This is a genomic window from Streptomyces omiyaensis (assembly GCF_014650895.1).
Lineage (GTDB): Bacteria > Actinomycetota > Actinomycetes > Streptomycetales > Streptomycetaceae > Streptomyces > Streptomyces omiyaensis.
Genome location: NZ_BMVV01000001.1, coordinates 1 through 55,120, shown reverse-complemented (window position 1 = coordinate 55,120; position 55,120 = coordinate 1). Strand labels below are relative to the sequence as shown.

The window sequence follows — 55,120 nt, the reverse complement described above, 5'->3', positions numbered from 1 at the left end:
AACGAGGACAGCGCCCTGGCGGCCGCCGCCGAGCACGGCATCGAGGTCGTCGCCGGGCCCGAGCTCCTCACCGGCTCCACCCGCCTGAAGGCCGGCACGGCCCAGAAGCTCGTCCTCAACATGATCTCGACGATCACCATGATCCGGCTGGGGAAGACCTACGGGAACCTCATGGTCGACGTCCGCGCCTCGAACGAGAAGCTCCGGGCCCGCTCGCGCCGCATCGTCGCGCTCGCGACCGGCGCCCCCGACGAGCAGATCGAGGCCGCCCTCACCGCCGCCGGCGGGGAGGTGAAGAACGCCATCCTGATCATCCTCGCCGGCGTCGACGGCCCCACCGCCGCACAGCGGCTGAAGGACTCCCGCGGCCACCTGCGCGCGGCGCTGCACCCGACCCCCTGAGCCGGTCCGCTCCTCCCCCTCCCCCGTACCGAAGGCACCACCGCACCATGAGCACAGACGACAAGAACCGCGCCATCGCCGCCGCGATCCTGCCCCTCGTCGGCGGCGCCGGGAACATCACCTCCGTGGCCCACTGCATGACCCGCCTCCGGCTGGGTCTGCGCGACCGGTCGCTCGTCCGGGACGAGGCCCTCAAGGCCCTGCCGTCCGTGATGGGCGTGGTGGAGGACGACACGTACCAGATCGTCCTGGGCCCCGGGACGGTCGCCCGCGTGACCCCCGAGTTCGAGGCCCTGGTGGCCGAGGCCCCGAAGCCGGCCGCCTCCGCGGACGAGCTGGCGGCCCAGGGCGCCGCCCTCAAGGAGGCCCGGAAGGCGAAGAACGCGACCCCCTTCAAGCTCTTCCTCCGGAAGATCGCGAACATCTTCGTCCCGCTGATCCCCGCCCTCATCGGCTGCGGCATCATCGCCGGACTCAACGGCCTGCTGGTCAACCTCGGCTGGCTGCCCGGCGTCACCCCGGCGCTCGCCGCCATCGCGAGCGGCTTCATGGCCCTCATCGCGGTCTTCGTCGGCTACAACACGGCGAAGGAGTTCGGCGGCACGCCGATCCTCGGCGGCGCGGTCGCCGCCATCATCGTCTACGCGGGCGTGGCGAAGATCGAGGTCTTCGGCCAGGCCCTCTCGCCCGGCCAGGGCGGCGTGCTCGGCGCGCTCGGCGCGGCCGTCCTCGCGGTGTACGTGGAGAAGTGGTGCCGCCGCTGGGTGCCGGAGTCCCTGGACGTCCTGGTCACCCCGACGCTCACGGTGCTCGTCTCCGGCCTGGTCACGGTCTTCGGCCTGATGTTCGTCGCGGGCGAGGTCTCGCAGGCCATCGGCGACTTCGCCAACTGGCTCCTGGAGAACGCGGGCGCGGGCGCCGGCCTCCTGCTCGGCGGCCTCTTCCTCCCGCTGGTGATGCTCGGCCTCCACCAGGCCCTCATCCCGATCCACACCACCCTGATCGAGCAGCAGGGCTACACCGTCCTCCTCCCGATCCTGGCGATGGCGGGCGCGGGCCAGGTCGGCGCGGCCATGGCGGTCTACCTGAAGCTGCCGCGCAACAGCTCCATCCGCCGCACCATCAAGTCCGCCCTCCCGGCCGGCTTCCTCGGCGTCGGCGAGCCGCTGATCTACGGCGTCTCGCTGCCGCTGGGCCGCCCCTTCGTCACCGCCTGCGTCGGCGGCGCGGCCGGAGGCGCCTTCGTCGGCCTCTTCAGCATGCTGGGCGACAAGGTCGGCTCCACCGCCATCGGCCCGTCCGGCTGGGCGCTCTTCCCGCTCCTCGACGGCAACAAGGGCCTGGGCGCGACGATCGCGATCTACGCGGGCGGTCTGCTCGTCGGCTACCTCGTCGGCTTCGTCGCCACCTACTTCTGGGGCTTCAGCCGCGAGCTGATCGAGGAGTTCGACGTGGACACGGACGCCGGGGCCGGGACGGCGCCGGTGGCGGCCGGGAACACCCCGCCGCCCGCCGTGGGCACCCCCGAGCCGGAGCCCGCGAAGGTCTGAACCCCCGGGAGGCGCCGTACGCCTCCGGAAACACGGGCCCCGTCCCCGCGCAGGTGTCGCGGGGGCGGGGCCCCGGTGTCAGTTGAGCCAGCCCTTCTCGTGGGCGAGGAGGGCCGCCTCCACCCGGTTCGCCGCGCCGAGGCGGCGCATGAGCGCGGCCAGGTGCTTGCGGTAGGTGCGCACGGACATGCCCAGCTGGCGGGCGGCCGTCTCGTCCTTGTCGGCCTCCCTGAGCATCGCGAGGATCTCCCGCTCGACGTCCGACGGCAGGTCGACCTCCTCGCTCGGGAGCTCGTCCGCCGCCTCCCACATCCGCTCGAAGAGCGTGACCAGCGTCGCCACCAGCCCCGGCTCGCGGACCAGGAGGGCGCCCCGCGCGGTGTGCGCCGGATCGATGGGGGTGAGCGCCGCCGACCGGTCGACGATGATCACCCGCTCGATCGGCTGGTGCGAGACCCGCACCTCGGCGCCGTGCGAGACCAGCTCCCGCATGTACGTGAGGGTGGGCTCGTCCTGGAGGATCGCCGCGCCCATGATGGTGCGCAGCCGGACCCCGCGGCGCAGCAGCCGCATGTTGATCGGGTGCGAGACCGCGATGGACTCCTCCGCGAGGACCCCGGTGGGTTCGGTGGTCAGGTCCTCGGTGCGGGCGAAGAAGGTCAGCTCGTCGATGGCCTCCCGGACCGCGTCGATGCCGTGCAGCTGGGCGATCATCTGGCCCTCGCCGGCGTGGTCGTCGTGCGGCGGGGGGACGGCCGTCCAGCACTCCATGAAGAGCGACTCGATGACCGAGCGGCCGGTGGCCTCGGACTCCAGCTCCTCGCGCAGGGTCCGCAGCCGGCTCTCCACGAGGGCGTCGACCGCGCGGGCCGGCGGGATGGCCCGGATCACGCCATGGGCGCCTCCCGTGGCGAGTCCCAGGACGAGCAGCCGCTCCAGGACCTCCCGGCCGGATTCCGCCCCCTCGGAGGTCTCGGGTCTCCCCCCGTCCGCCGCGCCGGCCTCCCGTCTTCCCGGGGCCGCCGAGGCCGAGCCGCGGCGCAGGAGAGCGCGGTACGCCTCCTCCTCTTCCTCGGTCACTCCCAGAAACGAGAGCAAGTTGCCCACGTATCCCCCCCTTTGACGAACGGTCACAGCTGCCCCGCTGGAATCTTCAGCCGCCCGGACGGGAGTGTCAATGGAGAAATGCCCGATAATCGTCGGATTTGAACCGTGCACTTGTGCCACGTGCGTGCAGCATGAGGAACACCGGCGTGCAGCAAGCTGCGCGCGATCGACCTCCGAAAGTCCTTCCCGAGACGGCAAAGTCTTCCTCACAAGCGAAAGCGCGGAGAGCGCGGAAGCGAAGCAGAGGCACTCAGGGCAGAGCCCCCGCCAGGACCGAGGAGACCACCGTGAACAGCACCGCGAAGCGCAGCACGAAGTCGTCCCGCCGCACTGTCCGCACCTCCTTCGTGGCGCTGCTGACCGCCGGGCTGCTGACCGCCGGCGCGCAGGGCGCGGCCTTCGCCGCGGACGAGCCGGCGGCGCGGACCGGCACCGCGGCCGCCGCTCCGGCCGGCACCCCGGAGGGCTTCCCCTTCGACGGCATCGGCGGCGACGTCCGCGAGCTGATCGGCCGGATCGGCGACCTGCTGCCGGACGTGCTGCCGCTGCCGAAGAACAACAACGACTGGAAGTAGCCCACGGCCCACCGGCCCGGACCGCACGGTTCACGCCGGAACGGACCGCCGGCCCGGACCCCGGGGTTCACGCCGGAACGGACCGCCGGCCGCCCGCCCCGCCCGGCGCACCGCACCGCCGCCCGTCCACCCGCCCGCCCGCCCGCCGGACACCGACCGAGGAGACCCGACGCCATGACCGAATACTCCGTACTCCTCCCCTGTGTGCCCCGCCGCCTGGAGCAGGCCCTCCCCTTCGCCGGACTGGTCCGGTGGACCGGAGCCGCCCGGCTCTGGCAGGGACAGGCGATGGTGATGGAGCCGCACCAGACCTTCACGGGGATGGCCGGGGCCGGATTCCGGGTCCCGACCGGCTTCGGGGTCACGCTGATGCCGCTGCGCCACCCGTACGAGGCGGCGCTCCAGGCCCGGTCGGTGGCCCTGGCCACCGGGGAACCGGTGATCGCGGGCTTCGGCCCCGGCTCGCCGGCCTTCCAGGCCAACATCCTGGGCGCCCCCTACGCCAAGCCCCTCCAGGTGGCGCGGGAGTACGTGACGGCGGTGCGGGGCCTGCTCGACGGCGAGACCGTCGAGGCCGCGGGCCCGCACTACACCTTCCGGGGGCAGCTCGCGCCCGCCGCGGCGCCCCGGGTCGACGTGGGTCTCGGGGTGCTGCGGCCGGGCATGGCGCGGCTCGCCGGCGAGGTCGCGGACGTCGTGATCACCTGGCTGACCCCGCCCGCGTACCTGCGTGACGTGATCCTGCCGGCGGTCGAGGAGGGGGCCGCCCGTGCGGGCCGGACCTCGCTGCCCCGGGTGGTCGCGATGGTGCCGACCGGGCTGGAGCCGGAGGGGCGCGAGGGCGCCTCCCCCGAGCGGCTGGCCGTGGCCGGCAACGCCGCCCACATGCAGGCCCCGCACTACCTGGACATGCTCGGCCGGGCGGGTGTGGACGTGAGCTCCGGACGCCTGGACGACGTGGCGCGCGGTGTCGTGGAGACCGGCGCGTTCGTCGGCGGCGACCTCGCTCAGGTCGTGAAGGGCCTGCGGGCCTACGAGGAGGCGGGGGTCGACGAGGTCGTCCTCAACACCACCGCCGTGCACAAGCTCTTCGGCTCCCGCGAGTCGCTCTCCGACCTCTCCGCGATCCTCCAGGCCGTCACCGCCCCCTGACCCCCGGCCCCGCCCGCAGCGCCCCGCCCCTGCGCCCCGCCCCGCCCGGCACCGCCCTCTCCCCGGGAAGCTCCGCCCCTTCCCGAACGGCCCCGCCCCTCCTCGAACAGCTCCGCCCTCCCCTCTCCTCCCGAACCACTGCCTCCCGGCGCCCAGCGGCAGACGGGACACGGACCGACGAAGGACTCTCTGGCATGGACACGACAGAATTCTCGGACGCGGACACGGCCCGCCGCCTGCTGAAGCGGCACCTGATCTCCTGGGCCACCGGCACGCCGGTCGACCCGCCGTCACCGGCGCCCGCCACCGGCACCCGCACGCTCGTCCTCGCCGACGCCGCCCACCTCCCCGCCGCCACCGCGGCCGGACTCGCCGGCCCCGGCACCCTGGTCCTCGTCCCCGGCTTCCCCGGCGAGGTCCCGGACGGCACCGCCGCCTACGACGGCAGCCTCACCGAGCCCGGCGGCGAGTTCTCCAACGGCCAGGACTTCTTCCTCCAGACCCACTCCTACGCCGCCAGCCCCTTCATGACGGTCTTCGGCCCCACCGTGGTCCGGGTCTTCGACGAGGACGACCACGCGGCCTTCCTCGCCGACGCCGACCGCGCCCTCTCCGACGGCGCCTTCCCCGAGTTCCTCGTCACCTCCTCCGTCCTGCTCGCCGACCCCGACGCCCTCGGCGGCGGCCAGGACCCCGCCGACGGCCCCGCCCTGCGGCTCTACGCCGACCCGGGCGGCCGGGTCTCCCTCTCCCCCACGGGAGCGGTGCTCGGCACCGTCGACGACACCCTCGACACCCTCACCGCACGCCACGCGGAGCTCACCCACGGCGCCGCCGGCACCGGCCGGGTGCTGCCGCCCCCCGCCCTCGCACGGATCCGCGCCGACCGCCCCCACCTGCCCCGCTACCTCGCCGCCGTCACCGCCCTGCGCAGCCTCATGGTCCGCGGCGTCACCGGCCTGAGCGTCTCCGGCTTCGGCTCCCGGCTCACCCCCGGGCTCGCCGCGACCGGCGCCGCCGCCGACCTCGCCGACCCCGGCCTGCCGATCGTGCTGCACCGGGAGACCGGGGCGGACGGGGAGGAGGCGTACGTCGTCGCCGGCAGCCGCCTCTTCGCCCTCGACGTCCGCGCCGCACGGGCCCTGGAGTGCCTCCTCGCCACCGGCGGCCGCGTGGACGGCCTCGTCCCCGCCGAGGACGTCGACCGGACCGCCGAGCTCCTCGCCCGGCACGCGATCGACCTCCCCCTGTCCCTGCCCGTCCCGGCGGCCGCGTGATGACCACGGCCACCGCACCCGCCCCCGCCGCCGACGCCTCCGAGGCCGCCACCCTCGCCGCCCGCCGCATCGCCGGACTCGGCGCCCGGGTCCGCCCCTGCGGCCTCTACGACGCCCTCGGCGCCCCGCTCTACCAGGACCTCGCCACCTACGACGACCCCGAGACCCGGGCCCTGCTCTCCGGTGTCCGCACCGCGCCCGGCCCGGTCCTCGACCTGGCCGCGGGAGCCGGCCGCTTCACCCTCCCGCTGCTCGCCGGCGGACGCGAGGTCACCGCCCTCGACCTCTCCGCCGACATGCTGGACCTGCTCCGCTCCGAGCTCGCCAAGGCACCCGCCTCGATGCGCTCCCGCTGCACCGTCGTCCAGGGCGACATGTCCGCCTTCGCGCTCGGCCGCCGCTTCCCGCACATCCTGCTCGGCACCACCTCGCTCTCCCTGCTCGACGCCGCCGGGCGGGCCGGCCTCTACCGCTGCGTCCTCGACCACCTCGCGGACGGCGGCCGGTTCCGGCTCACCGCCCTGGAGCGCGGCGACGACGACGGCCCCGACGAGACGGCCGTCCGCGTCACCGGCGCCGGCGGCACCGTCTACGAGCTGTACGAGCACTGGCCGGCCGGCGCCGACGGCCGCTCCGTCACCCTGCTGCCCGCCGACCCGCCCGCCGACGACAGCCCCGTCACCGTCTGCACCGACCGGGTGGGCGTGATCGGCCCGGACGTCCTGGAGGCCGAACTCGCCGCCGCCGGACTCACCGTCCTGACCCGCGAGCTCCTCACCCCGCCCGGCGAGCGTCACCGCGTGACGCTCCTGACCACGGAAGCCACCCGATGACCGCGCTCTGGCCCTACCTCATCCCGCCCTCCAGCCACGGCGACGACCGGCTCTGCGCCGTCCGCGCCGAAGGCCACCGCGTCACCTTCGCGGACGGCAGCACCGTCCTGGACGCCGACAGCGGCCTGTGGAACGCCAACCTCGGCTACGGCAACGAGCGCGTCGCCGAGGCCATCGCCGAAGCCGCCCGGAACGCCTCCTACCTCGGCTCCTTCCGCTTCGAGAACGTCTACGCCCGCCGCGCCGCCGAGGACCTCGTCCGCGTCTGCGGCCCCGACCACTACGGCCGGGTCCTCTTCTCCACCGGCGGAGGCGTCGCCAACGACGCCGTCATGAAGCTCGCCCGGCTCTACCACGCCCTCCGGGGCAACCCCGGACGCAACCTGGTCGTCGCCCTCCGCGGCAGCTTCCACGGCCTCACCTTCGGCGGCTTCGCCCTCACCGGCGAGGACCTCGGCCAGCGGGTGTACGGCGTCGACCAGCGGCTCATCCGCCACGTCGGCCCCAACGACACCGCCGAACTGGAACGGCTCATGGCCGCCCTCGGCCGGCAGGTCGCCGCCGTGGTCGTGGAACCCGTCGTCGGCACCGGCACCGTCCCCCTCGACGAGGAGTACGTCGCCGCCCTCGGCCGGCTCCGCGACGAGCACGGCTTCCTCCTGGTCGCCGACGAGGTCGCCACCGGCTTCGGCCGCACCGGAAGCTACTTCGCCTCCGAGAGCTGGCCCGGCCGCCCCGACGTCCTCGTCACCTCCAAGGGCCTCACCAACGGCGCCTGCCCCGCCTCCGCCCTCGTCCTCGCCCACCGCGTGACCCGGGCCCTCGAAGAGCACGACACCACCTTCGCCCACGCCGAGACCCAGGGCGCCACCGCCCTCGCCTGCGCCGCCATCAGCGCCACCATCGCCGAGATGGAACGGCTCGACGCCGTCGCCGCCGGCCGGAACGTCGCCGCCTGGCTCCAGCAGGGCCTCACCGACCTCATCGACCGCCACCCGCTCGCCACGGGCGCCACCGGCACCGGCTGCTTCCGCACCCTGCGCCTCGCCCACCCCGACGGCACCGCCCTCACCGGCGCCGACGTCGCCGAGCTCGTCACCCGGATCCGCGAGGCGGGCGCCATCGTCCACCCCGGCCCCTCCGGCATCCAGCTCGTCCCCGCCCTCACCTACGCACGCGACGAGGTCGCCGAGCTCATGACCTGCGTCGAAGCCGGACTCGACAGCCTGCTGCCGGCCGCCGCGAGCGCCGCACCGAGGAGCTGACCCGCCATGGCCCCCGCCCCCGTCCTCGACTCCTACGACCAGCTCCCCGGACTCCTGCGCGAGCTGCGCCCCACCGGAGCGACCCTCCTCGCCGACCCCGCGGTGGACGGTCTGCCCGTCACCCGCGAGGTCCTCGAAGGGATCGCCCGCGCCGGGATCGCGCCCACCCGGGCGATCACCCCGGCCGACGGCGGCCTCCCCGCCGTCGAGGCGCTCGCCGCCCGGCTCACCCCCGGCGAACTGATCATCGGCGTCGGCGGGGGCAGCACCCTCGACCTGGCGAAACTCGCCGCCGCGGTCCACCGCCGGCCCGACCTCCTGCCCTACCTCACCGCCGGACAGCGCAGCGGCCTGATCGCCCTGCCGCACGGCTGGGGGGACCACGCCCACGTGCTCGCCGTCCCGACCACCCTCGGCACCGGCACCGAGGCCGGCCCCGTCGCCTGCTTCCCGTACGGCGGCGGCAAGCGCCTCGTGATGGGCGAGTGCCTCCGGCCCCGCGCGATCCTCAGGACCGCCGAGGCCACCGAGACCCTGCCCGGCCCGCTCCTCATGGACGGCGCCCTCGAAGCCCTCTTCCGGGCCGTCATGCCCTACAGCAGCGACACCCTCGACCTGCCCGAACAGGACGCCGCCGTCGAGGAGCTGGCCGCCGGACTGCTCGCCGCCGGCGACGAACTCGCCCGGCACGTCACCATCGGCCTGCCCGCCCCCGCGAGCGCCCGGCTCCGGGTCGCCGCGCTCAGCGCCGAGAGCCAGCTCGGCCACATCAACACCGGCCGCAGCCCGTACGCCGTCAAGACCTGGGCCGTCGCCAACGAGCTCTCCACCGCCCTCGGCCTCGCCAAGATGCGGGCCATCGCCGCCGTCTGGCCGGTCGTCTGGCGGCGGGCCCTCGACGGGGACCTCCGCTTCGGCAGCGCCGCCCGCATCCACCGCCTGTGGACACGGCTCGGCCGGCAGTCCCCCTGGCTCGGCACCGACCCCGCGGACGGCCTGCACCGGCTGATGCACCGCTGGCAGGTCGACCGCACCGTCCGCCTCGCACCGGCCCTGCGGCGCGGGATCGCCCTCCGCAGCGTCCGGGCCTGGGGCGCCGGACTCCCCACCCTCACCGGGTTGAGCGCCGACGACGTCGCCGCGCTCCTCGCCGAGGCCACCGTGCCGGCCACCGGGCCGGCCCCCATCGAGCCGCACCCCCGCGCGGACGGCTCCCCCGCACTCCTCCCGGCAGGCCTCAGCGCCTGACCCGGAGGTGAAACGGCACCACCCCGAGCATCCGCTCGCGCACCACCCCGACGCACCACCCACACAAGGAGACGGACATGAACGACAAGCAGATCACCCTCGACACCGCCGCCGCCGAGCTCGTCGAGCTGGAGATGCAGGAGCTCGAGGCCATGCACGCCCCGGGCTGGGCCACCAACGTCGGCGTCTCCGTCGGCATCTCGATCGTCTCCGTCGCCTGGAGCCTCACCTGACCGAGCCGGCCGCCGGCCGCCCGCACCACCCCCACCCGCAGCAGAACACACCCCAGGAGCAACAGAGATGAACGAGAACCAGGACATCACCGCGGCCGCCGCGCCCGAGCTCGTCGAGCTGGAGATGCAGGAGCTGGAGGCCCTGGAGGCCCCGGGCTGGGGCACCTGGAGCGTCGCCTTCTCGACCGGCGTCTCCGTGGGCGTCTCCATCACCCTCACCTGAGCCACCCCGCCCCGCCGACCCGAACCCCCTCAGGAGGAACCGAGATGAACGAGAACCAGGACATCACCGCGGCCGCCGCGCCCGAGCTCGTCGAGCTGGAGATGCAGGAGCTGGAGGCCCTGGAGGCCCCGGGCTGGGGAACCATCAGCGTCGCCTTCTCGACCGGTGTCTCCGTGGGCGTCTCCATCGCCCTCACCTGAGCCGCACCCGCACCACCCCGCACCACCGCACGACCCACCGCACCACCCACCGAAGAACCACCTCACCCAAGGAGAAGACATGAGCGACAAGCAGATCACCCTCGACGCCGCCGCCCCCGAGCTCGTCGAGCTGGAGATGCAGGAGCTGGAGACCCTGGAGTCCCCCGGCTTCTGGACCGGTGTCTCCATCGGCGTCGGCATCTCCGCCTCGGTCGCCACCTCCATCACCCTCACCTGAGCGTCGAGGACCGAGCACGACACCGGTGCAGCACTGACGCGGTGGGAGACGGCGTGACCGACTCCCCGCCGCACCTCGGAACCCCTCTCGGGTGACGACCGAGGATCTGCGGTGGTCCGGCCGGCCCCCGGTCCGGCCGGACCACCGCAAGGGTGTCGCACGCTCCGCCCCCCGCCCGCCGCCGCCCCGACAAGGAAACTCCCGTGAGCGCTGTCACGAGTCCCCCCGCCCCCACTCTCCCGGCACACGCGAAGCGTCCTCGCCTCGCCCCGAGCGCCGAGGTCCACTCGCCCGCCGACGGACAGGGCGAATGGGTCCTCCAGCACGGCGCCCGCTACGTCCGCATCACCCCTCACATCGCCCAGCTCGTCCAGGAGTTCGACGGCGAGCGGGACCACGAGGCCCTCGCGGACCGCCTCGGCGGCGTCTGGAGCGCCGAGAGCGTCCACAGCGCCGTCACCCGCCTCGACACCCTGCGCCTCCTCGACGACGGCGAGACGCCCGCCCCGCCCGTCGCCCCCCGCTTCCAGATCGTCCCCCCGATGACCCTCCAGCTCACGCTGTTGCGCCCGGGGAAGACCATGCAGGCCATGCGGCCGCTCTTCGCCCGCCTCTTCTCGCGCGGCGCGATGACCGTCGCCGCCCTCGGCGTCCTGCTCGGCATGGGCGCGATGGCCGCCCAGGCGGACGCCGTCCTCGCCACCCTGAACAGCCCGCTCTCCGCCGGCAGCTTCACCGGCGTCCTGATCGCCCTGCTGATCGGCGTCTCGATCCACGAACTCGGCCACGCGGCGGTCCTCATCCGCTACGGCGGACGCCCGTCCCGGATCGGCGTCATGCTCTTCTACCTGATGCCGGCGTTCTTCTGCGACGTCTCCGACGCCTGGCGGCTCCCGGACCGCAGGCAGCGCGTCCACACCGCGCTCGCCGGCCCCGCCGTCCAGACCTCGCTCGCCGCCGCCTCCGCCTTCGTCGCCTGGCCGCTGGCCGACGGCACCGCCAAGACCTGCCTGCTCTTCTTCGCCGTCTCCAGCTACGCCACCGCCCTGCTCAACCTGACGCCCTTCATCAAGCTCGACGGCTACATCGCCCTGATGAGCCACGTGGACGTCCCCTTCCTCCGCGACCGCTCGATGACCGACGCCCGCCGCTGGCTCGCCCGGACCCTCTTCGGCGGCACGTACGAGCGGGAACTGCCCACCCGGTGGACGATCGCCTACGGCCTCGCCTGCCTCGCCTTCCCGCTGTACTTCCTCACCACCGCGCTCCAGACCTGGCTCGGCACCCTCCAGCGCGTCGGCTGGGTCGGCCTCCTCTTCGCCGCCACCGGCCTCTCCTACGCCCTGTGGATCCTGGTCCGCGGCGCCCTGCGGCTCTCCGGCGAGGTCAAGGAGGCCGGCGTCCGCCGCGGCCGCGTCCTCGCCGTCTGCGGCCTGCTCGCCGCGGCCGCCGGCGGCGCGCTGTTCCTCCCGGTCCAGCAGACCGTCGCCGCCGCCTACGTCACCGACGCCTCCGGCACCACCCGCCTGGTCCTCCCCGAGGGCGACGCGGCGGAGCTCGTACGCGCCGGACAGCCCGTGACGCTCAAGACCAACGGACTGGTGCTCAACGACACCGTCGGCACCGCCCGGATCGGGTCGGCGCCCCCCTCCGCGACGCAGGTCCCGGTCTCCGCCTACTTCCCGGTGGACCTCGGCGGCGCCGTGGGCATGGACTCGACGGCCTTCCCCCTGGACCTCGCCCGCACGCCGGCGCCGGCCTCCGGAACGGCCGAGGTGGAGGTGGGCCGGGTGCCGCTGTGGACCTCGCTCCACCGCACCTACGTCCTGCCCTTCCTCCCCTTCTGATCCCCCTGGAGACACCGTGCTCGACACCCGGTTCATCAACTTCTGCCGCGCGGACACGCTCTTCTACGACGCGCCCGCCACCGAGTCCGCCGGCCAGGACTTCCGCGAGGGCCGCCCGCTCCCCGAGGGGTGGACCGCCACCCGCGGACAGGAATGGACGGTCTGCGTCCCACCGGACTCCCGGATACCCGACCAGGGCTGGAAGATCCACGTCGCGGCCTCCCCCGGCAACGCCGCCGAACTCCTCGACGCGGTCGTCCCCTACTGCGTCGAGCACGGGCTGATGTTCAAGTACATCTCCGACCCGGAGACCCTCGGCCGCCGCGGCAGCAAGTACGGCGACCGCAGCGCCAGCGGCAAGTTCATCACCCTCTACCCGGCCGACGAGGCCGAGCTGGAGACGGCCCTGGACGAACTGGAGGAGCTGGTCGGCGGCACCCCCGCCCCCTCCATCCTCAGCGACCTGCGCTGGCGCGAGGGGCCCCTCCACGTCCGGTACGGCGGCTTCGTCCTCAAGACCACCCGCCTCAAGGACGGCACCCTCACCCCCGCCGTCACCACCCCGGACGGGGAACTCGTCCCCGACGAGCGGCGCCCCGGCTTCCACCCGCCGTCCTGGGTCGAGATCCCTCCCTTCCTCCAGGCGGCGCTCGCCGAGCGGCGCGCCCGCACCCTCGCCGACTTCCCCTTCCGCGTCTACAAGGCCCTCCACTTCTCCAACGGGGGCGGCGTCTACCGGGCGGTCGACAAGCGCGACGGCGCCGAGGTCCTCCTCAAGGAGGCCCGCCCGCTCGCCGGCCTCGACGCGGCCGGCGACGACGCCGTCACCCGCCTCGAACGCGAGCACTGGGCGCTCTCCCGCCTCGAAGGCCTCGCCTCCGTCCCCGCCCTCCGCGACGTCCGCCGCGGAAACGAACACCACTTCCTCGCCCGCGACTACGTGGAGGGCACCCCGCTCACCGAGCTGGTCCGCGCCCGCCACCCCTACGGCTCCACCGACAACTCCGCCCGGGCCCGCGCCGAGTACACCTCCTGGGCGCTGCACATCCTCGACCAGGTCGCCGCCGGCATCGACGCCATGCACGAGCGGGGCGTCGTCTTCGGCGACCTGCACCCCGGCAACATCCTCGTCGGCGAGGACGACACCGTCGCCTTCATCGACCTGGAGACCGCCACCCCCACCGAGGAGGAGCGCCCGCAGGCCATGGGCTCCCTCGGCTTCCGCGCCCCCGACCACCTGCGGGGCAAGGCCGTCGACCTCTTCGCCCTCGACGTGCTGCGGCTGACCCTCTTCGTGCCGATGCCGCACGTCGTGCCGTGGGGCACCGAGAAGATCCGCACCCTCCTCGACGCCGCCGTCCGCGACTTCCCGCTCCCCGCCTCCTTCGTGGAGGGGATCGAGCGCGGCCTCGGCGACGACGTCCTCGGCGCCCGCACCGACTACGGCGTGACCTGGCCGGCCGGCGCCCGCGACACCGTCCTCACCTCGGCGATCGCCGCGTCCATCCTCGGCTCGGCCACCCCCGGCCGCGACGACCGGCTCTACCCCGGCGACGTCATGCAGTTCGTCCTCGCCGACGGCGGCGTCACCTTCGCCTACGGGGCGGCCGGCGTGCTGTGGGCGCTCCACCGGGCCGGCGCCGAGGTGCCCCCCGCACACGTCGACTGGCTGCTGCGGAAGGCCGGGACGGCGACCGGCGAGGGCCCCGGGCTCTTCACCGGCCTCTCCGGCATCGCGTACACCCTGGGCGAGCTCGGTCACCCCGACACCGCGGACACGGTGCTCGACCGCGCCTTCGCCCTCGCCCAGGCCGACCCCAACGTCGGCTCGACCGTGGCGAACGGCCTCTCCGGCCTCGGCCTCGCCGCCCTGCACCGGGCGGGCGCCGACGGAGCCGACCGGTACGTCCGGCAGGCGGCGGCGCTCGCCGACCGACTCCCCGACACCCCGGCCCCGAACCGCGTCGGACTCCTCAACGGCCGCTGCGGCCACGCCCTGTTCCTGATCAGGCTGTACGAGGCGACCGGTGAGGCCCGCCTCCTGGACCGGGCGGTGGAGGAGCTCCGGGGCGACCTGGACCTCCTGGAGGACCCGCGCTTCGACGAGCGCTTCCTCACCTCCGGGCTCGACGGATCGGCCGGCATCGCGATCGCGCTGCGCGCCGCCCTGCCCCACCTGCCGGGCGACGAGCGGCTGTCCGCCGCCGCGGACCGGCTGCTCGCGGTGCGCCGCGGCGGCTTCTCCACCCCGTGCGGGCTGCTGCACGGCCGGGCCGGCGAGATCCTGGCGCTCGGCGAGGGCACCCGCCCCAGCGAGCGGCACGTCCTCGACGCCCACCTCGACGCGCTCGGCTGGGAGGCCATCGCCTCGGAGCCCGGCCGGGTCGACTTCCTCGGCCAGTACGGCTACCGGCTCTCCACCGACCTCGGCACGGGCTCGGCCGGCGTCCTGCTCGCCCTGACCGCCCTGCGCGACGGCCGCCCGGCCCTGCCGTTCCTCTCCCCGTCGGTCCTCCCGGCGCCGCTCGCCGGGTCGGTGGCGTGATGATCGACCTCCCGGCCACCCTGGCCCCCGCCACCGGCGTCGCCCTGCGCTACGCCGTCACCCCGCCCCACGCGGGCGACCCGCTGTGGAGCAGCGCGGTGGAACTCCCGCCGGTCGGCGCCGGGTTCGTCCGCGACGGGGCCGAGGTGCCGCTGTCGGCGCGCTTCGCCGGCGCCAGCGGCCCGTCCCGCTCGGACGCGCTGCTGCGCGGGGCCGGCGAGGCCGTGGAGCGCCGGGCCCTGCACCCCTCGGCCGCGCTCCCGGCCCGCCGCGGCACCGCCGCCGGGCTGGACGCGCTCACCCTGGACGCGTACCACCCGGGCCACGCCCTGGCCCACCCGGACGCGGCGACGGCCGTCCTGGACTGGCACGAGGCCCGCACCCCGGACACGGACGTCCCCGTCCTCGTCCCGGCCGACCTGGTCAACTGGCCGGCCCGGAACGACGACCTCTTCGACCCGAGCCCCTCCGGGGCGGCGGCCGGCGCCGGCCACGAGGCCGCCCTCGGCGCGGCCCTGGTCGAGGTGGCCGAGCGGGACGCCCTCACGGTCGCCTGGGGCCGGCAGCTGCGGCTGCCGACCTACACCCCGGCCCCGGAGGACACCGCGCTGCGGGCCGTCTGGGAGCGCGCCGAGGCGGAGGGGCTGCGGCCCGTCCTCGCCCGGATCCCGGTCGCCGCGACCGGCCTGTGGTGCATGACGGCCCTGCTGGTCGAAACGGACGCGCCCGGGGACGCCGTGCCGCTGGCCACCGTCGGCATGAAGGCGTCGACCCGCCCGTCCGAGGCCGCCGTCAAGGCCTTCCAGGAGGCCCGGCAGGTGCGGGCCGCGCTCCGCGCGCTGCGCGCGCAGGGCGAGACCGGGCCGCACGGACCGCTCCTCGTCACCGAGCACGACCGGCTCCGCCACATGCTGACCCGGCCCGCGTACGACTCGGTGCGCGCCTGGGCGGACGGCTTCCGGGAGCCCGTGCCGCTGCCCGGACCGTCGGCGGCCCCGCCGCTGCCGGTGCGGGAGTTGACGGAGTCCATGAACGCCGACGGCGCGGCCCTGCTCGCCGTCGACCTGACGCCCAGGCTCCCGGCCGCCGTCGCCGCCATGGGCTGGAAAGTCGTGAAGGTCCTGGCCCCCGGGTACCAGAATCTCCGCATGGACGAGACGCACCGGTGGAGCTGGCACCTCCCCCGGCTGGCCTCGGCGCCGGAACGCACCGGCTGCCCGGCCCGGCTGGACGACCCCCGTGACGCCGCCCCGCACCCCCTGCCCTGACCGCCCCGGACCGCCCGCCCCCTCCGTAGATCCGAAGGAAGACTGAGATGCTGGAACTGGAAGAACTCGTACGCGACTTCGGGAGTCACCGCGCCGTCGACCGGGTGTCCTTCCGGGTCTCGGAGGGCCGGATGACCGGCTTCGTCGGCGGGAACGGGGCGGGCAAGACCACCACCATGCGCATGATCATGGGGGTGCTCGCCTCGAACGGCGGCACCGTCCGCTGGCAGGGCTCCCCGGCCACCGCCGAGGACCGCCGCGACTTCGGCTACATGCCGGAGGAGCGCGGCCTGTACCCGAAGCAGACCGTCCACAGCCAGCTGGTCTACCTGGCCCGGCTGCGCGGCCAGGGCACCGCCGAGGCCCGCCGCGAGACCCTGGAGCTCCTGGAGCGCCTCGGCCTCGCCGAGAAGGCCCAGGCCCGCCTGGAGTCGCTCTCGCTCGGCAACCAGCAGCGGGTGCAGATCGCCGCGGCGCTGCTCGGCAGCCCGCGCCTGCTCGTCCTGGACGAGCCCTTCTCCGGGCTCGACCCGCACGCCGTCGACACCATGGCGGAGCTGCTGCGGGAGTACGCGGCGGCCGGCGTCCCGGTCCTCTTCTCCTCGCACCAGCTCGACCTGGTGGAGCGGCTCTGCGACGACCTGGTGGTCATGGCGAAGGGCCGGGTCGTCGGCAAGGGCACCGCCGACGAACTCCGCCACCGCGAGCGCCCCCGCTACCTGCTGGTCACCGGCGCCCCCGCCGGCTGGACCCGCGGCCTGGCCGGCGTGACCGACGTCGAGGAGCTGTCCGACGGCGCCCGGGTCGAGCTCGCCGCCGACGCCGACCCCGGCCGCCTCCTCACCGAGGCCCTCGCCCGGGGCCCCGTGCACGCCTTCACCCCCCTCGTCCCCAGCATCGCCGACATCTACCGGGAGATGACCGCCGCATGAGCACCGTGACCCAGTCCCCCGCACCGCGGACCGAGCCGGCGGCCGCCCCCGTAAGCCCCGGGCCCGCCCCCCGGCCCGGGGCGCCCGCGAAGTCCGGGACCCGGACGGCCCCCTGGCGGATCGTCACCGCCCGCGAGATCCAGGTGAAGCTGACCAACCGCGGCTTCCTGCTCTCCACCCTCGTCACGCTCGCCCTGATCGTCGGCGCCATCGGCCTCCAGCTCTACCTGGCCGACTCGATGGGGAAGATCACCGTCGCGGTGGCCGAGCGGCCGGCCGGCGAGCTGGCCGGCCGGGGCGAGGCGCTCGCCGTCGGCTCCGGCCAGGACGTGAAGATCACCGTCCGCCAGGAGGCGTCCGCCGAGCGGGTCCGGGCGGCCGTCCGGGCCGGCGAGGCCGAGGCCGGCCTGGTCCGGGAGGACGGCCGCTGGGTCCTCCTCGGCGACACCGGGCAGAACGACATCGCCGCCACCTGGATCGGCGCGGCCGTCCAGCAGGCCGCCCTCGCCGAGAACGCGGCGGCCGCCGGCACCAGCCTGGAGGAGCTGGGCGAGAACACCGGCCTGGAGCGGGTCCTGCTCTCCCCGGACAAGACGCCCGAGGGCCCGGTCCGGATGACGACGTACTTCTTCGGCTTCCTCTTCTACCTGGCGGCCGTGCTGCTCGGCGCCGCCCTCGCCACCAGCGTCGTCGAGGAGAAGCAGAACCGGATCGTCGAGCTGATCGCCAGCTCCGTGCCGATCCGCTCGCTGCTCATCGGCAAGATCGTCGGCTCGACGGTCCTCGCGCTCGCCCAGATGACCCTCTTCAGCCTGGTCGGCGTCGCGGGCCTGCTCTTCACCGGCGAGCAGGAGCTGCTGGCCGACATCGGCTCCGGCCTCGGCTGGTTCCTCGTCTTCTACGTCGTCGGGATCGCGGTCCTGGCCTGCCTGTTCGCCGCGGCCGGCGCGCTCGCCACCCGTACCGAGGACATCCAGTCCACGACGACCCCGGTCAACGCGATCACCGCGCTCGTCTTCATCGTCGGCGTCACCGTCTCCGGCGGCACCCGGGAGATCCTCTCCTTCGTCCCGCTGACCTCGACCGTCACCATGCCGGCCCGGGTCCTCGCGGGCGAGGCCGCCTGGTGGGAGCCGGTCGTGGCGCTCGGCCTCTCCCTCGCGGCGGCCGCGGTCATCGTCACGGCGAGCGCGCGGGTCTACCGCCGGGCGCTCCTCCAGACCGACCGGAAGCTCTCCTTCGGCCAGGCGCTGAAGCTCACGGACTGACGCCTCCCGGCCGGTCCCCCGATACCGGCTCCGGCCGCCCCCACGGCGGCCGGAGCCTTCCACCCCCCTCACGGAAAACGAAGGAAAGGAACCCCATGTCCTCCTCCACCGCCACCTCCAGCCGCACCCTCCTGGCCGCCCTGCTCGCCGTCCTCGCCGTCGCCGAGGTCGTCCTCGTGACCGGCGACGCCTCCGACGGCGTCCGCTACGGCGGCGGCGCGGTCCTCGCGGTGGCCATCCTGGCCGTCGTGTACCGCCTCTCCAAGGGTTCGTCCGACCGCTGACGCACCCCCCGCGCCCCCGGACCGGCCGTCCCCTTCGCGGCCGGTCCGGGGCACCCCCGTACCGGAGTTCCGCATGTACCAGTTACCGCAGGTGGCCCTCGTGGGCCCGGCCGGAGCGCCGCCCGCGCTCGCGGCGATCCGCTTCATCGCCCTCCTCCCGGCCGGCTGGGAGGCCGTCCTCACCGGCTGCGACGACGTCGCGGCCCGGCTGCGCCTCTCGGCGCCCGCCGCCACGGCGCCGGCCGAGGCGACGGCCGCCCTCGCCGACCTCCTCGCCGATCCGGCCCTGGAGGGCTGGCGGCTGACGACGCCGTGCCCGCCCGCGGCCCCCTGACCGCACGTCCCTCCCCGCCCCGGCCGCACCCGGGCGGCCCGACGACACCGACCCGGCCGGCCCGACCCACCCGGCCGGCCCGCAGCCGGACCGCACCGGCCGACAAGCCCCCCACCCCCGACATCCGTCACCACCCACCCCTCCTGCCCCTCCTGCCCCTTCCCCCCTCCCCCGCCCCGCCCGGCACCTCCACGACGGCCCCCACCGCCCCGACCGTGCCTAGACTCCGCAACCATGAACACCAAGCACCACGACGGCAAGGGCGACCACGACATCGCCGCGATCGCCGCCGACCTCGCCCCCACCGGCGTCCTGCGGGCCTCCATCAACCTCGGCAACCCGGTGCTCGCCCAGGGCACGCCGGAGGAGCCCGCCGGCATCACCGTCGACCTGGCCCGCGAGATCGCCCGCCGCCTCGGCCTCTCCCTGGAGACGCTCTGCTTCGACGCGGCCCGCAAGTCCTTCGAGGCGATGGCCGAGGGCCACGCCGACCTCTGCTTCCTCGCCGTCGACCCGGCCCGTGAGAAGGAAGTCGCCTTCACCGCCCCGTACGTCGTCATCGAGGGCGTGTACGCGGTCCCCCGCGACTCGTCGCTCGTCACCGTCGAGGACGTGGACGCCCCCGGCGTCCGCATCGGCGTCAAGCAGGGCTCGGCGTACGACCTCCACCTCACCCGCACCCTCGCCCACGCCACCGTCGTCCGCGGTGCCGAAGGCGTCGACACCTTCCGCACCCTGGACCTCGAAGCCGGCGCGGGCATCCGCCAGCCCATGGCCGCCTACGTCGCCGCACACCCCGAAGTCCGCCTGATCGACGGCCGCTTCATGGAGATCCGCCAGGCCGTCGGCACCACGCGGAGCAGGGCGCCGGAGACCGTCGCCTACCTCGGCTCCCTCATCGAGGAGCTGAAGCGCAACGGCTTCGTCACCGACGCCCTGCGCCACTCCCACCAGGACCCGGCCCTGGTGGCGCCGTGACGCGACGGCACACTTCCCGTCGACTTCCCCCCTCCGTGACCCCGGGAGGTAACGCGCACCGGGTGGGAAACGGGGACGGAGTCCCTCCGTCCACGGCACTCTTCGGCCACCCGCCCCCCCCAGGTCCTCCACACCGTGACCCGGGCCACAGACGGGCACCGCCTCTTCGTCTTGAATCCCCCGGACGTACATCTCGGATTCCCTGGGGGAGGGACCTCATGCTTCGCACCCGTCCGCGGCGCACTTCGCTGATCGCGCTGCTCACCGTCGCCACGCTCGCCGCCACCACTGCCTCGGTCCACGCCGACACGCCCCGCCCCGTCGACAAGGACCTCTACACCATCAAGCCGGACGAGAAGGGGCTGTTCCCCCTCTACCCTGGTCCGGAGCCGGGACAGGTCCAGGCTCTCAACTGGGACGGCTCACTGACCGGTTGGGGACCGGGCAACTTCGAGTCCCGTCACTGGGAGGACAACGACTACACGGAAGTCCTGTTCACGGGCTGCACCTACACCGGCGCAACGGTGACCTCGCTCATGCTGAAGCTGTGGCAGGAAGTCCCCTATTCCTTCGACAAGGACCTGGGCGTCAACACCCTCACCGGGTGCTTCAGAGGCCCTGGCTACACGTCCCAGGGGGTGTGGAACGTACACGTCGACGGCGGTACGAAGCGCTACTTCACGATCCCCGCGCTGAACGGATCCGTGTACACCAAGGCCACGGTCTCGGTGAGCAGGATCCACGTCGACACCACCGCCGCCGACTGACGGATCCTTCCGACCACGACCCGGCCGGGAGGTGCCGTCCCGCCTCCCGGCGCCTCCCCGAGATCGGCGCCCTTGAGAACTCGAGCCATCCTCCGCACCTCCGCCGCCCTGTGGACCGCACCGGTCTGGGTGGGCATCGTCGTCTTCTACTTCTTCCACGCCCTCCACCTGACCCGGCCCTACGCCGAGCTCGTCGACGGTCCCCTCTGGGCACCCCAGCAGGTGCACGTCGCCCTGCTGTACTTCTACGCCTTCTCGTACGCCATCGCCTGCGGTCTCGCGGCCTGGGACGGCGGGCGGCTCAAGCGGGACCGGGTGTGGGAGCTCGCTCCGGGGCGTTCCCGCTACCGCGTGGCCGCCGTCGCGCTGGCTCCCTCGGTCGCCGCCGGATGGCTGATCCTCCTCCTGCCGGTCGCCATGCGACTGGTCGAGACACGGCTGGTCCCGACCCCGGCGTCCCTGCTGCCGCTCGCCATGGGCATGGGCATCGTCTGCGCGTACGCCGTCGTGGGCTGCGCCCTCGGGCACATCGCCCCGCCCCTGATCGCCGCACCGCTCTCCGCCGTCGCCGTCTTCTACGCCGTCGCCAAGACCGGTGCGTACAGCGATCCGGTCTGGCCCCGGCACGTGTCCGGACAGCTCGACACCAGTGCCGCTTTCGGCGAGCAGTTCTCCGCCTCCGCCGTCCTCGTCCCGTTCCTGTTCGCCGCGGCGCCGGCCCTGGCCGTCGCGGCGTGGTGGGCCGGGGACGGCCGCCGCCCGTGGCGCACGGCAGCCCCTCCGGCGGCCCTCGCGGTCATGGCCCTGTGCGTGCGCATCGCGTCGGACTGGCCCGTCGCGGGGGCTCCGGTCACCGCCGGACACGCCCCGGCCCGCTGCACGGGATCGGCTCCCCGGGTCTGCATGGCCAAGACCGGAGGCGCGGTCGAGGACCTCGACACCGTGGGACGCGAGATCGCCACCTCGCTCCGGCGGCTCGAGGCGGCCGGGGTCGACGTCACCGTACCCACCACGGTCACCGACAGCCTGCTGTACGAGCGCGAGCTCACCCGGCCCCCGTCGACGGGGGCGACCTGGTGGCTGCCGCTGACGGCCGAGGCCGACCGGCCGGACGGCGACCTGGCCGGCATCCGTCACGCCGTCCTCCTCCACTCCGTCTCCTTCCCCTGCGCCTTCCCCACGGCTCTCGTCCCCGGCGCCTCCGCCGACTGGATCGTCAATCACGACGCGGCCGTGCTGTGGGCCGCGTACGAAGTGGGGGCCCAGAAGCCGTACCTCGCGTGGCGCACCGCCGAGTACGGCCAGTTGGCGAACGGCGGCGAGGTACTGGCGAAGGTGCGGGAGCGCGCCGCGAAGGGCCGCGCGCTGCCCACCGCCGGTCAGCGCACCGCCTGGTTCGAACAGGAGCAGGCGAAGGCCTGCCGCCTCGTGCCGGAACCCCCGGCAGGCCGCTCGTGATCTGGTGGTTCAAAGGGCGGCGCGTGACGGCCGTCGTCCTGCCCGGGCTCATGGCGTTCGCCCTGCTCACCGCGGTCGCCCACGACCAGTCCGTCGCCCTGCCCGGCCTGCTCGGGCCGGGCACCAGCCTGCTCTTCCTGATGAACGTCGTGCCTCTGGTCATCACCGGCACGCTCACCCACAGCCTCGCCCAGCGCCTCCCCGAGGCCGAGGACATGGGGGCGAGGTCCGTCCACCGGTACGACACGGTCCTCGTCCTCCTCACGGTCGCGGCGAGCACGGCGACCGCCTGGTCCGTCGGTCACCTCTCGCACTCCGCGGCTGCGACCGAAGCCGGACGCAACACCCTCTTCCTCGTGGGGCTCGCGCTGCTGGGCGGCGCCGTCCGCCCTCAGCTCGCGACGGTCGCCCCGGTCACCTGGGTCTTCGTCACCGCGTTCGCCGGCTATCGCGACTTCCGTCGGCCGTGGCCGTGGGCCGTCACCCTCCACCCCGCCGGGTACCCGCCGACGTTCCTCCTCTGTCTCGCGGTCCTCGCCGGTGGTCTGGCCGCGCTGACCCGCACTCGCCGTCCCCTGTGAAAGGCCCTCCGTGTCCCTCGTCCTCGAAGCAGTCTCCTTTGCGTACGGACGCCGAACCCGCCGCGTCCTCTCCGGGCTCGACTACGCCGTGCCTCCGGGGCTGACGATCCTGCTCGGTCCGAACGGGGCGGGGAAGACGACCCTGCTGAAGCTCGCCGCCGGGGTGAACCGGCCCCTGACCGGCACGGTGCGCCTGGACCGGGTGTCCTCCCTGTCGAAGGAGTACCGGAGGAAGGTCGCCTGGATGCCCCAGTCCATCACCGCCATGACCGGCCTCACGGCCCGCGAGCAGGTCGCCTACACCGGCTGGCTGAAGGGGATGAGCCGCGGCGAGGCGTGGGACGCGGCCGCGACGGCCCTGGAACGAGTGCAGATGGGAGAACACTCCGGGGTGAGGACCAAGCGGCTCTCCGGCGGTCAGCTCCGTCGGGTCGGTGTCGCCTCCGCCCTCGTCCACGGCGCCCGCGTGCTCCTCCTCGACGAGCCCACGGCCGGTATGGACCCCACCCAGCGGCGCGTCTTCCGCGACCTGGTCCTCCGGCTCGCCACCGACGACGTCAGGGTCCTGCTGTCCACCCACGACGTCGCCGACCTCGCCGAGGAGGCCGACCACGTCACCACTCTCACCGGCGGCAGGATCACCTATTCCGGCTCCACCGCGGACTTCCTCGGCCACGCTCCCGAGGGAACGCCCGAAGCCCGCAGGGCGGAAGCGTCCTACACGGCACTGACTTCGGCCCCGTCCGTCCATTGAGCCCCGGCGGGGTCTACTTCCCCAGCAGTCCCAGCAGTTCGGCCTCGCGGGTCGGGGTGAGGCCGGCGCGGCGCTCGCGGTCGAGGCCCTGCTCCCGCTCCCAGGCCAGCGTGTCGGCGATCACCTCGGTCCGGGGGCGCTGGCGCAGCCCGGCGGCGGCAGCGGCGGCGCCCGAGCGGGCCTGGAAGCCGGCCCAGTCCTCGGCCACGATCCACAGCGGCAGGGACTCGGGCCCCATGAACTCCGTGACGCCCTGCTCCAGCAGCCACGCCGACCCGGCCGGCACCACCGGTCCGGTGTGTCCGGCGGCCGCCCGCGAGAGCGCGATCCACTCGCCGAGGGCCACGCTCGGCCCCACCGTGTCGTAGGCGCCCGTCAGGCCCTTCTCCGCGGAGTCGAGGATCCAGTCGACGAGGTCCCGCACGTCGACGACCCGGGTCGGCAGCTCCGGCTCGTCCGGCACCAGCAGCGGCGCCTCCGGCTCGCGCGCGGCCCGCGCGGCCCAGTAGCCCGTGCGGCCGCTCACGTCGCCGGGCCCGCCGATGAGCCCCGCCCGGGCGATCAGCAGCCGGTCGCCGACCGCCGCGACGGACGCCAGCTCGCAGGCGGCCTTGGCCTCCCCGTACAGCTCCCGTCCGACCTCGTCCAGCCCGGTCGGCGTCATCAGCCCGGCCGACTCGTCCGCCCCCACCTCGGCCTGCGAGGCGTACACGTTCCCGGACGACACGTAGGTCCAGTGCCGGGCCTTCGCGCCGAGCGCCTCCAGGGCCCCGCGCACGAACCCCGGCTGCCACGACACCTCCACCACGGCGTCCCACTCGCGCCCGGCCAGCGCGTCGTACGCCCCCGGCTCCCGCCGGTCCGCGACGACCAGCTCGGCCCCCTCGGCCGCCTCCCCGCTCTCCCCGCGCGCCAGACACGTCACGCCGTGTCCGCGCTCCAGCGCCCGTCGCGACACTTCGCGACCCACCCAAGCCGTCCCACCGAGAACCAGAATCTCCATGCGCCCAGTCGACCACCGAACAGGCGTCCCGGAGCCGGTGGTTCGCCGTCGGCGCACGGAATGCGCCGACGGCGAACGAGGGGCGCGGCCGGGGCCGCCCCCGGCGTCCGGCACGCCGCGAAAGGCATCCGGGCGCACCGCGAGAAGGGCCCCCAGGGGCCGGAGAAGGGCCCTCGGCCGCCTTCTCGCACCCCGCCGCGGAGACCGGGGCCCGCTCCCCCGCCCGCACCCCGCGCACCCCCTCCCAGCCCTTCCCCCGTCACCCCAACACCCTTCCTGACCTGGGCATTTACCCTCCTTGCCTCTACCCTGGAGGTCACGTCGAAGGGAGATCCGCATGGGGGAGACGGACCGCGGCATCCGCACGGTCGAGGACGTCCTGACGCTGCTGGACGGGCTGTTCGCGCCCGGGGCCGACCGGTGGACGGAGGGCGGCGCGGACTGGTGGGACGGGTTCTACGCGGACCGCGGGCGGCCGGTGCCCTTCTTCGTCCCGAAGCCGGACGAGAACCTCGTGGCGTACGCGGAGCGGGGCCTGCTCGCGGGCGGCGGGCGGGCGCTCGACCTGGGCTGCGGGCCCGGACGGAACGCCCTGTACCTCGCCTCGCTCGGGTACGAGGTGGACGCCGTCGACCTCTCCGCGACCGCGATCCGCTGGGCGCGGGAGCGCGCCCGGGAGGCGGGGGCGACCGGCGTCCGCCTCCGCTGCGGCGACGCCTTCGCGGCCGGCACGGTCGAGGGCCCCTACGACCTCGTCTACGACTCCGGCTGCTTCCACCACCTGCCCCCGCACCGGCGCGTCAGCCACCTCGCCCTGCTGGACCGCGTCCTGGCGCCCGGCGGGCTCTTCGCCCTGACGGCCTTCGCGGCGGGCGAGGGCGGCATGGGCTCCGAGCGCCCCGACGCCGACTTCTACCGCGCGGGCGCCCTGGAGGGCGGCCTCGCCTACACCGACACCGCGCTCCGCGCGGTCTTCGGAGACCTCGCCCCGCTGGAGCTCCGCCGCATGCGCGACGAGCCCGCGGACTCGCCGCGCTTCGGCGAGTCCTTCCTCTGGACGGGCCTCTTCCGCCGCCCCGGAAAGGAAGCGTGACGGGGAGGCGGCGGGAAACGCGAAGGAAGGGGAGGCGGCCGGGACGCCCGGCCGCCCCCGGGGCCGTAAAGGCGTGGGCTCCGGCCGGGCGGGGGTCCTACGCTGCCCCCATGGGAATCACCAGGACCTCGTACGTCTGCCTGCCGTGCCGGGGCTCGTACAAGCAGGGGTACGACCACGGGCCGGAGCGGAAGTGCCCCCGGTGCGGGGCGCTCATGGTGGGCGTCGGGTCCGCGTTCCAGCCGCCGAGGCGGCGGGACGACGAGGCCTGGCGGGTGCTGTCGGTGCTGCTCCACGCGGGAATCCGCTTCCACAAGCGGGGCTGCGGCGGGGAGGGGTCCGGCTACCGGCCCCGGACGCTCGCCGAGGTCAAGGCCCGCGTCGCCCACGCCCGCCGCACCGGGGAGCCGCCGGCCGAGGCCCTGGTGCGGCCGGTCGTCTGAGCCACGGGCACCCGCGGGCCACCGGCAACCGCGGGCCACATCCACGCGGAGCCGGAACGGAACCGGAGCCGCAGGCGGAGCCGGAGCCGCACGCGGAACCGGAACCTCACGCGGAGCCGGAACGGAACCGCACGAGGGGCCGTCCGCGGAGCCCCGTGCCGAAACGCGCCGAGGGCGGCACCCCCCTTTCGGGGAGCGCCGCCCTCGGCGTTCGCGTGCAGCGAGGAACCTCCGATCCGTTCGGGATCAGAAGTCCATGTCACCGCCCGGCATGCCGCCGCCGGCCGGGGCCGCGGCCTTCTCCGGCTTGTCGGCGATGACGGCCTCGGTGGTGAGGAACAGCGCGGCGATCGACGCGGCGTTCTGGAGCGCGGAGCGCGTCACCTTGGCCGGGTCGATGATGCCCTCGGCGACCAGGTCGACGTACTCGCCGGTCGCGGCGTTGAGGCCGTGGCCCGGGGTCAGGTTGCGCACCTTCTCGACGACGACGCCGCCCTCGAGGCCCGCGTTGACCGCGATCTGCTTGATCGGGGCCTCCAGGGCGAGCTTGACGATCGCGGCACCGGTGGCCTCGTCGCCGTCCAGCTCCAGCTTCTCGAAGACGCTGGCGGCCTGGAGCAGGGCCACGCCGCCACCGGCGACGATGCCCTCCTCGACGGCGGCCTTGGCGTTGCGCACGGCGTCCTCGATGCGGTGCTTGCGCTCCTTGAGCTCGACCTCGGTCGCGGCACCGGCCTTGATGACCGCCACGCCGCCGGCGAGCTTCGCGAGGCGCTCCTGGAGCTTCTCGCGGTCGTAGTCGGAGTCGCTGTTCTCGATCTCGGCGCGGATCTGGTTCACGCGGCCCGCGACCTGCTCGCTGTCACCGGCACCGTCGACGATGGTGGTCTCGTCCTTGGTGATGACGACCTTGCGGGCGCGGCCCAGCAGGTCGAGACCGGCCGACTCCAGCTTGAGGCCGACCTCCTCGGAGATGACCGTGCCGCCGGTGAGGATGGCGATGTCCTGGAGCATGGCCTTGCGGCGGTCGCCGAAGCCCGGGGCCTTGACCGCGACGGAGCGGAAGGTGCCGCGGATCTTGTTGACGACCAGGGTCGACAGGGCCTCGCCCTCGACGTCCTCGGCGATGATCAGCAGCGGCTTGCCCGACTGCATGACCTTCTCCAGGAGCGGGAGGAGGTCCTTCACGGAGGAGATCTTGGAGTTGACGATGAGGATGTAGGGGTCCTCGAGCGCGGCCTCCATGCGCTCCATGTCGGTCGCGAAGTACGCCGAGATGTAGCCCTTGTCGAAGCGCATGCCCTCGGTGAGCTCGAGCTCCAGACCGAAGGTCTGCGACTCCTCGACGGTGATGACGCCTTCCTTGCCGACCTTGTCCATCGCCTCGGCGATGAGCTCGCCGATCTGGGTGTCGGCGGCGGAGATGGAGGCGGTGGAGGCGATCTGCTCCTTCGTCTCGACCTCCTTCGCCTGGTCGAGCAGGGCGCCGGAGACGGCCTCGACGGCCTTCTCGATGCCGCGCTTGAGGGCCATCGGGTTGGCACCGGCGGCGACGTTGCGGAGGCCCTCGCGGACGAGCGCCTGGGCGAGGACGGTGGCGGTGGTCGTGCCGTCGCCGGCGACGTCGTCCGTCTTCTTGGCGACTTCCTTGACCAGCTCGGCGCCGATCTTCTCGTACGGGTCCTCGAGCTCGATCTCCTTGGCGATGGAGACACCATCGTTGGTGATCGTGGGGGCGCCCCACTTCTTCTCGAGGACGACGTTGCGACCCTTGGGGCCGAGGGTGACCTTGACGGCGTCAGCGAGCTGGTTCATGCCGCGCTCGAGACCGCGCCGGGCCTCCTCGTCGAACGCGATGATCTTGGCCATGTGAAGTGGTCCTCCCGGACATGGGGTGGATAACGCTCCAGGACCGCGCCGACGCCCGCGACGGACGGCCTCCGCGCTCCGCGTGGTTCCTTGCCCCACCCGGGTCGTCGGCCTCGTCTGCCCGATCCTCGTAGCACTCTCACCTTCCGAGTGCTAACGCCAATGATTAGCACTCGACCCATGCGAGTGCAAGCGACTCTCGTGGATCGGGCAGCCCTCGCACGGAGCTCCCGGCACCCCCGGGAACGCGTGAGGGGCCCGCATCCCTGGGGATGCGGGCCCCTCGACGGCTGTGGCGTCGTTGGCCGATCGCGTCGCGCTCAGACGGTCACCTTGACCATGTCCGCCTGAGGACCCTTCTGACCCTGCGAGATCTCGAACTCGACCCGCTGACCCTCTTCGAGGCTGCGGTAGCCATCCATCTGGATGGCGCTGTAGTGGACGAAAACATCCGCACCACCGTCGACCGCGATGAAGCCGTAGCCCTTCTCCGCGTTGAACCACTTGACGGTGCCCTGAGCCATGCCTAACTCCCCTATTACTGGCCCTTGCGCGGATCCGCACTTCACGGACCCGGGTCAGAACCTGCGCCGGAACGCATCGACCGCCGCTGAATGTATCTGTCCAACTGCCCTCTGCAACAGGGCAATCCACCGGGAATTCTGGAGGGCGCGGAAAGGGGAAGCGGGAAGAAATCCTTGAATTGCGGGGCAAGTCGGGCCGGGCGAAAGGCGCATAAGGGGCAGGATGTGCGCGCGTTTCGGCCGCTTGTTGTCGCATTCTTGTCACGTCCGGGCCGGCTCTCATATGCGTCTGGCACGGGCGGCGGAGGGGACTTCCCCAACTCTACCGCGCTCAACCATGCAGAATTGCCCCCTCCGCTTTCTCTCGCGGAAGGGGCAATTCAGTACCGACCGGTAAGGCGGACGGCTCCGTGCGGGGTGATCAGCAGCCGCCGGCGACCGCGGGGATGATCGAGACGCCCGCGCCGTCCGGCGTGGCGGTCTCCAGGCCCTGCTCGAAGCGGACGTCGTCGTCGTTCACGTAGACGTTCACGAAGCGGCGCAGCTTGCCCTGGTCGTCCAGGACGCGGGCGGCGATGCCGGTGTGGTTCTTCTCCAGGTCGGCGATGACCTCGGCGAGGGTCGCGCCCTCGGCGGCGACCTCGGCCTGCCCGCCGGTGTAGGTGCGGAGGATGGTGGGGATGCGGACGTTCACGGCCATGGTGTGTGCGAGACCTTTCGGTGGGCCGGGCGCGGAGGACGGGTTCGGGGGGACCGGGTTCAGTGGGCCAGGCCCGCGTCGCGGAACGCGTCGAGGTTCGGGCGGATGGTGGCGGTCGCCTGCGAGCTGTCGGCCACGGCGTCCAGGGTCTTGAGGCCGTCGCCGGTGTTGAGGACCACGGTGGTGAGGTTCGGGTCGATCACGCCGGCCTCGACCAGCTTGCGCGTCACGCCGACGGTCACGCCGCCCGCGGTCTCGGCGAAGATGCCCTCGGTCCGGGCGAGCAGCTTGATCGCGTCCACGACCTGCTCGTCGTTCACGTCCTCCACGGCGCCGCCGGTGCGGCGGGCGATGTCGAGGACGTAGGGGCCGTCGGCCGGGTTGCCGATCGCGAGGGACTTGGCGATGGTGTTCGGCTTCTGCGGGCGGACCACGTCGTGGCCGGCCTTGAAGGCGGCGGAGACCGGGGAGCAGCCCTCGGCCTGGGCGCCGAAGATCTTGTACGGCCTGTCCTCGACGAGGCCCAGCTTGATGAGCTCCTGGAGCCCCTTGTCGATCTTGGTGAGCTGGGAGCCGGAGGCGATCGGGATGACGAGCTGGTCGGGGATGACCCAGCCGAGCTGCTCGCAGATCTCGTACGCGAGCGTCTTGGAGCCCTCGCCGTAGTAGGGGCGCAGGTTGACGTTGACGAAGCCCCAGCCCTCGCCGAGCGGGTCGCCGATGAGCTCCGAGCAGAAGCGGTTGACGTCGTCGTAGTTGCCCTCGATGGCGACGAGGTCACCGCCGTAGACACCGGCCATGACGACCTTGCCCTGCTCCAGGTCGTGCGGGATGAAGACGCAGGAGCGGAAGCCGGCGCGGGCGGCGGCGGCGCCGACGGCGCCGGCCAGGTTGCCGGTGGAGGAGCAGGAGAGCGTGGTGAAGCCGAAGGCGCGGGCGGCCTCGATGGCCTGGGCGACGACCCGGTCCTTGAAGGAGTGGGTCGGGTTGCCGGAGTCGTCCTTGACGAAGAGCCTGCCGGGGGCGACGCCGAGCTCGCGGGCGAGGTTGTCGGCCTTGACGAGCGGGGTCCAGCCGGGGTTCAGGTTCGGCTTCTCGGCGACGTCGGCGGGGACGGGCAGCAGGGGGGCGTAGCGCCAGATGCTGGCCGGGCCGGACTCGATCTGCTTGCGGAGCGCCTCGGGGTCGCCGGCCGGGAGGTCGTAGGCCACTTCGAGGGGGCCGAAACAGAGCTCGCAGGCGAAGATCGGGCCGAGGGCGAAGACCTCGCCGCACTCTCGACAGGAAAGCCCGGAAGCGGGACCGAGGTCGACGGTGGTGGCGGGTGCGACGGTCTGTACAGCCATGGAGGGGAGGCCCTTTCTCCTCATCTTCCTCATGGCGCATTTCGCCACGAGACGGATTTGGCACCTTCCCGAGTCGGGGGCCTCGCTGGCGCAAGACAAACCGACTGGAGGGTTGCCGGGGCTTCAACGGGCCGTATCCCTCTGCCCCTCTGGATGAGCGGTATTCGATTGTGGGACGCGGGTGGCACCCCGACATGCATCGGGCATCCGCGTTGTTCAAGACTGTAACCGAAGGCTTCGAAGGTGGAGACGGTCGTCCGATCCGCGAGATGGAGATCACGTTGCTGGAAGAAGTGGAGCGCTGGCTGACCCGGCGGTCCTGGTCCGTGTCCGACCGGCCGCTGGAGCGGGTGCTCGCCGCCAAGCGGGGGACGACGGTCAGCGTGGTGCTGCCCGCGCTGAACGAGGAGGCGACCGTCGGGGACATCGTCAGCGTGATCCGGCGCGAGCTGATGACCGGGGCGGTGCCGCTCGTGGACGAGCTGGTGGTGATCGACTCCGGCTCCACGGACCGCACGGCCGAGGTCGCGGCGGCGGCCGGCGCCCGGGTGGTCGCGCGGGACGACATACTCCCCCGGATCCCGGCGGTGCCGGGCAAGGGAGAGGTCCTGTGGCGGTCACTCATGGTGACGAGCGGGGACGTGGTCTGCTTCGTCGACGCGGACCTGAGGGACTTCTCGGCGGACTTCGTCACCGGCATCGTGGGCCCGCTGCTCACCGACCCGGACGTCGAGTTCGTGAAGGCGATGTACGACCGACCCTTCGGCGACACCCCTGGTCAGGGCGGCAGGGTGACGGAGCTGGTGGCGCGCCCGCTGCTCAATCTGCACTGGCCGCGGCTGGCCGGCTTCGTCCAGCCGCTGGGCGGGGAGTACGCGGCCCGGCGCTCGCTGCTCGAACGACTGCCCTTCCCGGTCGGTTACGGAGTGGAGCTGGGGCTCCTGGTCGACGCGCTGCACACGGTGGGCCTGGACGCGCTGGCGCAGGTGGACGTGGGGGTGCGCAAGCACCGGCACCAGGACGGGCAGGCGCTGGGCCGGATGGCGGCGGCGATCTACCGGACGGCCCAGCTGAGGCTCTCCCGGGGGCACCTCGTGCGCCCCCTGCTGACCCAGTTCGAGCGGGGCGAGAAGGGCTTCGAGCCGCGGACGTACGCGGTGGACACGGAGGAGCGGCCGCCGATCGCCGAGATCACGGAGTACGCCCAGCGCCGCGTGGCGTGACCTCCGCAGATCATGGGCTTTGCCTACATTGCCCTTTTATGTACATCGTCCCCTCCCGCCCCGCCCGCGCGGCCCGTGCGCTCGCGGCGGGCCTCCTCGCCGCGGGCACGCTCTCGCTCACGGCGGCCGGGCCCGCCGCCGCCGACGTCGTCGAACCCTTCGGGCAGCGGTACCAGGAGTCCCTGTACGGCGACTTCACCACCCTCGGCAACACCGTCATGGGCTGCCCGGCCGCCCCCGCCGGCCTCGCCGCCCGGTGCGCCGCCGCCACCCGGGGCGAGGGGGGCGACTCCGCCGGCACCTTCGTGATGCGCCGCCTGGACACCGACGGCACCGGCCGCGCGTACGGCTCCAGCACCGGCCGGATCACGCTCCCCGAAGGCGCCGAGGTGGCCCACGCCCGGCTCCACTGGGGCGGCCACGACGGCACGTACCGGAGCCCCGGCGGGGCGCGGCTGCGGCGCTGCGACCCCTCCGGCGCGGACGTGGAGCGCTCCCCCGGCGACCCGGCGACCACCTCCCCGCTGCTCTCGGTCGGCGCCGGGCCCGCCGCACCCGTCTCGATCGACAGCATGGTGGTCGACCCGCCCGACACCGCCGGACCGCACCACTACACCGGCGAGTCCGACGTGACCGCCGCCTTCGAGGGCGTCTCGGGGACGGGCGCACCGCTGACCGTCGGCGTGGGCGGCGTGTGGGCACCGGACGGCAGGGGCTGCGCCGCCGGCTGGTCCCTGACCGTGGTCCACCGCCTCCCGGACCCCGGCCCGTCCGAGGCGACGGAGCGCCGCTCCGTCCACCTCCACGGCGGGCACGTCCTCCAGCGCCCGGCCTCCCCGGCGACGACCGTCACCGTGGAGGGCTTCCGCCGCGCCCCGGGGAAGGCGCGGGTGGGCGTGACGGCGTACGCGGGCGACCGGAACACGCCCGGCGACACGTTCCTGGTGGACGGGAGGAGGGCCGGGACCCGCGCGGACGGCACGGGCGACCTCCTCGCCGGCGAGGACGGCGGCGCGCCCTCCCCCGGCCTCGCCGACGGCCTCTCCCCCGACGCGAAGGAGCTCGCGGTCCCCGAGGGCGCGGTCCCGGTGGGCGCGACCTCCGCCGCGCTGGCCTTCTCCGCCGGGGACGACGCCTACCTCGCCTCCGGCCTCGCCTTCTCGGTGCCGGTGGCGGACCTGGAGGTCACCCGGACGGCGAGCCCGCACACGGCGCGGCCGGGGGACACCGTGACGTACACGGTCACCGCGCGGAACGTCAGCGGGCGCGCCTACCCGGGCGCCTCCTTCACCGACGACCCGACCGGCGCCCTCGACGACGCCGTCCACGGGGGCGACGCGGAGGCGGACCTCGGCACCGTGGCGTACGACGGGCCGCGGATCCGCTGGACCGGCGACATCCCGGCCGGGAGGACCGCCACGGTGACCTACTCGGTGCGGGTGAGGGGCCCGCGGGACCCGGCTCCGGGCGACGGAGAGCTCCGCGGCACCGTGGAGGTGGGCTCCCCGCGCTCCAACTGCGGCAGGGGCAGCGAGGACCCCGCGTGCACGGCGGCCTCGGCGCTCGCCGCCCCGGCGGCCTCGCCGGCCGGCCCCGACCGCCCGGCCCCCTCGCCCTCCGTGACCGCGCCCCCGCCCCCCGCCACCACCTCACCCGCGCCCCCGGCCCCCGGCCCCGGACCCGGTTCCGCGGGCGGCCGGGGAGGCGGCTCGATGGCCGGGACCGGCGGCGACGGGGAGCGGCTGTGGCTGCTCGGCGCGCTGGCGGTGGTCCTTGCGGCGACGGGCCTGGTCGCGAAGGCGGCCCTGCGCGGCCGGCGGACGCGGTAGGCGGCGGGGGCCGTCCGTATCCGGCCGACCGCCGACCGTATACGTACGTTTGAGCGTTTACCGGACGGGCTAGGTTCGCCACATGGTTTCCGTACTCGTGGCATCCAACCGGGGGCCCGTCTCGTACACGCTCGGTGACGACGGCGCGCTCTCCGCCCGCAGGGGCGGCGGCGGCCTCGTCTCCGGCCTGAGCGCCGTCGACGCGCAGGACAGCCTCTGGGTGTGCGCGGCGCTCGGCGACGGCGACCGGGAGGCGGTCCGGCGCGGGGTCGCCGAGCCCGGCGTGCGCATGCTGGACATCGACCCGGAGGTGTACGCCGACGCGTACAACGGCATCGCGAACTCGGTGCTGTGGTTCCTCCACCACCACCTGTACGACATCCCCCGCGAGCCCGTCTTCGACGCGGCCTTCCGCCGCCGCTGGGAGTCGTACCGCGCCTACAACCGCGCCTTCGCCGAGGCCCTGGCCGCCGCGGCCGCCGAGGGCGCGGCGGTCCTGGTGCAGGACTACCACCTGGCCCTGGTCCCCGGGATGCTCCGCGAGCTCCGCCCCGACCTGCGGATCGGGCACTTCACGCACACGCCGTGGGTGTCGTCGGAGTACCTCCGGATGGTGCCGGACGACATCGCCGAGGAGCTGCTGTGGGGCATGCTCGGCGCGGACGAGCTCGGTTTCCACACCTGGGCGTGGGCCTCGTCCTTCATCGGCTGCTGCTCCCAGCGGGACGACTCCACGGGCACGGCCCGGGGCGTCTGGCCGAGCGGCGACCCCTGGCGGGGCGTGGAGTGGCGCCGCCACGGCGCCGGGAAGGGCCGCACCCGGGTCCGGGTGCACGCGCTCGGCGTCGACGGCGACGACCTGCGGGCCCTGGCGCACCGCCCGCAGGTGGACGACCGGCTGGCCCGGCTCCGCGAGGAGGTCGGCGACCGGAAGACCATCGTCCGCGTCGACCGCACCGAGCTGTCCAAGAACATCCTGCGCGGCCTGCTCGCCTACCGGGAGCTCCTCACCACCCACCCCGAGTGGCGCGACCGGGTCGTCCACCTGGCCTCCGCGTACCCGTCCCGGCAGGACCTGGAGTCGTACCGGTCCTACACGGACTCCGTGCGCACCCTGGCCGAGGAGATCAACGCCGAGTTCGGCACCGCCGACTGGCAGCCGGTCCTGGTCTCCGTCCAGGACGACTTCGTCCGCTCCCTCGCCGCCTACCGGCTCGCGGACGTGGCCCTGGTGAACCCGGTGCGCGACGGCATGAACCTGGTGGCGAAGGAGATACCCGTGGTCTCCGACGAGGGCTGCGCGCTGGTCCTGTCGACCGGCGCGGGGGCCTACCGGGAGCTGAGGGAGGACGCCCTCACGGTCGACCCCTACGACGTCTCGGCCACCGCCGAGGCGCTCCACACCGGCCTCTCCATGCCCCGCGCCGAGCGCGCCGAGCGCACCAAGCGCCTGGCCGCCGCCGCCACCGCCCTCCCCCCGCAGCGCTGGTTCCTCGACCAGCTGGACGCCCTGCGCCGACCGTCCTAGAACACGCCCGCCCGGCCGCCGGGCCCTCGCCGCCGTCGGTGACGCCCCTCCCCGAGGGCGTCACCGACGGCGGCGAGGTCGCCCAGGCGGCGCTGGACGGCATCAAGGACACCCGGCACGGCATGCATGTCATCGTCGCCGGCGGCGGTCTGGCGATCACCATGGCGAGCCCGGCCGCGCGCCGGTTCAGCGCCTGAGCTGCGGCCGCCCCTGCCGGAGCGGCCGCTGTCTCAGGTCCGCACCACGCGCGCGCGGCCTCGTGTCCTGAAGCCGAGCGCGTGGCGGTAGATCTCGGGAAGCCGGTACAGCCCGTCGGTATCGCGATCGAGAGCCCCCGCTTCCCTCAGCGTGGCGATCGCGTTCGCGTCCAGGCCGACATCCTCTGCGGTGAACGGCATGACGACGTCGTCCGCGAAGCGCCCCACGTTGGCGAGGAGGTCGCCCACCGAGGGATTCTCCTGCCGGAGTTCGTCCAGCTTTTCCGCGCTGCACCGGACGAGGGCCTGCCGCATCGCTCCCGGTACCAGCAGGCGGTCCTGCCAGTCCTGGTCTCCCTGCGACAGCTCGGCGGCATCCCTGATGAACCTCACGACATCACGGGCCTGCACCTGGTCGTTGAAGTCGCCGAGGGCCGCGGGCACCCACCGGTCCGACCGGGCCTCTCTCGAATTTTTGCGGCCCATCTTCACGCCCCACAAGGGAACCAGAGCGTCGACGACCTTCTCGCTCCCCAGCTCCATCAGATCCCCGTCGGGACGTTCGACCGCCTTGGCCGTGGAAGCCACCCACAGGGCCAGCCGAAGCGCTTCCTGACTGTCCCATCGCAGAGCATAGGGCTCATACCGGTCGAGGTACTGACCGAGGTTCTGCCGCACCGCCCATCGCACGAGGTCTTCCCGGACGAAGATGACCGCGCCGAACGGCCGCCCGCGGAAGGTCCGCAACCAGTCGGGGATCTCGATGAACAACGCCCTGAGAGCGATCCGCTTGGCGTCGCCGACCAGTTCCTGGAACACGTCCTCAAGACCGTCGAACACGAACAGCGCGGGCTTCATGGACCGCTCGAAGAGGACCTCTTCCGCACTCTTCGTCAGGGTCGGCCCCGCGACGGCCATGGCCATGCACCGCAACCAGACGTCCCGCCAGAACGCCAGGCTCTCCCGGTGCTCACTCGCCAAGGCCTCGTCCAGGACATTCCGGATGTCCAGTGCTGTCGCGCCGGCCCCGTCTGCCGCGGCGGCCCGAAGGCGCTGGGGGCTGGTGCCCCCCTCACCGGCGTCCGTCCCCATGTTCGTCGGGTCCAGCACCGGGACGATGGGCGCGTCCACGCGCACCTCTTCCTCGGCGCTCTGCGCGAACCGCTGCCAGCTTCCGGCGACGCACAGCCGCGCGTACGTGAAGGTCTTTCCCGATCCCTTCGCTCCCACCACCACGGTGACGGGCAGTGCCGTGCGGTGGTCTCCCACCAGCCGTCGGAGCGGAGCGGTCGAAAGGAACCCCAGACTGCTGTCCAGTCCGGTCTTCTCCGCGAACACCAGCGACTTCGCCCGGCTGTGCAGTGCAGCCCGGCGCGTGTCGAGGTCGGGCTCCTTCGACACCTGCGTGGCAGAGTCCGACTCGATGGACAGGCTCATGGACTCCAGCAGGCGGTCACCGATACCGAGCCTCCTGACCACGGCGATGACGTCGTCCCAGGACTGGGGCAACGCCAGCAGCTCGTCCCGGAACGGACTCAGGAGGGGCTCGGTGAGGACCTGGGCGTCCACTTCGCTGGTGGGATCCGGCTGTGATGATCCGCCGTCCGCGTCCGGAGAAGCAGTGGCCTGAACCCCCCTCAGCTCTTCGAGTGCCTGGGAGAGTTGGACCTTCGCCTTTTCGACTTCCTCGCCGTGCTGATCCTCTCGGTACTGGGTGATGATCACGGACGGCTCGGGGTCACGGCCGGTCAGGGCGACCGCCTTGTCGCCCAGCTGACGGATGAGGCGATCGGTCCCGTCGAGGGACTGGCTGCTGAGCGTGGTCACGAAGGTGCGCTGGACCCTCGGGTCCAGGAGAATCGGAGCCGACAGTTCCGACGCTCCGGCGCGCAGGTCCACGACTACCGTGTCCAGACCTGCTCGAGCGGCCAGATCGGCCAGTGACTCCGTCAGGAAGTACCGGGGGCGGTCCGGCGTGAGGAGCTGGCCGGGTTCGATGCGCGGAGGGCCCAGCCTGACACGGCGACTGGTCGGCAGGATCACCAGGCGCCCCTGTCCCCCCGTCTTGTGCAGCAGGGTTTCCTGGTTCGCCAGATACTCGGACGCGATCCGAACCGCCTGGCTGCGGTCCCCCCCGGAGGAACCGTGCAGAAGCGCCAGCACGTCGTCGTACGCGATGTCGGCCGCACCGCCTTGCGACTCGTACATCCAGCTGATGCCCGGAGCTTCCAGGTCGGCGTCCACGAGGAGGACCTTCCGTCCTCGCTGTGCCAGGAGATCCGCCAGGGCCACGGCGTGCACGGTGCGTCCCACGCCGCCCTTGAAGGAGTGGAACGCAACCACTTGGACGCCCCCCGGAAAGAGGTCGGATTCCGGGCGGGGAAGTGGCTCCGCGAGTTCGTCGGTGACCCTCCTGTCGATGAGCTTCGGCAGACGCACGGACGGCTGGACGGGGTCCTCGACGTGAATGGTGACGGGCAGCCCCTCGACATGCATGTCCCGGGGCCGGTCGAGGATCAGCTCGAAGCCGAAGTCGGACGTGCGGATCGATCCCCGCCCGAAGGCGGTGTTCAGCCAGTTCAGAGCAGTGTGTTCATCGGTTCCCGGAGAAACGGTGAGCTCGATTCCGTCCCACCAGGCATTCGCCTCCTTGAGCCACTCCGGCCACAGCCCCTTGGTCGCCAGGACGGCGCAATGCTCATCGACATCGACCCACGTCAGCAGGTTGCCGGGAAGCAGGGGGTAGTTCTGGTGCATGGTTCATCTCCCGCTGACGTCAACAACTACGTGAGGCTTGGACCAGGGCCCGGAGGGCTTCCAGGGCGGCCTTCTCATCATCGGCGTGCAGATCGGCGCCGTAACGCCACGCCTCGTGGAGTTCCGCCGGCCCGACGTGCGCGGCCTGCTGGTCGTTCCGCCCCGTCCCCTGCACGCTTCCCTGTCTGATCCTGCGGCACCGGCGTACCGCTTCGCCCAGCCCTCCGGAAAGGCCCAGCTCCTTCGCCAGGCGGCGCAGGTCGTGCGTGCGCATGTCCGCCGGCAGCTTCGACGTGTCCCTGGCTCCGTACACACGGTCGAGCAGTTCTGCCTTCAGCCCGCACTCCGCCGCGTAGAACAAGAGCAACCCTCCCGTGGCGGCGTCACCCTCACGTACCGAAGCCTCCGCCCGCTCACTCAGTCGCTCACGGCTCTTCCTGAGCTGCCCCACCCTCACTTCGACCATCCGAAGATGGTAGCCAGCGGCGCGGCTCCCCGACCGCCTCCGCCAGTTCCGTGAGGAGGGCGACCACGGCGGACGGGCCCGGGACGGAGAGGTCGGCGCGGTCGGCGAGTTCGGGGACCTCGGCGGAGCCGGAGCAGACCAGGAGGCCGGGGAGGCCGTCGCCGCGGAGCTTCTCGACGGCGGCGAAGGCCGGCAGGTCGCCCAGGTCGTCGCCGGCGTACAGGACGGAGCCGGCCGCCTTCTCGCGTACGAACTCCGCCAGCGCCACGCCCTTGTCCATGCCCGGCGGGCGCAGTTCCAGGACGAGCCGGCCGGGTTCCAGGACGAGGCCGTGCGCGGCGGCGAGGTCGCCGAGGGGGCCCTTGAGGGCCTCGAAGGCGCCCTGCGGGTCGCGGGCGCGGCGGGTGTGGACGGCGACCGCGCGGCCCTTCTCCTCGATCCAGACGCCGGGCCAGGCGCCGTACCGGTCGAGGAAGCCGGGGAGTTCGGCGCGGACCGTGGCGACCCCGGGGTGCGGGGCGGCGGCGGTGACGGTGCCGGTGACGGCGTCCCACCGCTCGGCGCCGTAGTGGCCGAGGACGGTGAGGTGTTCGAGGCCGGGGACGCCGGCGAGGCCTCCGTGGCGGACCGCGACCCCGGCGGGGCGGCCGGTCACGACGACGACGGCGGCGAGGTGCGGGGCGAGCGCGGCGAGCGCGGGGACGGCGCCGGGGTGGGCGCGGGCCTGCTCGGGGTCGGGGACGATCTCGGCGAGCGTCCCGTCGAAGTCGAGGGCGACGACGGCCTCGGAAGGGCGCGCGAGGAGCGCCTCCAGGCCGTCGCGGCCGGCGGGTGTGGTCGGGTGCGGAAGGCTGACCATGGCTCGACCCTACCGACGCGGGCGCCCGCCGTCAGCGTGGGCGGACTCACCCTCTCGACCGGGTTTCACCGCCGCCGGACCGGATCCGGGCGGAATCCGGGCCGGATCCGGGCCGGATTCCGGGACCTTCCGACCGCCCCCGGTGCCCCGGTTTCCTGCCGCAGGTGTCAGCGGTGCCCTCCCGCCGGTGCCCCCGGTGTCCCTCCGCCGGTGTCAGCGGCGGCGCTCCCTCTCCTCGCGGACCCGGCGCAGGCGGTTGACCGTGACGGGGTCGTGGGCCAGGGCGCGCGGGTCGTCGAGGAGGGCGTTGAGGAGCTGGTAGTAGCGGGTCGGGCTGAGGCCGAGGCCCTCGCGGACGGCCCGCTCCTTGGCACCGGGGCCGGGCCAGGAGCGGCGCTCGACGGCGAGCACCGCCCTCTCCCGTTCCTCCAGGCCGCTGTCGCCGGCGGGCGTCTCTTCGGTCATACGACCAACCTATTACTCCGCCCCGACACTCCGCCCGGCCGCGCGGCCGGGGCATCCGGCCCGGTCGCGCGGCCCGGTCGCGGCCTTCCCGCTACTCCGCCGCCTCCGCCGCGGTCGCCGTGCGGGCGATGGCGCCGAGGACGTCGCCCGGGCGGCCTGCGGGGGTGACGGCCTTGCCTATGTCCTGCTTGATGGTCTCGCTGACCTTGGCCCAGGAGGTCTTGCCGACCGGGGGGAGCTGGGCGGTGGGCAGGGCCTTCAGGAACTCGCGCAGGCCGGCGTGCTCGGCGGCGGTCTCCATGCGGGTGGAGGCGCTGACGGTGACGGGCAGCAGGTCGTTGTCGCCGGCGAACTTCAGCACGTTCTCGTCGCTGAAGACGAAGTCGAGGAAGGCGCCGACCTCCTTGCGGTGCCCGTTCTGCTTGAAGCCCATGATCCAGTCGGCGACGCCCATGGTGGCCCTGGCCGGGCCGTCGACGCCGGGCAGCGGGGCCTGGCCGACCTTGACGCCCTGCTTGGCGGCCTCCTTGAGGAGGGAGGGGTGGCCGTTGAGCATGCCGACCTCGCCGCGCGCGAAGGAGGCGAAGGCGGCCTTGCGGTTGAGCTTGCCGGGGGCGATGGGGCCGGTGAGGCCCGGGTCGACGAGCTCGTCCTTGAGCCAGGTGAAGGCCTGGACGTTGGCCTCGGAGTCGACGGCGTACCGGTCGGAGTCGTCGGTCCAGCCGCCTCCGGCGGCGAGCAGCCACATGAGGGACTCGGCCTGGGCCTCCTCCGGGCCGAGGGGAAGCGCGAAGGGGGTGCGGACGCCCTCCTTCTTGAGCTTCTTCGCGGCCTTGGCGAGCTCGTCCCAGGTGGTCGGGGGCTTGATCCCGGCCTTCTCGAAGAGGTCGGCGTTGTAGAAGAGGGGGCGGGTGGAGGCGACGAACGGCAGCCCGTACTGGGTGCGGTCGGTCTCGCCGGCCTCGGCGAGCGCGGGGAGGAAGTTGGCCTGCACGGGGATGGTGAGGATGTCGTCGGCCGCGTAGAGCTGCCCGGCGGCGGCGTAGTCGGCGTAGGCGCCGATCTGGGCGACGTCGGGGGCCTGGCCGTTCTTCACCATCTCGGCGACCTTGCGGTCGACGTCGTCCCAGGACTCGACCTGGACCTGGACCTTGATCCCCGGGTGGCCGGCCTGGAAGGCGGCGACGAGGTCGTCCCAGTACTTCTTGGTGGTGTTGCCGCCGGTGAGGTCGTAGTCGGCCGCGACCAGGCGCAGGGTCACGTCGCCGCCGTCACCGCCGAGGGTTCCGCAGCCGGCGACCGTGGCGGTCAGGCCCAGGGCGGCGGCGGCCGCGGTCAGTCCAAGGAATCGTCGCCGCTCCACGGCTTCATCCACCTTTTGCTCGTCGTTGAGCAGCAGTGCGCTGCGCATGCCTCGGGGCAGGGTCCGAAAGTCTCCCGCACTCCCGGGCAAGAGGTCTACACCAGTGGGGTATCACTTCCGCAACTCCGGGGGGACCTTCGCCACAAACCCCCCACACCACGGGGCCCGAATTTGTATCCGAGCGCAACAATCCTCGGCAGTGGACTAGACCTTTAGGGCGGTCTCGCGCGAGACTGTCCCCCGTGAGACACGTCATCGCCCTGGATGTGGGCGGCACCGGCATGAAGGCCGCCCTCGTCGGGGCGGACGGCACCCTGCTCCACGAGGCCCGCCGCGCCACCGGGCGCCGCCGCGGCCCCGAGGCCGTGGTGGAGACCATCCTCGGCTTCGCCGAGGAGCTCCGCGCGCTCGGCCAGGAACGCTTCGGGGAGCCCGCCGCGGCCGCCGGAGTCGCCGTCCCCGGCATCGTCGACGCGGAGAACGGCATCGCCGTCTACGCCGCCAACCTCGGCTGGCGCGACGTTCCCATGCGCGAACTCCTCAGCCGCCGGCTCGACGGCATCCCGGTCGCCCTCGGCCACGACGTGCGCACCGGCGGCCTCGCCGAGGGACGCATCGGCGCGGGCAACGGCGCCGACCGCTTCCTCTTCGTGCCGCTCGGCACCGGCATCGCCGGCGCCATCGGCATCGGCGACCGCATCGAGGCCGGCGCCCACGGTTACGCCGGTGAGATCGGCCACATCGTCGTCCGCCCCGGCGGCACCGACTGCGGCTGCGGCCAGCGCGGCTGCCTGGAGCGGTACGCCTCCGCCTCCGCCGTCTCCCTCGCCTGGGCCGAGGCCTCCGGCGACCCCGAGGCGGACGCCGCCGACTGCGCCAAGGCCGTCGAGTCCGGCGACCCCACCGCCGTCCGGATCTGGCAGGAGGCGGTGGACGCCCTCGCCGACGGCCTGGTCACCGCCCTCACCCTCCTGGACCCCCGCACCCTCATCATCGGTGGCGGCCTGGCCGAGGCCGGGGAAACCTTGTTCACACCCCTTCGGGCCGCGGTGGAGGAGCGAGTGACCTTCCAGAAGCTGCCCGTCATCGTGCCGGCGGCCCTCGGGGACACCGCCGGATGCCTGGGCGCGGGCCTCCTCGCCTGGGACCTGCTCGCCGACCAGCGCCCCATCGACTCGGAGGTTTCCGCCTGATGTCCGATCACAAGGTTCTCTCCGGCGCGCGCGTCGTGCTGCCCACCGGAATCGTCGAGAACGGACGCGTGATCGTCGACGGCGGCCGCATCGCCGGCAGCGCGCCCGAGGACGCCCCCGTCCTCGACCTCACGGGCCACTGGCTCGTGCCCGGCTTCGTCGACATGCACAACCACGGCGGCGGCGGCGCCTCCTTCACCTCCGGCAGCGTCGAGGACGTCCTCAAGGGCGTCCGCACCCACCGCCTGCACGGCACCACCACCGTCGTCGCCTCCTTCGTCACCGGCGACATGGACTTCCTCACCGCGCGGGCCGGGCTGCTCTCCGAGCTCGCCGAGCAGGGCGAGATCGCCGGCCTCCACTTCGAGGGCCCCTTCATCTCCCCCTGCCGCAAGGGCGCCCACGACGAGACCCTGCTGCGCGACCCGCACCCGGCCGAGGTCCTCAAGCTGATCGACGCCGCCCGCGGGCAGGCGAAGATGGTCACCCTCGCCACCGAGCTGCCCGGCGGCCTCGACTCCGTCCGCCTCCTCGCCGAGCACGGCGTCATCGCCGCCATCGGCCACACCGACGCGAGCTACGAGCAGACCGTCGCGGCGATCGACGCCGGCGCCACCGTCGCCACCCACCTGTACAACGCGATGCCCGGCCTCGGCCACCGCGCGCCCGGCCCGATCGCCGCCCTCCTGGAGGACGAGCGGATCACCGTCGAGCTCATCAACGACGGCACCCACCTCCACCCGGCCGCCCTGGAGCTCGCCTTCCACCACGCGGGCCCCGAGCGCGTCGCCCTCATCACCGACGCCATGGACGCGGCCGGCTTCGGCGACGGGCGCTACATGCTCGGCCCGCTGGAGGTCGAGGTGAAGGACAGCGTGGCCCGCCTCGTCGAGGGCGGCTCCATCGCCGGCTCCACCCTCACCCTGGACCGCGCCTTCAAGCGCGCCGCCACCGTCGACCGCCTCCCCGTCGAGTCCGTCGTCCAGGCCATCTCCGCCAACCCGGCCCGCCTCCTCGGCGTCTACGACCGGGTGGGCTCGCTGGAGCCCGGCAAGGACGCCGACATCGTCGTCCTCGACGGCGCCTTCGACATCAAGGGCGTCATGCGCAAGGGCGAGTGGATCGTCGCCCCGCAGGGCGTCCCCACCCGGGTGCCGCAGACCGCCTGATCAGGGCGGAAAGGGGACGGCGATCGGTCCGGGGTCTGGGCCGATCGCCGTTCCTTTGGCATGATCGTGACCCGTCACACGGCTGACGCCGCACGGTCTTACCGGAAGTACGGGGGTGGGCAGGTGATCCTCACGGTCACCCTCAACACGGCGCTGGACCTCACCTACGAGGTGCCCGCCCTCGTGCCGCACGGCAGCCACCGGGTCGCCCGCAGCGCCGAACGGCCCGGCGGCAAGGGCGTCAACGTGGCCCGGGTGCTCGCCGCCCTCGGCCACGAGACCGTGGTCACGGGATTCGCCGGCGGCCCCACCGGGGACCGGCTCCGCGCCCTCCTCGCCCCGGTCGCCCGGCTGACCGACGCGCTCGTCGCCACCGAGGCGGCCACCCGCCGCACGCTCGCCGTGGTCGACACCGGGGCCGGCGACACCACCCAGTTCAACGAGGCCGGCGCCGCCGTCACCGCCGCCGAGTGGACCGCCTTCCGCGAGCGGTACGCCGCACTGCTCGACGGCGCCTCGGCCGTCGCCCTCTGCGGCAGCCTCCCGCCGGGCGTCCACGTCGGCGCGTACGCGGAACTGGTCCGCACGGCCCGCGCCGCCGGCGTCCCGGTCCTCCTCGACACCAGCGGCGAACCGCTCCGCCGCGGCATCGCCGCCCGCCCCGACCTGGTGAAGCCCAACGCCGACGAGCTCGCCGGCCTCACCGGCTCCCGCGACCCGCGCCGCGCCACCCAGGACGCCCGCCGCCGCGGCGCCCACGCGGTCGTCACCTCGCTGGGCCCCGACGGCCTGCTCGCCGCCACCCCGGACGGCCTCTGGCGCGCGGCGCTCCCGGCCCCGGTCCACGGCAACCCCACCGGGGCCGGCGACTCCGTGGTCGCCGCCCTCCTCGCGGGCGGGGCCGACTCCGCCCCCTGGCCCGAGCGCCTGGCGCACGCGGTCGCCCTCTCGGCCGCCACGGTCGCCTCCCCGGTCGCCGGCGAGTACGACCCGGCCGCCTACGAGAGCCTCCTCCCGAAGGTCACGGTCACCCGCGAGGCCTCCCCGTCCTGACCCGGGAACGCGAAACGGCCCCGTCCGGTGCGCGTCACCGTCCGGGGCCGTCCGTGGAAGCCGGGGTCAGCTGCCGACCTTGCCCGCCACCAGGTAGACCTGGTCGATGATCGCCTCGCAGGAGTTGCCCTGCTCGCAGGAGATCTTGAGGGAGTTGCTGCCCTTGGTGAGGGTGGCGTAGCCGTAGGTGGTGGTCCACCCCTTCACCCAGTCGCCCGCCGGGGCGAGGGCGTAGTTCTTCATGTTGACCTTGTACGGCGGGCTGCCGTTGACCGTCAGCATGGCGTCCGCGTCCTTGCCGGGCACGCTGTAGGTGATCTTGAGCGTGTAGTCGCCCGCCTCGGGCACGTCCACGGTCCAGCTCGCGGAGCCGCCGACGCCGTTGAGCGACACGTAGGCGCCGCCCGGGCCCTTGGCCCCCTTGATGTCCTTGCCCACGGTGGCCATGCCGCCGAGGGTGAGCGTCGCCGCGTCCTGCTTGGGCAGCGGACCCTTGGTGGGCTCGGCGGAGGGCTCGGCGGAGCCGCTGGGCTCCTCGCTCGGGGTGGCCGGGGCGCTGGACTGGCTGGTGCCGGTCGCCTGCGGGTCGGGCTTCTTCCCGCCCTGGTTGCCGATGATCGCCGCGGTGATGCCGGCGACGACGACCGCGACGACCGCGACCGCGCCGATCAGCAGGCCCTTGGTGTTCGGGCCGCGGCCCCCGCCGCGCGGGCCCTGCGGGGGCGGGGAGTGCCGGGGCGGCTGTCCGTTGCCGTAGGTCTCGGGGGCCGCGTACTGCGGGTGCGGCTGGCCGTACGGCGCCTGCTGCTGCGGCGGCACGTACGGCTGCGCCGGCTGCTGCCCGTACTGGCGCTCGCCGACCGTCCTGACCTGGTTGTACGAGGTGCGGGGGACGCCGGGCTGCGCGGGGGCGGGGCCCGGGTAGCCGTAGCCGCCCTGCGGGGCGCGGCCGGCCGCCGCCTGTCCGTCCGCGTACAGGTAGCCGAACGGATCGTCTTCCTCGGGCTTGTTCGCGCCGTCGTTACCGGCAGCCATCCGGGTCATCCTCTCCATGCTCGCCAGCCGTCGCCGACCCGGCGAGCCTACCCCGAACGGATGTAGCCCCCGCGCCGGGAACGATCAACCGGCCCGGCGGTGGACCTTGGCGCGGGACCGCTTCTCGACGTACATCCGCTGGTCGGCGGAGTTCAGGACCTCTTCGACGGTCATTCCGCACTCGGCCCAGCCGATGCCGAAACTGGCCCCGACACGGACCGCGCGGCCGTCCACCCGGATGGGCGGGATGATCGCGTTCCGCAGCCGGACGGCGAGGTCGGCGGCGTCGGCGGCGCCGAGCCCGTCGGCGAGGACGACGAACTCGTCACCGCCCAGACGGGCGACGGTGTCGCCGTCCCGGACGCCGGTGGTGAGCCGGCGGGCCACCTCGATGAGGACGGCGTCGCCGGTGTGGTGCCCGAACCGGTCGTTGATCGACTTGAAGCCGTCGAGGTCGCAGAAGAGGACGGCGAGCCCCTTGGTGCCGTCGTCGGTGTCCCCGCCGGTCGGCGCGACCGCGTGCACGTGGTGGTCGTACGCCCCGCCGCCGGCCGGCTCGAAGCCGAAGCCGTGTTCGTGCTCGTGCTCGTAGCCCCCCTCGTAGGCGACGGGCAGCGGGTCGGGGTCGTAGGCGAAGCCGCCGTCCGGGCCGGGGCCCTGGTAGGAGCCGCTGTGCGCGGGGCGCTCGCAGATCCGGGCGGAGAGCCGGGAGCGGAGCTCGGCGCTGTTGGGCAGGCCGGTGAGGGCGTCGTGGGAGGCGCGGTGGGCGAGCTGGAGCTCGTGCCGCTTGCGCTCCTCGATGTCCTCGACGTGGGTGAGGAGGAAGCGGGGGCCGTCGGCGGTGTCGGCGACCACCGAGTTGCGCAGCGAGACCCAGACGTAGGTGCCGTCGCGCCGGCCGAGCCGCAGCTCGGCGCGGCCGCCCTCGGCGGAGGTGCGGAGCAGGGTGCCGATGTCCTCGGGGTGGACGAGGTCGGCGAAGGAGTAGCGGCGCATCACGGAGGCGGGGCGGCCGAGGAGCCGGCAGAGGGCGTCGTTGGTGCGGAGCAGGCGGCCGTGCTGGTCGCCGCCGAGCTCGGCGATGGCCATGCCCGAGGGGGCGTACTCGAAGGCCTGCCGGAAGGATTCCTCGCTGGCGCGCAGGGCCTGCTGCTCGCGCTCCAGGCGGATCAGGGCGCGCTGCATGTTGGAGCGGAGCCGGGCGTTGCTGATCGCGATGGCGGACTGGGAGGCGTACATCTGGAGGGCTTCCTGCCCCCAGGGGCCGGGGTGGCGGCCGTTGCGCGGGCGGTCGACGGATATGACGCCGAGGAGTTCGCGGCCGGTGCCGGACGGCGGTCCGTCGGAGCGGGCGGAGCCGAGGCGGGGCGAGTACATGGGGGCGTAGAGGCGGTCGTGGGGGTGCCACTCGTCCTCGAAGCGGGGGGCGGGGCCGTCGGTGTGCCACTGGGGGACGTCGTCGTCCATCAGGACCCAGCCCTCGGTGTGCGGGATGAAGCGCAGTTCGCCCCAGGGGACGCCCATGGAGAGGCGGCGGTCCCAGGCGTCGCGGGAGCCGACGCGGCCGGTGATGAGGGCTTCGGCGGCGGGGTCCCCGGCGAAGGCGGCGACGACCAGGTCGCCGTCGGGCCGGACGAGGTTGACGCAGGCCAGCTGGTAGTTGAGTCCGGCGACGACGCCGTCGGCGACGGTCTGCAGGGTGTCCGCCAGGCTACGGGCGGTGTTGAGGTCCGCCACGACCTGATGCAGCTGCCGCAGGGTCGAGAGACGGACGTACGGCTCCGACTCGGTCTCCATCGCTCGCTCTCCCCGAGACCTCGACAGCAACTCCAGGCTTCTCATCGGCTTCGTGCTGCACTGTCCCCGCCACTGAATCACAGCGAGCTGCGCACCCGGTACACAGGGTCAGCAAATAGTGCCCTCTGTGACTCAAGTCACAGCATGTCGTGGCGGGATCCGGCGGGTCGAAAGCGACGCCCCGTGCTTCCGGTGCCCCCGCGGAGGTGCGGCGCCGGGACCCGGGCGCGGCTCCCGGGGCCGCGGGTCCTAGGACCCGCGCCGGGCGCGCGCCTGGTCCCGGGGCCCGATGCGGCCCCCTCGGGGCCGCGGCTAGCGTGCCGGGTGTGCTGCAGAAGACCCCCACCCCGCCGCCCGTCACGGACCTCGCCATCCCCCATGCTGAGGGGGTGAGCGACGACGAGTTCCGGGCGGCCATGTCCCGCCTCGCGGCCGGCGTGGTCCTGGTGACCGCGCACGATCCCGACGACGGGCCGCGCGGCGAGGACGTCGGCATGACGGCCACCGCGTTCCTCTCCGTCTCCCTGGACCCGCCCCTCGTCCTGGTCAGCCTGCGCAACGGCTCGCGCATGGACGACCTCCTGGAGGAGGTCCCGGTCTGGGCGGTGTCGGTGCTCGCCGAGAGCCAGCGGCACGTCGCCGGGCGCTTCGCCATGAAGGGCCGCGTCTCGGACCGGCTGCTCTTCGCCGACCTGCCCTACACCCGCGGCGAGGCGAGCGGGGCGCCGCTGCTCGGCGGTGCGCTCACCACCCTGGAGTGCCGCACGGAGAGCCGCGTGGTGGCGGGCGACCACACCCTGGTGATCGGCCGCGTCCTGTCGGTCGGCCTGCCCTCCCCGGACGGCGCCCCCCTCGCGTACTTCCGCGGCAGGTACCGCCGCCTGGGCTGACCCGCCCGGGCCGGGGCACCGAAGCCCGAGCGCCGGGAGCCGGGACGCCGGGGGCCGGGGCTCAGCCCCAGTCGCGGCCCTGGCGGCCGCGCTTGGTCTCCGCGCGCTGCTTCTTCTCCCGCAGCCGGCGTTCGTTGATGCCGCGCGGGATGCGGGTCGCCTTGCGGGGCTTCGGCGGCGGGGCGGTCGCCTCGGCGAGGAGCGCGGCGAGCCGGACGGCGGCCGTCTCGCGGTTGCGCCACTGGGAGCGGTGCTCCGAGGCCCGCACGGTCAGCACGCCGTCCACCAGCCGGGAGGCGAGCCGTTCCAGGGCGCGGGACTTCCACACCTCGGGCAGCGCCTCGGTCGCGGCGAGGTCGAAGAGCAGCTCGACGCGCGAGTCGGAGGTGTTCACGTGCTGGCCGCCGGGACCCGAGGAGCGCGAGAAACGCCACTGGAGCTCGGCCTCGGGGAGCGAGACGGAGCCGCGGATCTGATACGGACCTGACATGCCCTCCATGTTCCCCGGGACGGGCACGGACCGTCACCCTGTTTTCCGCACCGGGAACCGTGGAAGACCTCTCAGCGTTTCTCCGGACGAACACAGCGCGTGAACCACGATGAAAGGGACTTCCATGGCAGTCAGCCTCAGCAAGGGCGGCAACGTCTCCCTGACCAAGGAGGCGCCGGGTCTGACCGCCGTCACCGTGGGCCTCGGCTGGGACGTCCGCACGACGACCGGCACCGACTTCGACCTCGACGCCTCCGCGATCGGTGTCGACGCGGCCGGCAAGGTGGCCTCGGACGCCCACTTCGTCTTCTTCAACAACAAGTCGACCCCGGACCAGACCATCGTCCACACGGGTGACAACCGCACCGGCGAGGGCGGCGGCGACGACGAGCAGATCAACGTCAACCTCGCGGGCCTCCCCGCCACCGTCGACAAGATCGTCTTCCCGGTCTCCATCTACGACGCGGTCTCCCGCTCGCAGAACTTCGGCCAGGTGCGCAACGCCTACATCCGCATCGTGAACCAGGCCGGCGGCGCCGAGATCGCCCGCTACGACCTCTCCGAGGACGCCGCCGTCGAGACCGCCATGGTCTTCGGCGAGCTGTACCGCAACGGCGCCGAGTGGAAGTTCCGCGCGGTCGGCCAGGGCTACGCCTCCGGCCTGGAGGGCATCGCCCGCGACTTCGGCGTCAACCTCTGACCGACGCCCCCAGGGCCTGTGAGCCCCGGCCGGTTCTCCCGCGCCGGGGCTCTACCCTTTCCGCGTGATCGTCGAGACCCTCGCGCCCAAGGTCCTGGAGGACGGCGCCGCACTGCCCGGCACGCTGCTCACCGAGCTCACCGCGCTGTACGCCTCGAACCGGGAGTTCCATCAGCTCGGCGGCGACTTCCCGGATCCCGGTGACATCCGGCCCGAACAGGTCGCGGCCGCCCTCGCCGACGAACTCGCCCACCCCTCCGCCGAGGTGCTGCTCGCCCGCTCCGAAGGCCGGCTCGTCGCCGTCGCCGTGACGCTCGGCCGGCACCCCGACCCGGCCGACCCGGACCCGTGGCTCGGCCTGCTGATGGTCCACGCCGACGAGCACCGCACCGGCTTCGGACGCCGGCTCGCCGGGCACGTCGAGGACGTCTTCCGCGCCCGGGGCCGCACCGGCCTCAGGCTCGCCGTCCTGGAGGGCAACCCGAAGGCGCTCGCCTTCTGGACCTCCCTCGGATACGAGGAGACCGCCCGCCGCCCCGACCTGGCGCACGGCCGCCCCTGCCGGGTGCTGCGCAAGGACCTCGCCCCCGACGGCACGTCAGCCCCCGCCTGAGAAGGCCCACTTGCCCGTCCCACTCCGTGGAACGCGACCGCCCGGATCTTGACCCCGGCACCGGGCGGCTGCTTCCATCACCCGCATGGACCCCCGGACCGCACCGCTCACGCGACGACGTCACGTCGATCTCGCGCGCACGGCCGGCGCCCTCTGTCACCGGCGCTGAGCCAGGCCGCCGCGCCCCGCTGACCGTCCTCGGCCCGACCGGGTGATCCCTGCCCCGGCCGCCGCCGCACCGGCTCTCCGCGCGCCCTCCGGCCCCCGGCCCCCCGGACCCCGTCCGTTCCCCCGCCGGCGCCGCCGTCCCCCGGCCGTCCGGCCCACCCGCGCACCGCCCCGCCCTCCCCGCCTCCCGTCCGTCCGGGTCGCCGGGCGCGCCGGCGTGCGCGGATCCGCCGCGCTCGCTCCCGCGAGTCCCTTCCGGAAGGCCCCCCGCCATGTCCGTCCCGTCCGCGCGCCTCCGTACCCGGCGCGGGCCGCTGGCCACCGCGCTGGCCGCCGCCGTGCTCGCGCTCACGGCCGCCGTCCCCGCCGGCGCGGCCCCGACCGCCGTGCCGACCCCGCCGCACCACCCGTACGCGGGTCCCGACGGCACCGCCACCATGCACGGCGACACCGGCTCCTCCGACACCACGCCGCTGGCCGGGCCCGGCGCGGGCGCGCTGGCGTCGAAGCGGACCGCGCTCGCCTCCGCCTGCCCGACCGTCCTGGTCGGCGCCGACGGCCACCCGGTGGTCCTGTGCACGCCGATCTTCGGCCAGGTGCCCACCGTGCACCTGCTCGACCCGTCGACCGGCGACTCCCTCACCTCGCTCGCCCTCACCAAGGGCTCGCTGCTCGGCGGCGTCTACGCCTACCTCGACGACCGGGACCGGCTGGTCGTCGTCGACGGCAGCGGCAGCCTGCTCCGCGTCGGGCACCACCGGGACGCCTCGGGCGCCTGGCGCCTCTCCGTCGACCAGCGCCTCCCGCTCGGCGACGCCGTCCCGGCCGGCGACGCGGTGACGGGGCTGTCGCCGGACTGGCAGGGCCGGGTGTGGTTCGCGACCGGCGGCGGCGTCGTCGGCCTGGCCGACGACCGCACCGGCCGGGTCACCACGCTCCGGCTGCCGGCCGGCGAGCGGGTCGCCAACAGCATCTCCACCGCCCCCGAGGGCACCGCCGTCACCAGCACCCACGCCACCTACCTGCTGACGGCGGACGCCGACGGCACCCCGCGGATCGCCTGGCGGCAGGCGTACGACCGGGGGCAGGCCCGCAAGCCGGGGCTGCTGAGCTGGGGCAGCGGCTCCACCCCGACCTTCCTCGGCCCGGGCACCGGCACCGAGTGGGTCGCGATCGTCGACAACGCCGACACCACCGTCCGGCTGAAGGTGTACCGCACGTCCGACGGCTCCGAGGTCTGCTCCTCGCCCGTCCTCCGGGCGGCCGGCGGCCCCGGCAGCGAGAACTCCCCGGTCGGCGCCGGCACCAGCGTCTACGTCGCCGGCACCTACGGCTACCCGTACCCGGCGCTGCCGGACGGCGCCGGCTCCTCCGTGCCGTCCTCGGCCGACTTCGCGGGCGGCCTGACCCGGGTCGACGTCCGCCCCGACGGCACCGGCTGCGCGGTCGTCTGGGACAACGCGCTGCGCTCGGCGGCCGTCCCGAAGCTGTCCACCGCCACCCACACCCTGCACACCGTGCTGCGCGACCCGGTGATCCCCGGCACGAAGGGCACGAGCCTGCTCGACCCCTACCGCTACGCGCAGATCGACCCGGAGACCGGCAGGGTCCTGCGGGCGAAGCAGGTCGGGATCGGCTCGCTGTACGACACGCTCCAGATGGCCGGCACGGTCGCCCCGGACGGCGCCTACCTCCAGGGCACCGTGACGGGCGTGCTGCGCATCACCGCCGGCTGACCGGACCGGACCGGCCGGCCCTCCCCGCCGCGGGCGGCCGCCCCCCTCCTCACGGGCGCTCCGGACGGCCCTTCCCGTACAGCCAGACGTCCCACACCCCGTCCAGGTCCCGCCCCGCCAGCGCCTCCGCGTAGGACGTGAAGTCCTCCGTGGAGGCGTTGGCGTGCCGGCGCTCGGCGGGCCAGCCGCGCAGCAGCTCGCCGAAGACCCCGTCGCCGACGGTCTCGCGGAGCTTGTGCAGGACCATCGCCCCGCGCTGGTAGACGGGCGGGTCGAAGAGGTTCTCTGCGGTCGGCGGATCGGCGGGCGGGAAGGCCCAGTTGGCCTCCTCGGCGAAGGCCGCCTCGAAGCTCTCGCGGGCCGGGACGGAGCCGTGCTCCTCCGCGTACAGCCACTCGGCGTAGGTGGCGAAGCCCTCGTTGAGCCAGAGGTCCTGCCAGGTGGCGGGGGTGACGGAGTTCCCGAACCACTGGTGGGCCATCTCGTGCACGAGCGTCGCCCGGTCGAAGGAGGAGGCCGGGAAGACGGGCCGGGTCTGGGTCTCCAGGGCGTAGCCGAGGACGCCGTCGGGGACGACGACGGCGCCGGCCGCGTCGAAGGGGTACGGGCCGAAGCGGTCCTGCTGGCGGGCGAGGACGGTGGGGAGTTCGGCGCGGAGCCCGGCGGTGGCGGAGACCAGCGAGGGGTCGACGGCGGTGACGACCGGGACGGTGCCCAGGGCGGTGCCGGTGGTGGTCGCGTACCGGCCGATCATCACGGTGGCGAGGTAGCTCGCCATCGGCTCGGTCTGGCGCCAGACCGTGCGGGTGCGGCCGCCGGAGACCGGCTCGGCGGAGACGCGGACGCCGTTGGAGAGGGCCGTCAGACGGCTGGGGGCGGTCAGCGCGATCTCGTAGGCGGCCTTGTCGGAGGGGTGGTGGTTGCCGGGGAACCAGGTCGTGGAGCCGGCCGGTTCGCCGACCGCGACGGCTCCGCCGCCGGTGTTCAGCCAGCCCTCGGTGGAGCCGTCGGGGTCGGTGAGGGGCTCGGGCACCCCGGAGTAGGCCACGGTGACGGTGAACTCGGCGCCGTCGGGCAGTTCGTCGCGGGGGCGGAGGGTCAGCTCGTCGCCGGCGCGGTTGACGGCGGCCGGCTCGCCGTCGACGGTCGCCTCCGCCACGGTGAGGCCGGCGAGGTCGAGGTTGAGGGCGGAGAGGTCCTGGGTGGCGCGGGCGGTGATCGTCGCGGTGCCGTCGAGGCGGCCCGAGTCCGGGTCGAAGGCGAGGTCGAGGGCGTAATGGGAGACGTCGTAGCCGCCGTTGCCCAGCCGGGGGAAGTAGGGGTCCTTCAGCCCGGCCGCGCCGGGGGTGCCCTGCACCCCTCCGGTCGCCGGGGTGCAGCCGCCGGCGAGGAGCCCGAGCACGGCGAGGACCGCCGCCGCGCCCGCGGCGACGGTCCTCGGGGACCGTCCGGTCCGGCTGATCCGGGTCACGTACGGATCCTAGACAAGTCGGACAGGAGGTGGGGGTGGGAGCGCCCGTCGGGGGGAATCGGGCGCCCCCACCGGCCGGTGGGGCGGGGCGGCTCCCCCCGCGCGGGACCACTCCGCACGACGGACGCCCGTACGGCTCCGGGAGGGAGCGCAGCCGGGGCTCCCGGCCCCCGCGTGCGGGGCGGTCGGCCCGCGCGTACGGCTCCGGGGCGGAACCGGGGGCCCCGGCCCGCGCGTACGGCTCCGGGACGGAACCGGGGGGTGTTACTTCGCCAGCTCGGCGACGCCGGCCCGGGCGAACTTCTCGTCCAGGTCGCCGGAGGGGGCGCCGGCCACGCCGATGCCGGCGATCGGGCCGCCGTCGGCGGTGACCGGGGCGCCGCCGCCGAGGAAGAGGGTGCCCGGGATGTCCTTCAGGTTCGGGGTCTGGGCCAGCCGGCCGGCGAGCACCGAGGTCGGGGCGTTCCAGGAGACGGCGGTGTACGCCTTGCGGATCGCCGACTCGTAGGACTGCGGGCCGGCACCGTCGCCGCGCAGGGTGACGAGGGTGTTGCCGTTGCGGTCGACGACGGCGACGGAGACGCGCTGGTTCTCCTTCTCGGCGGCCTCCAGGGCGGCCTCGGCGGCCTCGGTCGCGGCCTCGATCGTGAGGTGCGTGGTCTGGCGCAGGTGGTCGCGGCCCGCGTCGGCGACGGCGGCGGGGGCGGCGGCCGGAGCGGAGGCGCTGGCCGAGACGGCGCCGAAGGTGCCGGCGGTCAGGACGGCGGCGGCGGCGGCACCGAGGACGAGCTTCTTCTTCATGGTGGGCTCCCGAGGAGGTCGTGGCGGACCTGACCGGTCCGGTGGAGGAGGGCGCGTCCTGCGCTCTGCCTCCATCCTGGGTCCGGTCCCGGCCCCCGCCGGTCCACGGTCCGGCTGCCCTCCCGGCGCGCACCGGAGGATGCCGGGGTCAGCCGATCGGCTGATGCCCGGGGGGTCCGCACGGGCCAGCATGGACACGTACACCCAGGTCGGCGCGGTCCGCGCAGGGCGCGCGGCACCGGGCGTACGGCCCGCGAAGGAGGCGAGACGGTGGACCGGACCGGTCGGCACGCGCGGCACACCCCGCACCCCCCACCCTCCCCGTACGGGCCCTCGGCCCCCGGGCCGTCCCACGGGCCCCTGCCGCACGGCCCCGACCCGCGCGGCCGCGCGCACGACCCCGACGCCGGCTGGCTCGCGCGCGTCATGCACGTGGTGTTCTTCCTGCTGCTCGGGGCCTCCCTGGCGCGGTTCCTGCTGCGGCACGCGTGGGAGGACCGCAGCCCGTGGATCATCGCGCTCAGCGGCGCGCTCGCCGCGCTCTACCTGCTCGGCCCCGTCCTCGGCACCCGCGCCACCCCCCGCCGGATCGCCTGGCTGTGCACGGTCGTCGCGGTGTGGGTGGTGCTCGTCGTCCTCGCGCCCAGCTTCGCCTGGTGCGCGGTCCCGCTCTTCTACACCGGCCTGCGGACCCTGCCCCACCGGGCGGCCCTCGTCCTGGTCGCCCTCCTCACCGCCTTCGTCGTCTTCGCCCAGGTGCAGCTCTCGCACGGCGGCTGGGACCCCAACCTGATCGTGGCACCGCCGGCCGTCGCCGCCCTCGCCACCGGCGTCTTCGTCCACGCCGACCGCCAGGCGGCCCGGCAGCGGGCCCTCATCGACGACCTGATCCGCACCCGGCGCGAACTCGCCGCCATCGAACGGCGCGAGGGCACCCTCGCCGAGCGGCAGCGCCTCTCCATGGAGATCCACGACACCCTCGCCCAGGGCCTGTCGAGCCAGCAGATGCTGCTCCAGGCC

55 protein-coding genes and 1 riboswitch (1 of these 56 cut by a window edge) are annotated in these 55,120 nt (G+C 74.0%); of the genes, 39 read left to right on the top strand and 16 right to left on the bottom strand.

The features are described 5' to 3' along the window. Positions 1-402 carry the final stretch of an N-acetylmuramic acid 6-phosphate etherase gene (gene murQ, locus IE287_RS00270; RefSeq protein WP_189846810.1) on the top strand. Its footprint begins 525 nt before the window's first position, so the window shows 402 of its 927 coding nt (coding positions 526-927); the start codon falls outside the window, past its left edge; it ends in the stop codon at positions 400-402. 47 nt (positions 403-449) lie between these two features. Continuing rightward, positions 450-1,952, top strand: coding sequence for a PTS transporter subunit EIIC (locus IE287_RS00265; RefSeq protein WP_189846809.1), 1,503 nt, complete (start codon positions 450-452; stop codon positions 1,950-1,952). A 78-nt stretch (positions 1,953-2,030) separates the two neighbouring features. Here the strand turns inward: IE287_RS00265 and IE287_RS00260 are convergent, their stop codons facing one another. Next, positions 2,031-3,032: a helix-turn-helix transcriptional regulator gene (locus IE287_RS00260; RefSeq protein ID WP_189846808.1), complete on the bottom strand. Its 1,002-nt coding sequence runs from the start codon at positions 3,030-3,032 to the stop codon at positions 2,031-2,033. A gap of 314 nt (positions 3,033-3,346) precedes the next feature. Between IE287_RS00260 and IE287_RS00255 the strand changes: the two genes are divergently transcribed. The 22 genes from IE287_RS00255 (at position 3,347) to IE287_RS00150 (ending at position 23,319) form a co-directional block, all read left to right on the top strand. Then, positions 3,347-3,634: a hypothetical protein gene (locus IE287_RS00255; protein WP_189846807.1), complete on the top strand. Its 288-nt coding sequence runs from the start codon at positions 3,347-3,349 to the stop codon at positions 3,632-3,634. 174 nt (positions 3,635-3,808) lie between these two features. Continuing rightward, positions 3,809-4,786 (top strand): LLM class flavin-dependent oxidoreductase, encoded by a 978-nt coding sequence (locus IE287_RS00250; protein WP_189846806.1) that lies wholly within the window; start codon positions 3,809-3,811, stop codon positions 4,784-4,786. 194 nt (positions 4,787-4,980) lie between these two features. After that, positions 4,981-6,063: a daptide biosynthesis RiPP recognition protein gene (mpaB, locus tag IE287_RS39020; protein ID WP_189846805.1), complete on the top strand. Its 1,083-nt coding sequence runs from the start codon at positions 4,981-4,983 to the stop codon at positions 6,061-6,063. Then, positions 6,063-6,896 (top strand): daptide-type RiPP biosynthesis methyltransferase, encoded by an 834-nt coding sequence (gene mpaM / locus IE287_RS00240; protein WP_189846804.1) that lies wholly within the window; start codon positions 6,063-6,065, stop codon positions 6,894-6,896. The genes mpaB and mpaM overlap by 1 nt, the downstream gene beginning before the upstream one ends. After that, the gene (mpaD, locus tag IE287_RS00235) at positions 6,893-8,161 is read left to right on the top strand and encodes a daptide-type RiPP biosynthesis aminotransferase (protein ID WP_189846803.1); all 1,269 of its coding nucleotides are present in this window, start codon (positions 6,893-6,895) and stop codon (positions 8,159-8,161) included. Before mpaM ends, mpaD begins: the two co-directional genes overlap by 4 nt. A 6-nt stretch (positions 8,162-8,167) precedes the next feature. Then, positions 8,168-9,409: a daptide-type RiPP biosynthesis dehydogenase gene (gene mpaC, locus IE287_RS00230; RefSeq protein WP_189846802.1), complete on the top strand. Its 1,242-nt coding sequence runs from the start codon at positions 8,168-8,170 to the stop codon at positions 9,407-9,409. A gap of 77 nt (positions 9,410-9,486) precedes the next feature. Next, positions 9,487-9,642: a daptide-type RiPP gene (locus IE287_RS00225; protein WP_189846801.1), complete on the top strand. Its 156-nt coding sequence runs from the start codon at positions 9,487-9,489 to the stop codon at positions 9,640-9,642. A gap of 67 nt (positions 9,643-9,709) precedes the next feature. Next, positions 9,710-9,865 (top strand): daptide-type RiPP, encoded by a 156-nt coding sequence (locus IE287_RS00220; protein WP_189846800.1) that lies wholly within the window; start codon positions 9,710-9,712, stop codon positions 9,863-9,865. Between the two features lie 44 nt (positions 9,866-9,909). Continuing rightward, complete coding sequence (locus tag IE287_RS00215) at positions 9,910-10,065, top strand: daptide-type RiPP (protein WP_189846799.1); 156 nt, start codon at positions 9,910-9,912, stop codon at positions 10,063-10,065. 79 nt (positions 10,066-10,144) lie between these two features. Further along, the gene (locus IE287_RS00210; RefSeq protein ID WP_189846798.1) at positions 10,145-10,303 is read left to right on the top strand and encodes a daptide-type RiPP; all 159 of its coding nucleotides are present in this window, start codon (positions 10,145-10,147) and stop codon (positions 10,301-10,303) included. A 203-nt stretch (positions 10,304-10,506) separates the two neighbouring features. Further along, positions 10,507-12,150, top strand: a complete 1,644-nt coding sequence (mpaP, locus tag IE287_RS00205; protein WP_189846797.1) for a daptide biosynthesis intramembrane metalloprotease — start codon at positions 10,507-10,509, stop codon at positions 12,148-12,150. A 16-nt stretch (positions 12,151-12,166) separates the two neighbouring features. Continuing rightward, entirely contained in the window at positions 12,167-14,695 is a 2,529-nt protein-coding gene (gene lanKC, locus IE287_RS00200) for a class III lanthionine synthetase LanKC (RefSeq protein ID WP_189846796.1), read from the top strand. Further along, positions 14,695-15,963, top strand: a complete 1,269-nt coding sequence (locus IE287_RS00195) for a YcaO-like family protein (protein WP_189846795.1) — start codon at positions 14,695-14,697, stop codon at positions 15,961-15,963. Before lanKC ends, IE287_RS00195 begins: the two co-directional genes overlap by 1 nt. 47 nt (positions 15,964-16,010) lie before the next feature. Continuing rightward, positions 16,011-16,895: an ABC transporter ATP-binding protein gene (locus tag IE287_RS00190; RefSeq protein WP_189846794.1), complete on the top strand. Its 885-nt coding sequence runs from the start codon at positions 16,011-16,013 to the stop codon at positions 16,893-16,895. Further along, entirely contained in the window at positions 16,892-18,163 is a 1,272-nt protein-coding gene (locus IE287_RS00185; protein WP_189846793.1) for an ABC transporter permease, read from the top strand. The genes IE287_RS00190 and IE287_RS00185 overlap by 4 nt, the downstream gene beginning before the upstream one ends. A gap of 95 nt (positions 18,164-18,258) precedes the next feature. After that, the gene (locus tag IE287_RS00180) at positions 18,259-18,447 is read left to right on the top strand and encodes a hypothetical protein (RefSeq protein ID WP_189846792.1); all 189 of its coding nucleotides are present in this window, start codon (positions 18,259-18,261) and stop codon (positions 18,445-18,447) included. A 73-nt stretch (positions 18,448-18,520) separates the two neighbouring features. Beyond that, positions 18,521-18,781 carry a hypothetical protein gene (locus IE287_RS00175; RefSeq protein ID WP_189846791.1) on the top strand — a complete coding sequence of 87 codons (261 nt, stop codon included), beginning with the start codon at positions 18,521-18,523 and terminating at the stop codon, positions 18,779-18,781. Between the two features lie 234 nt (positions 18,782-19,015). After that, positions 19,016-19,759 (top strand): transporter substrate-binding domain-containing protein, encoded by a 744-nt coding sequence (locus IE287_RS00170; protein WP_189846790.1) that lies wholly within the window; start codon positions 19,016-19,018, stop codon positions 19,757-19,759. A gap of 218 nt (positions 19,760-19,977) precedes the next feature. Continuing rightward, the gene (locus IE287_RS00165) at positions 19,978-20,526 is read left to right on the top strand and encodes a hypothetical protein (protein WP_189846789.1); all 549 of its coding nucleotides are present in this window, start codon (positions 19,978-19,980) and stop codon (positions 20,524-20,526) included. Positions 20,527-20,598: 72 nt separating this feature from the next. Continuing rightward, positions 20,599-21,984 (top strand): hypothetical protein, encoded by a 1,386-nt coding sequence (locus IE287_RS00160; protein WP_189846788.1) that lies wholly within the window; start codon positions 20,599-20,601, stop codon positions 21,982-21,984. 23 nt (positions 21,985-22,007) lie between these two features. Further along, on the top strand, positions 22,008-22,565 hold the full coding sequence (locus IE287_RS00155; protein WP_189846787.1) for a hypothetical protein: 558 nt from the start codon (positions 22,008-22,010) through the stop codon (positions 22,563-22,565). 10 nt (positions 22,566-22,575) lie between these two features. Beyond that, positions 22,576-23,319, top strand: a complete 744-nt coding sequence (locus IE287_RS00150) for an ABC transporter ATP-binding protein (RefSeq protein WP_189846786.1) — start codon at positions 22,576-22,578, stop codon at positions 23,317-23,319. A gap of 13 nt (positions 23,320-23,332) precedes the next feature. On the opposite strand, the gene IE287_RS00145 is transcribed toward IE287_RS00150, so the two are convergent. Then, positions 23,333-24,322: an NAD-dependent epimerase/dehydratase family protein gene (locus IE287_RS00145; protein ID WP_189846785.1), complete on the bottom strand. Its 990-nt coding sequence runs from the start codon at positions 24,320-24,322 to the stop codon at positions 23,333-23,335. Between the two features lie 337 nt (positions 24,323-24,659). On the opposite strand from IE287_RS00145, the gene IE287_RS00140 reads away from it, so the two are divergent. Together IE287_RS00140 and IE287_RS00135 are read left to right on the top strand one after the other, a co-directional pair. Next, positions 24,660-25,415, top strand: coding sequence for a class I SAM-dependent methyltransferase (locus IE287_RS00140; protein ID WP_189846784.1), 756 nt, complete (start codon positions 24,660-24,662; stop codon positions 25,413-25,415). 110 nt (positions 25,416-25,525) lie between these two features. Continuing rightward, a complete protein-coding gene (locus tag IE287_RS00135; RefSeq protein ID WP_189846783.1) occupies positions 25,526-25,858 on the top strand; it encodes a deoxyxylulose-5-phosphate synthase in 333 nt (110 codons plus the stop codon). 246 nt (positions 25,859-26,104) lie between these two features. Here IE287_RS00135 and groL read toward each other — a convergent pair whose 3' ends face one another. From groL to thrC, 4 genes are all read right to left on the bottom strand, one after another. After that, entirely contained in the window at positions 26,105-27,727 is a 1,623-nt protein-coding gene (groL, locus tag IE287_RS00130; protein WP_030750329.1) for a chaperonin GroEL, read from the bottom strand. A gap of 320 nt (positions 27,728-28,047) precedes the next feature. Further along, positions 28,048-28,251, bottom strand: a complete 204-nt coding sequence (locus IE287_RS00125) for a cold-shock protein (protein WP_189846782.1) — start codon at positions 28,249-28,251, stop codon at positions 28,048-28,050. A gap of 421 nt (positions 28,252-28,672) precedes the next feature. Further along, a complete protein-coding gene (locus IE287_RS00120; RefSeq protein ID WP_031012286.1) occupies positions 28,673-28,951 on the bottom strand; it encodes a MoaD/ThiS family protein in 279 nt (92 codons plus the stop codon). A gap of 59 nt (positions 28,952-29,010) precedes the next feature. Then, a complete protein-coding gene (thrC, locus tag IE287_RS00115) occupies positions 29,011-30,297 on the bottom strand; it encodes a threonine synthase (protein ID WP_229883200.1) in 1,287 nt (428 codons plus the stop codon). 17 nt (positions 30,298-30,314) lie between these two features. Beyond that, positions 30,315-30,457: riboswitch (SAM riboswitch) on the bottom strand. Positions 30,458-30,578: 121 nt separating this feature from the next. On the opposite strand from thrC, the gene IE287_RS00110 reads away from it, so the two are divergent. From IE287_RS00110 to IE287_RS00095, 4 genes are all read left to right on the top strand, one after another. Then, positions 30,579-31,520, top strand: a complete 942-nt coding sequence (locus IE287_RS00110) for a glucosyl-3-phosphoglycerate synthase (RefSeq protein ID WP_189847243.1) — start codon at positions 30,579-30,581, stop codon at positions 31,518-31,520. 38 nt (positions 31,521-31,558) lie between these two features. Further along, positions 31,559-33,349, top strand: a complete 1,791-nt coding sequence (locus tag IE287_RS39015; RefSeq protein WP_189846780.1) for a DUF7927 domain-containing protein — start codon at positions 31,559-31,561, stop codon at positions 33,347-33,349. An 82-nt stretch (positions 33,350-33,431) separates the two neighbouring features. After that, complete coding sequence (locus IE287_RS00100) at positions 33,432-34,877, top strand: alpha,alpha-trehalose-phosphate synthase (UDP-forming) (protein WP_189846779.1); 1,446 nt, start codon at positions 33,432-33,434, stop codon at positions 34,875-34,877. Between the two features lie 38 nt (positions 34,878-34,915). After that, complete coding sequence (locus tag IE287_RS00095; RefSeq protein ID WP_189846778.1) at positions 34,916-35,074, top strand: hypothetical protein; 159 nt, start codon at positions 34,916-34,918, stop codon at positions 35,072-35,074. A gap of 33 nt (positions 35,075-35,107) precedes the next feature. Here IE287_RS00095 and IE287_RS00090 read toward each other — a convergent pair whose 3' ends face one another. The 5 genes from IE287_RS00090 to IE287_RS00070 form a co-directional block, all read right to left on the bottom strand. Next, complete coding sequence (locus IE287_RS00090) at positions 35,108-37,831, bottom strand: KGGVGR-motif variant AAA ATPase (protein ID WP_189846777.1); 2,724 nt, start codon at positions 37,829-37,831, stop codon at positions 35,108-35,110. A 19-nt stretch (positions 37,832-37,850) separates the two neighbouring features. Further along, positions 37,851-38,297: a hypothetical protein gene (locus tag IE287_RS00085; RefSeq protein WP_189846776.1), complete on the bottom strand. Its 447-nt coding sequence runs from the start codon at positions 38,295-38,297 to the stop codon at positions 37,851-37,853. Then, positions 38,257-39,156 carry a trehalose-phosphatase gene (otsB, locus tag IE287_RS00080; RefSeq protein WP_189846775.1) on the bottom strand — a complete coding sequence of 300 codons (900 nt, stop codon included), beginning with the start codon at positions 39,154-39,156 and terminating at the stop codon, positions 38,257-38,259. The genes IE287_RS00085 and otsB overlap by 41 nt, the downstream gene beginning before the upstream one ends. 213 nt (positions 39,157-39,369) lie before the next feature. Further along, positions 39,370-39,621 carry a DUF3263 domain-containing protein gene (locus IE287_RS00075; protein WP_189846774.1) on the bottom strand — a complete coding sequence of 84 codons (252 nt, stop codon included), beginning with the start codon at positions 39,619-39,621 and terminating at the stop codon, positions 39,370-39,372. A gap of 91 nt (positions 39,622-39,712) precedes the next feature. Beyond that, positions 39,713-41,032, bottom strand: a complete 1,320-nt coding sequence (locus tag IE287_RS00070) for an extracellular solute-binding protein (RefSeq protein ID WP_229883199.1) — start codon at positions 41,030-41,032, stop codon at positions 39,713-39,715. A gap of 194 nt (positions 41,033-41,226) precedes the next feature. Between IE287_RS00070 and IE287_RS00065 the strand changes: the two genes are divergently transcribed. The 3 genes from IE287_RS00065 (at position 41,227) to IE287_RS00055 (ending at position 44,399) form a co-directional block, all read left to right on the top strand. Continuing rightward, entirely contained in the window at positions 41,227-42,177 is a 951-nt protein-coding gene (locus tag IE287_RS00065; protein ID WP_189846773.1) for an ROK family protein, read from the top strand. Continuing rightward, positions 42,177-43,346: an N-acetylglucosamine-6-phosphate deacetylase gene (nagA, locus tag IE287_RS00060; RefSeq protein WP_189846772.1), complete on the top strand. Its 1,170-nt coding sequence runs from the start codon at positions 42,177-42,179 to the stop codon at positions 43,344-43,346. Before IE287_RS00065 ends, nagA begins: the two co-directional genes overlap by 1 nt. Before the next feature lie 123 nt (positions 43,347-43,469). Continuing rightward, positions 43,470-44,399: a 1-phosphofructokinase family hexose kinase gene (locus IE287_RS00055; RefSeq protein ID WP_189846771.1), complete on the top strand. Its 930-nt coding sequence runs from the start codon at positions 43,470-43,472 to the stop codon at positions 44,397-44,399. A 66-nt stretch (positions 44,400-44,465) separates the two neighbouring features. Here the strand turns inward: IE287_RS00055 and IE287_RS00050 are convergent, their stop codons facing one another. Both IE287_RS00050 and cdgB read right to left on the bottom strand, forming a co-directional pair. Further along, positions 44,466-45,434: a carbohydrate-binding protein gene (locus tag IE287_RS00050; protein WP_189846770.1), complete on the bottom strand. Its 969-nt coding sequence runs from the start codon at positions 45,432-45,434 to the stop codon at positions 44,466-44,468. 84 nt (positions 45,435-45,518) lie between these two features. Next, positions 45,519-47,231 (bottom strand): diguanylate cyclase CdgB, encoded by a 1,713-nt coding sequence (gene cdgB / locus IE287_RS00045; protein WP_189846769.1) that lies wholly within the window; start codon positions 47,229-47,231, stop codon positions 45,519-45,521. Positions 47,232-47,557: 326 nt separating this feature from the next. Here cdgB and IE287_RS00040 point away from each other — a divergent pair, with 326 nt between their 5' ends. Continuing rightward, a complete protein-coding gene (locus IE287_RS00040) occupies positions 47,558-48,121 on the top strand; it encodes a flavin reductase family protein (RefSeq protein ID WP_189846768.1) in 564 nt (187 codons plus the stop codon). A gap of 61 nt (positions 48,122-48,182) precedes the next feature. Here IE287_RS00040 and arfB read toward each other — a convergent pair whose 3' ends face one another. Beyond that, positions 48,183-48,620, bottom strand: a complete 438-nt coding sequence (gene arfB / locus IE287_RS00035) for an alternative ribosome rescue aminoacyl-tRNA hydrolase ArfB (RefSeq protein WP_189847241.1) — start codon at positions 48,618-48,620, stop codon at positions 48,183-48,185. 115 nt (positions 48,621-48,735) lie between these two features. Here arfB and IE287_RS00030 point away from each other — a divergent pair, with 115 nt between their 5' ends. From IE287_RS00030 to IE287_RS00020, 4 genes are all read left to right on the top strand, one after another. Next, the gene (locus tag IE287_RS00030) at positions 48,736-49,311 is read left to right on the top strand and encodes a TerD family protein (protein ID WP_043226150.1); all 576 of its coding nucleotides are present in this window, start codon (positions 48,736-48,738) and stop codon (positions 49,309-49,311) included. A 64-nt stretch (positions 49,312-49,375) separates the two neighbouring features. Next, positions 49,376-49,924: a GNAT family N-acetyltransferase gene (locus tag IE287_RS00025; RefSeq protein ID WP_189846767.1), complete on the top strand. Its 549-nt coding sequence runs from the start codon at positions 49,376-49,378 to the stop codon at positions 49,922-49,924. 85 nt (positions 49,925-50,009) lie between these two features. Next, positions 50,010-50,093 carry a putative leader peptide gene (locus IE287_RS39365; protein WP_373307784.1) on the top strand — a complete coding sequence of 28 codons (84 nt, stop codon included), beginning with the start codon at positions 50,010-50,012 and terminating at the stop codon, positions 50,091-50,093. A gap of 271 nt (positions 50,094-50,364) precedes the next feature. Further along, positions 50,365-51,828, top strand: a complete 1,464-nt coding sequence (locus IE287_RS00020; RefSeq protein ID WP_189846766.1) for an NHL repeat-containing protein — start codon at positions 50,365-50,367, stop codon at positions 51,826-51,828. Positions 51,829-51,877: 49 nt separating this feature from the next. Here the strand turns inward: IE287_RS00020 and IE287_RS00015 are convergent, their stop codons facing one another. Both IE287_RS00015 and IE287_RS00010 read right to left on the bottom strand, forming a co-directional pair. After that, the gene (locus tag IE287_RS00015; RefSeq protein WP_373307762.1) at positions 51,878-53,299 is read right to left on the bottom strand and encodes a M1 family metallopeptidase; all 1,422 of its coding nucleotides are present in this window, start codon (positions 53,297-53,299) and stop codon (positions 51,878-51,880) included. Positions 53,300-53,563: 264 nt separating this feature from the next. Continuing rightward, positions 53,564-54,100, bottom strand: coding sequence for a GlcG/HbpS family heme-binding protein (locus IE287_RS00010; RefSeq protein ID WP_229883198.1), 537 nt, complete (start codon positions 54,098-54,100; stop codon positions 53,564-53,566). 360 nt (positions 54,101-54,460) lie between these two features. Here IE287_RS00010 and IE287_RS00005 point away from each other — a divergent pair. Beyond that, a partial coding sequence (locus IE287_RS00005) for a histidine kinase (RefSeq protein ID WP_373307783.1) occupies positions 54,461-55,120 on the top strand: 660 nt, incomplete at its 3' end.

What these genes read in the sequence shown, in the direction of transcription:
- IE287_RS00100 (WP_189846779.1), top strand. Translation starts at nt 33,432, where the DNA reads ATGGTTTCCGTACTCGTGGCATCCAACCGGGGGCCCGTCTCGTACACG.
- IE287_RS39015 (WP_189846780.1), top strand. Translation starts at nt 31,559, where the DNA reads ATGTACATCGTCCCCTCCCGCCCCGCCCGCGCGGCCCGTGCGCTCGCG.
- IE287_RS00215 (WP_189846799.1), top strand. Translation starts at nt 9,910, where the DNA reads ATGAACGAGAACCAGGACATCACCGCGGCCGCCGCGCCCGAGCTCGTC.
- IE287_RS00120 (WP_031012286.1), bottom strand. Translation starts at nt 28,951, where the DNA reads ATGGCCGTGAACGTCCGCATCCCCACCATCCTCCGCACCTACACCGGC.
- IE287_RS00185 (WP_189846793.1), top strand. Translation starts at nt 16,892, where the DNA reads ATGAGCACCGTGACCCAGTCCCCCGCACCGCGGACCGAGCCGGCGGCC.
- IE287_RS00135 (WP_189846783.1), top strand. Translation starts at nt 25,526, where the DNA reads ATGGGAATCACCAGGACCTCGTACGTCTGCCTGCCGTGCCGGGGCTCG.
- otsB (WP_189846775.1), bottom strand. Translation starts at nt 39,156, where the DNA reads ATGGTCAGCCTTCCGCACCCGACCACACCCGCCGGCCGCGACGGCCTG.
- mpaC (WP_189846802.1), top strand. Translation starts at nt 8,168, where the DNA reads ATGGCCCCCGCCCCCGTCCTCGACTCCTACGACCAGCTCCCCGGACTC.
- IE287_RS00010 (WP_229883198.1), bottom strand. Translation starts at nt 54,100, where the DNA reads ATGAAGAAGAAGCTCGTCCTCGGTGCCGCCGCCGCCGCCGTCCTGACC.
- IE287_RS39365 (WP_373307784.1), top strand. Translation starts at nt 50,010, where the DNA reads ATGGACCCCCGGACCGCACCGCTCACGCGACGACGTCACGTCGATCTC.
- IE287_RS00020 (WP_189846766.1), top strand. Translation starts at nt 50,365, where the DNA reads ATGTCCGTCCCGTCCGCGCGCCTCCGTACCCGGCGCGGGCCGCTGGCC.
- IE287_RS00090 (WP_189846777.1), bottom strand. Translation starts at nt 37,831, where the DNA reads ATGCACCAGAACTACCCCCTGCTTCCCGGCAACCTGCTGACGTGGGTC.
- IE287_RS00220 (WP_189846800.1), top strand. Translation starts at nt 9,710, where the DNA reads ATGAACGAGAACCAGGACATCACCGCGGCCGCCGCGCCCGAGCTCGTC.
- cdgB (WP_189846769.1), bottom strand. Translation starts at nt 47,231, where the DNA reads ATGGAGACCGAGTCGGAGCCGTACGTCCGTCTCTCGACCCTGCGGCAG.
- mpaD (WP_189846803.1), top strand. Translation starts at nt 6,893, where the DNA reads ATGACCGCGCTCTGGCCCTACCTCATCCCGCCCTCCAGCCACGGCGAC.
- IE287_RS00175 (WP_189846791.1), top strand. Translation starts at nt 18,521, where the DNA reads ATGTACCAGTTACCGCAGGTGGCCCTCGTGGGCCCGGCCGGAGCGCCG.
- IE287_RS00210 (WP_189846798.1), top strand. Translation starts at nt 10,145, where the DNA reads ATGAGCGACAAGCAGATCACCCTCGACGCCGCCGCCCCCGAGCTCGTC.
- mpaB (WP_189846805.1), top strand. Translation starts at nt 4,981, where the DNA reads ATGGACACGACAGAATTCTCGGACGCGGACACGGCCCGCCGCCTGCTG.
- IE287_RS00125 (WP_189846782.1), bottom strand. Translation starts at nt 28,251, where the DNA reads ATGGCTCAGGGCACCGTCAAGTGGTTCAACGCGGAGAAGGGCTACGGC.
- IE287_RS00265 (WP_189846809.1), top strand. Translation starts at nt 450, where the DNA reads ATGAGCACAGACGACAAGAACCGCGCCATCGCCGCCGCGATCCTGCCC.
- IE287_RS00190 (WP_189846794.1), top strand. Translation starts at nt 16,011, where the DNA reads ATGCTGGAACTGGAAGAACTCGTACGCGACTTCGGGAGTCACCGCGCC.
- mpaM (WP_189846804.1), top strand. Translation starts at nt 6,063, where the DNA reads ATGACCACGGCCACCGCACCCGCCCCCGCCGCCGACGCCTCCGAGGCC.
- IE287_RS00050 (WP_189846770.1), bottom strand. Translation starts at nt 45,434, where the DNA reads ATGGCTGCCGGTAACGACGGCGCGAACAAGCCCGAGGAAGACGATCCG.
- IE287_RS00180 (WP_189846792.1), top strand. Translation starts at nt 18,259, where the DNA reads ATGTCCTCCTCCACCGCCACCTCCAGCCGCACCCTCCTGGCCGCCCTG.
- IE287_RS00075 (WP_189846774.1), bottom strand. Translation starts at nt 39,621, where the DNA reads ATGACCGAAGAGACGCCCGCCGGCGACAGCGGCCTGGAGGAACGGGAG.
- nagA (WP_189846772.1), top strand. Translation starts at nt 42,177, where the DNA reads ATGTCCGATCACAAGGTTCTCTCCGGCGCGCGCGTCGTGCTGCCCACC.
- IE287_RS00170 (WP_189846790.1), top strand. Translation starts at nt 19,016, where the DNA reads ATGAACACCAAGCACCACGACGGCAAGGGCGACCACGACATCGCCGCG.
- IE287_RS00030 (WP_043226150.1), top strand. Translation starts at nt 48,736, where the DNA reads ATGGCAGTCAGCCTCAGCAAGGGCGGCAACGTCTCCCTGACCAAGGAG.
- IE287_RS00165 (WP_189846789.1), top strand. Translation starts at nt 19,978, where the DNA reads ATGCTTCGCACCCGTCCGCGGCGCACTTCGCTGATCGCGCTGCTCACC.
- arfB (WP_189847241.1), bottom strand. Translation starts at nt 48,620, where the DNA reads ATGGAGGGCATGTCAGGTCCGTATCAGATCCGCGGCTCCGTCTCGCTC.
- IE287_RS00140 (WP_189846784.1), top strand. Translation starts at nt 24,660, where the DNA reads ATGGGGGAGACGGACCGCGGCATCCGCACGGTCGAGGACGTCCTGACG.
- IE287_RS00145 (WP_189846785.1), bottom strand. Translation starts at nt 24,322, where the DNA reads ATGGAGATTCTGGTTCTCGGTGGGACGGCTTGGGTGGGTCGCGAAGTG.
- IE287_RS00085 (WP_189846776.1), bottom strand. Translation starts at nt 38,297, where the DNA reads ATGGTCGAAGTGAGGGTGGGGCAGCTCAGGAAGAGCCGTGAGCGACTG.
- IE287_RS00225 (WP_189846801.1), top strand. Translation starts at nt 9,487, where the DNA reads ATGAACGACAAGCAGATCACCCTCGACACCGCCGCCGCCGAGCTCGTC.
- IE287_RS00195 (WP_189846795.1), top strand. Translation starts at nt 14,695, where the DNA reads ATGATCGACCTCCCGGCCACCCTGGCCCCCGCCACCGGCGTCGCCCTG.
- groL (WP_030750329.1), bottom strand. Translation starts at nt 27,727, where the DNA reads ATGGCCAAGATCATCGCGTTCGACGAGGAGGCCCGGCGCGGTCTCGAG.
- thrC (WP_229883200.1), bottom strand. Translation starts at nt 30,297, where the DNA reads ATGGCTGTACAGACCGTCGCACCCGCCACCACCGTCGACCTCGGTCCC.
- IE287_RS00070 (WP_229883199.1), bottom strand. Translation starts at nt 41,032, where the DNA reads ATGCGCAGCGCACTGCTGCTCAACGACGAGCAAAAGGTGGATGAAGCC.
- IE287_RS00250 (WP_189846806.1), top strand. Translation starts at nt 3,809, where the DNA reads ATGACCGAATACTCCGTACTCCTCCCCTGTGTGCCCCGCCGCCTGGAG.